Raw genomic sequence first — 57671 nt, 5'->3', positions numbered from 1 at the left:
GTTTTGCTCTTGCTGCAGATCGGCCAATATTTTTTTTGTGGATCATGCGGCAAAAAAAATGGTATCGTAATTAAGTTTGGCTAATAAATCATTTGACACAAATCGATCCCAAGGAGACCCCAAATGTCTGTAGAAAATGTTTTAAAAATGATCAAGGACAACGACGTGAAATTCGTCGATTTCCGTTTTTGTGATACCCGAGGCAAGGAACAGCATGTCACATTCCCTGCACATACGATCAGCGAGGACACCTTTGAAGACGGCAATATGTTCGACGGGTCTTCAATCGCCGGCTGGAAACACATCAACGAATCGGACATGATTCTGATGCCGGATCCCTCAACCGCAGTGATGGATCCTTTCTATGACGACGCGACGCTGATTCTACGCTGCGACATTATCGAACCCAGAAACATGCAGGGTTATGAGCGCGATCCGCGTTCGATCGCAAAACGCGCGGAGGCCTATCTGCAATCGACCGGTATCGCCGATACCGCATTATTCGGACCGGAAAATGAATTTTTCATTTTCGACGATGTGCGCTGGGGCGCGGACATGAGCGGCTCTTTCTTCAAGATCGATTCCGAAGAAGCAGGCTGGAACTCCGAAAAAGTCTATCCCGACGGCAACATCGGCCACCGTCCGGGCGTGAAAGGCGGCTACTTCCCGGTTCCACCGGTCGACTCTCTGCAAGACATGCGTTCCGCAATGTGTCAAGTGCTGGGTGAAATGGGTCAGGTAACCGAAGTGCATCACCACGAAGTCGCGACCGCGGGTCAATGCGAAATCGGCGTCCGTTTCAACACGTTGGTTAAAAAAGCCGATGAAGTCTTGGCACTGAAATATGTGATTTCGAATATCGCGCACGCCTACGGAAAAACCGCGACTTTCATGCCGAAACCGATGGTCGGCGACAACGGCAGCGGCATGCACGTGCATCAGTCGCTCTCCAAAGGTGGCGCGAACCTGTTTACCGGCGACCAGTACGGCGGCCTGTCCGAACTGGCGTTGTATTACATCGGCGGCATCATCAAGCACGCCAGAGCCCTGAACGCATTCACCAACGCCTCGACCAACAGTTACAAGCGTCTGGTTCCAGGCTTTGAAGCTCCAGTCATGCTGGCGTATTCCGCCCGCAACCGTTCCGCGTCGATCCGTATTCCTTTCGTGAACAATCCGAAAGGCCGCCGTATCGAAGTGCGCTTCCCGGATTCGACCGCGAACCCTTACCTGGCATTCTCCGCGATGCTAATGGCGGGTCTCGACGGCATCCAAAACAAAATCCATCCAGGCGATGCGATGGATAAGGACCTGTACGATTTGCCGGCCGAAGAAGCGAAAAACATCCCGCAAGTCTGCCATGCATTCGACCAAGCCCTGGAAGCACTCGATAAGGACCGTGAGTTCCTGACCCAAGGCGGCGTGTTCACCGATGACGTGATAGACGGCTATATTGACCTGAAAATGGCCGAAGTGACCCGTCTGCGCATGAGCACCCACCCGGTCGAATACGACATGTACTATAGCTTGTAAATCCTGCCGACATAGCTTCGTAGGTTGATATACAAAACGCCCCATAATGGGGCGTTTTTTTTAGCTACGCCCTATAATAATCTCTCTAACGAAATAAACGCCGCACAAATCCTTTTTTTTGCACTTTTATATATTGGCCTATAAATTGCTCGTTAGAAATAAACAGAATATAAGTTAGATTAGAAAGGCACACTCGTTATGCATAAAAGGATACTGGACCACCTGAACTCCGCGATTTTATTATTCGACCAGGACTTGAACCTGGCTTACATCAACACATCGGGAGAAGTGTTGCTGGCCGACAGCGCCAATCAACTACTCGGCCATAACGCGCAAGAGTTATTCAAGATCTCCGACCCGGCTCTGCTCGCCAATTTGAAACTGTCGCTAACGATGTCCGAGCCGCTGCTCGATCGGGCGCTGACATTGAACCGGATCGGCCAGACCGTAACGATCACTTTTAGTGCAACACCGATCTTTACCGACGACGGACGGGCTGAAATCCTGGTCGAGCTCTTGCCGGTGGACAATCATCTCAGAATCTCCAAGGAAGAACAGTTGTTATCGCAACAAAACACCGCCAAACTCCTGGTCAGGGGTCTCGCACATGAAATCAAAAATCCGCTGGGCGGCCTTCGTGGCGCAGCGCAGCTATTGGATTTGGAGTTGATCGATCCCGATCTCAAGGAATATACCGGTATCATCATTGCCGAATCCGACCGGCTGCAAGGATTAATGGACAAGATGCTCGGCCCTAACAAACTGCCGAACAAAAAGATGTTGAACATCCATGAGGTGCTGGAGCGCGTCAGACAACTGGTCGAAGCCGAAGCGAGCGGCAACCTATTGATCCTTTGCGACTACGATCCTAGCATCCCCGACCTGAAGGCTGACAAAGACCAGTTGATTCAGGCCGTGCTAAACATCGTCCGCAACGCGGTCCAGGCCGTCGACGGTTCCGGCGTGATCAGGGTCAAAACCCGCATCAAGCGCAATGTCACGATCGGGCGCAAATGCCATAAACTGTCGGTTAAGATCGACATTTCCGACAACGGTCCCGGCATCGACGCCGAAATGATGAACCAGATTTTTTATCCGATGATCACCGGCCGCCCCGAAGGCACCGGCCTTGGATTGTCGATCGCTCATTCGCTGATCAACCAGCACGGCGGCCTGATCGAATGCGAAAGCGAGCCTGGCAATACCACCTTTTCCATCTTGTTACCGATAGAGTCCGGCAATGACTAAACCTGAAACTGTCTGGATCATAGACGACGACAAATCGATCCGCTGGGTTGTCGAAAAAGCGCTGCAAAAAGCCAACATGCAAACGATGTCCTTTGCGAACGCCAAGGAACTCTTGCTTGCGCTGCAACACGACAAACCCGACGCGCTGCTGACCGACATCCGCATGCCCGGCATGGACGGCTTCGAACTCCTCGACCGCATCCAAAAAAATTATCCGGGCCTGCCGGTAATCATCATGACCGCGCATTCGGATCTCGAAAGCGCGGTATCGGCTTTCCACGGCGGCGCCTTCGAATATCTGCCCAAACCGTTCGACATCAACGAAGTCGTCGAACTGGCCCACCGCGCCTGCACGCACAGCCGGCAGCAACAGGAAAACCAGAAAGAAGCCACCGCGCTCGAATCGGCGCCCGAAATCATCGGCGCCGCCCCCGCGATGCAGGAAGTGTTCCGCGCGATCGGCCGCCTGGCACGCTCTAACATCACCGTGCTGATCAACGGCGAATCGGGTACCGGTAAGGAACTGGTCGCGAAAGCCTTGCACAAACACAGCCCTCGCGCGAAAAACCCGTTCATCGCATTGAACATGGCCGCAATCCCGAAAGACCTGATGGAATCGGAACTGTTCGGCCATGAAAAAGGCGCCTTTACCGGAGCTCAAGCCCGTCGGGCCGGACGTTTTGAGCAGGCCAACGGCGGCACGCTGTTTCTCGACGAAATCGGTGACATGCCGGCGGATTTGCAAACCCGGCTGCTCCGCGTGCTTGCCGACGGCGAGTTTTACCCGGTCGGCGCGCATCTTTCGGTCAAGGTCGATGTGCGCATCATTGCCGCGACACACCAAAATCTCGAAGTGCTGGTCGAACAAGGCCGCTTCCGCGAAGACCTGTTTCATCGGTTAAACGTGATTCGAATACACATTCCGCCGCTGCGCGACCGCAAGCAGGATATTCCGCTGTTGCTCAAACATTTTCTGACGCAGGCCGCACAGGAACTGAACACCGAAGTCAAAACCCTGCGCCCCGATGCGGAAAGCTATCTCAGCGGCCTGGATTGGCCCGGCAACGTCCGCCAGCTCGAAAACTGTTGCCGCTGGCTGACCGTAATGGCTTCCGGCCGCGAAATCCACCTGCACGACCTGCCGCCCGAACTGTTGAACAAACCGCTGGAACGGGAAGCGGAAAGCGGCAATTGGGAGTCGATGCTCAGAATCTGGATAGATCGCCAGTTGCTGACCAAGGAGCACGAGGTCGCCAAGCAAACGATACCGGCGGTCGAGGCGATCTTGATCAAGGCCGCGCTAAACTTCACCCACGGCAAACGGCACGAAGCGGCCATTTTGCTGGGTTACGGCAGAAATACCCTGACTCGCAAAATCAAGGAGTTGGGCATTGAGGAATAAAAAAGCCCCCTATTTGCAGGGGCTTTTTTATAACATTTACAAAATAACTCTCATTACCTAAGCCGCCCACTTCCTACCCTGGCTAGCATAGTCGAGCATCAAGTAGAACACGTTGTCGCACTTCTCCCGGAATAACACACGATCGTAGCTTTCCGGCAGATTAGTGTCCAGCACCTTCTCGACGGCAGAGCGCACCTGCTTTTGGGTCTGCGTATCCTTATACCAATCCTGTACCAGCACCTTGGGTTGCTCTTCCAACAAACGATGCAATAACGACTTTGCCGCAAGCCTGACGTTCTGCGTTTCCTCCGGCGTCATCCTGTCTTTCTTCAGCAGATCGAACAGTTCCAGTTCGTCTTCCGACAGACCCTCGCGGATGTGCCGCTCATCCTCCGCGCGCAAATCTTCGGTGAATTTCATCAGGTCTTCATAATAGTTCTCGGTGGATGAGCCGCCTGAATTGTAGGTATCGATAATCTGTTGCAAGCGTTGAGCAAAGTCGGTACGCGTCGCATTCTGTTGCAGCATCAGCTCAAGCTTGCGTTGCAGGAAAGCGCGCAGGTCCGCGATTTCAATGTTCTTGTAAGTCGCCTGCTTGAACTCTTCGCGCAGCTTATCGAAGTTGATTTTACTGAGGTCCCAGGTCTTACCCTTCTGGATGATCTGGTATTCCGCGCTGTATTGGCGCACCTTAAACGCCTCCGAGTCGTTTACTACCACACTCTCATCCAGCAATTCGGCAATCTTCAAGCTGATCTTGTCGATATCTGTCTGCTCGATAAGGCTGTCTATCACCCCACGCAAATACTGGAATGCCGCCACCTCGCGCACTCGGCTCTGTTTGCCGCGCCCCATAATCTCAGGCTTGCACGCCTCATACAGCGACGAAATGGTGTTCTCGTACACGTTGAAGCCCTTGCGCCATTCGTCGTTTGCCAGCAAGGCATTGGCAAAGATATTAAAGCGACCCAGTTTTTCGAATACATCGTCGCTGCCCAGCACCTCGCGTAGCGCAACCTCTTTCTCGTGACAAAACACCAAACCCTGCTCAATCGCGTCGTCCAGCAGCCGAAACAACTCCGCCTTTTCCTTGACTGGCGTATCAATCTCATCACCGCCTTGCGCGTAATCCTTCAGCGCCAGCTTCATGTTGCGGAACACGTTGTAGTAATCCACGATTTCGCCGTTGCGCTTTTCCACCCCGCTGATCTTCCACGACGTGACGCGGTTGGCTCGGGCGATGGTCTGCATCAGCGTATGGCCCTGCATCGGCTTGTCGAGATACAGCGTCGAAAGCGTGGGCGCGTCAAAGCCCGTCAACCACATGGCGCAGACGAACACCAGTTGCAGCGGATCGTTCTCATCCTTGAAGTTGAATTCGATGTCGTGGCCGTGCGCATCCAGCTTGTTCATACGCTCGCGGTGCGGCTTGATTCCCAGCTTTTGATCCGCAAACTTCCTCTCTTCATCCGCGTCTTCGCTGACCACCACCGCCATTTCCACCAAGCGCATGTACTCGACGGTCTGGCTCAGCCGCCTCTTCTCAATGTCGTTGGCCGACTTACTGATGCGTCCCCGTAAGTCTTTAATCTCTTCCTTCCACAACCGCTGCACCTTGTCGTACATCTTCACGGCGGTAAACTTGTCCACCGACACCACCAGTCCTTTGCCCAGATAGCCGCGCCGGGGAAAGTGATAGACGATGTCCCGCGCAATTTTCTCCAGCCGGTCGTCGCGCTTGATGACTTCGATCTCTTTGGCAAAACGCTTCTCCAGCTTGGCCTGCTGCGCCTCGTCCAGATTCTCGTCCTCCAGAATCCGGTAAAACTCCTCGCTCAAGCCCTCGTTCTGGTTCAGCACCTCCGGCACGCGCTTCTCGTAAAACAGCGGCACCGTCGCGCCGTCGTCCATCGACTGCTGGAAGTTGTATTCGGAAACATAACCGCCGAACCAGGCATTGGTCTTGCGCTCGCGCCCCAACAGCGGCGTGCCGGTGAACGCCAGATAGTTCGCATTGGGCAAGCCCTTGCGCATGTTCTCCGCCAGCGACTTGTATTGTGTGCGGTGCGCCTCGTCCACGATCACGATGATTTCCTTGCTCGGCGAAAGCTCGGGATATTCCCTGCCCTTGTCCCAGCGGAATTTCTGAATCAGCGTGAACACCACGCGCTTGTGCTGCCCGAGGAACTTGCGCATCTCCTCGCTGTTCTTCGGCTGCGCGGCTTCGGCCTCGGTGACCGTGCGGGTGTTCAGAAAGTTGCGGTAAATCTGCCCGTCCAGATCGTCGCGGTCGGTCACCACCACAAAAGTGAAATTGCCGGTCTGTTTGCGGAAGATTTTGCGCGCATAAAAAATCATCGAAAAGCTCTTGCCCGAGCCCTGCGTGTGCCAGAACACGCCCAGCTTGCCCGCCAACTCCTCGCGCCTGAGGAAGGCGTCATAAGCCCGGTTCACGCCGATGAACTGGTGGTTCTGCGCGATGATCTTCGAGCTGTCCTTGTAGTAGAGGATGAAATTCTCCACGTAGTCCAGCAGCCTCTGCCTGGGCAGCAAGCCTTCGATCACACCTTCCAGGCTGATACCCTGCTCCCGGATCGCGGCGCGGTCGATCTTCTGTTTCTCGTCATCCGCACGCAGCCAGTTGAAGAAATGCCCCCACTCCGCCGTGATGCTGCCCACTTTGGTCTCGATGGCGTTGGACAGCACGCAAAAGGCATTGGTCAGGAAAAGCTGCGGAATTTCCGCCTTGTAAGTCGTCAGGTTGTCGTCGTAAGCGTTGCGTAGTTTTATATTGGAATTTTTCAGCTCGATAAACACCAGCGGAATGCCGTTGACGTAGAGCAACACATCCGGGCGGCGAAAGCCCCGTTCGCCCTTGATCCAGAGCTGGGTAACGGCCAGATAGCGGTTATTTTTCGGTTCGTTGAAATCCAGCAGCCACATATGTTCCTGCTGCCGCGCGCCCTGGGCGTCGTCGAATTGCACCGGGATGCCGTCCCGTAGCAGGCCATAGATTTCCCGGTTTGCGGCGATCAGCGTCATCGCCTGCCGCCGGTCGAGCAACTTTTCCAGCGCGCTCTCGATGGCCGCTTCCGGGATGGCCGGATTCAGGCGAATCGCGGCTTCCCGCACCCGCTCCGCCAGAATCACATCGCGCTTGTTGGCGCGGCCCGAGCCGTCATTCAAATCTTCCGCCTTTTCCGTCAAGCAGTCGAGCACGTCGAAACCGTGCAGATGCTGGAGCTTCTGCACCAGCGCCTGTTCGATCTGATCTTCGGAAATGAAATTAGGCATAGCCACCCCGCAAGCTTTGTGCTAAATTCAGCCCAGTCTGACCAGAATTATTAACGGAGGCAATCATGCACAGCGAATGGCAACTACAAGAAGCAAAGGGCAACTTCAGCCAGCTCATCAAGCGGGCGGCGAGCGGCGAAGCCCAAACGGTTACAGTGCATGGCAAGCCAACAGCGGTAGTCGTTTCGGCAGAAGAGTATGCCCGGCTCACCCGCCACCGGACCAAGCTCTCCAGCGCGCTGCTGCGCCCCGACCTCGCAGCCGAAGACCTGGACATTTCCCGCAGTCGCGACACCGGGCGCGACATCGAGCTATGAGCTGGCTGCTCGATACCTGCGTAATTTCCGAATACGCCAAGAAAGCCCCAGCGGCTGAAGTGATCTCCTGGCTCGACGAACAGGACGAAGCCAGCCTGTTCATCAGCGTCATCACCCTGGGCGAGCTTGAAAAAGGCATTCTCAAGCTGCGCAAAGCCGATCCGCACCGCAGCCAGAAACTCACTGCCTGGCTGGGCACGGTGGAACAGCGCTTCGCCGGACGCATCCTGCCGCTCGATGCCGCAGCGCTTCACGTCTGGGCGCAAATCGCAGCCGGCGCGGAATTGGCCGGGCAACCCATGCCGGTGATGGACGGCTTGCTGATGGCCACCGCCCAATGCCACGGCCTCACCGTGGTCACCCGCAACGTGCAGGATTTCGCGCTGTATCCGCAAATCTTTAATCCTTGGGCGCTGTAAGTCTGCCTTACGCTCCTTCCCAAGCTCCAAGTAACTCGTCATACCCGCCGGGAAGCGGGTATCCAGTGCCATGGATGGCAAGCTGTATACGTCCATGTATCCTGGATCCCGGCAATCCCTGCCGGGATGACGGTGTCTCGCAAACATTTGTGTATAACGATGAGAGCTGGAGCTTGGGAAACAGGATGTAGGCCGGAATAAGACCATCCAAGCGCGTAGCGCGAGGTGGCGTTTCCGGCGAATTTGGGGATGTCTGCCGGAAACGCCAGTTCTCGCTACCGCTCGAACCGGCTTATTCCGGCCTACTTCTATTTTGTTAGCACTCATGGGTTGATTCTTTCATGCCGGGCGGAAACTGGATGTCGAGGTTTTCGACTGAGAGTTTGCCGGAGATGAGGCGAGGAAGTAATAGATCACGAGTCGCGATTAGCTTGGTATTCTGTCGCTGATACATCTCAATAGCTTTGAAGATTGGGGACTCAAGCTCATCGAATTTTTCTACTAACTTTTCGGGTGGAGTAAGAATTTCAATCTTTTTGAAAGTACCTTTCGTCAATTCGGCAAACGTTGCACCGCCAGACAGCAGTTCAAAATACGGCTTCGCCAGCTTTATCCAGTGATACAGATACGACAAAGGATACTGTGCATTCGGAACACAAGTAATGAACCCTTGGTTCGTGCATGCGGGTGCTAGATTGATTCCAACCGCACCGATGGTGGCTCGACTCGTTAGCATCACCGAATACGCCGGAAACATCTTGGCTGAACTGTTATTGAAACCTTCCTCGGTGCATTGCCCACCAGACCGTTCCAGAAAAATGCCATTCGCGCCTGTAATGTCTGAAGGTGTAAACCAATTCACGTCCCCGCCATCCCAATAACGGCTAACTTCCTTTGTCGGGGTGCCGCCGCCAGTAAAATCAAATGCTTTCTCCAATCTCACCAATTTCCAGCCATCCGGCACACCTTTGATGACCTTCACCTTATCATGACCGGGGAAGCGCAGGCGAACGAACCATTCGCGGTAGATTTCCTCGGCCATTTTTTCCAGCAGCGCGATGCGTCGCTGGTTGTTTTCGATACATTCATCGTAGGCAGAAAGGGTGGCCGCTATTTTTTTCTGCGTAGGCAAAAGCGGAACATCCAAAACCGTCTGCTTCTTGAAGGACGTGTATTGAAACCTAGATACGCCAGTGTGCTGGATATTAAAGACCGCCATATATCCAGCTGTATAGAGTGCTTGCAGGAGATAGTAGATAAACTCAGGGTTGTACTGCTTACGATCCAAACGCAGATGACGACAGAAACTTGCGCAGAGAATGGGGTGCTCCTGATGAAGTTGAAAGAACCCCGTCCTCAACAGAGCACTACGGCCAGTCGACTGTTTTGCTGTCCCTCCAGCCATCTCAAACAAAATGTCGCCACTCTCAAGTTTTTTCCTCGTTACCAAATGATCTGGTATCCAACGGAGAGGTAACTCGATATTCGAATCATTCATGTTCGCGAAATCAGTACCTCGTATAACTTCACACAGTTGATGACCAAATGCCTCCTGCCCTTGGCCCCACTCACCATCGCGGCTTTCAGCCAGCAAGTCAGAAAAGGAAACTTGATTCCAATCGTTCATGCTTCACCCGCAAGCCTAAACATGTTTTGAGCAATCGTGGACTCCAAGCTGTGCGCTACATCATTCAACTTAGTCAAATCGTCATTTAGAGCCAGTAGATCGTCGACGAACTCCTCTTCTGTCTTGCCGTCCTCTTCGATCAACACACCGACGTAACGCCCCGGATTCAGCGAATAGTCCTGCTCTTGCACATCCGCAGGGCTGGCGAGTTTGCACAAGCCAGTGACATCTTCATATTCCGCCTTGGGGAAACGTTCCTGTAACCAATGGATGTGCTGGTAGAAAATTTCTGCGTTCTTCACTTCCTTGTGCAATTCCTCCAACGCAGTTTTCAGTGCCTTGGTCTTGCGGTCGGTCGTGCCGCGTTTACCTTCGGCCAGCGCTTGTTCAGCCGCTTGTTTTTCATGCTGGCGCACGACCTTGTCCAAATGCTTCAAACCTTCATGCAACGCGGCAAAGAAAGGATCGAACGCCTCGCGCAATTGCTGCTGCGCCTTATTCTTCTTGTCCACCGCCGTTTCATCCGCGTGTTTTTCCTGATATTGCGTGTAGCGGGTTTTTAGTTTGGTTAACCCCGCCCATTGCTGCACCAGTTCGCTCACGGCCTGTTTGCCGTCTGCGTCGTCCAACACTTCGAGCAGCTGCGCGGAGACGGGTTCGACGTTGGTTTTGTTCTCGACCAGGCGCTGCATGCCTGCCGCGAAGTAGCGGTCTATGAGCTGGACGAATTTCTCGCGCCGCCCCTTGTGCAACTGGCTGATGATGGCAATGTTCCGGATATGTTCTTCGCTGAATTCGCGGTGGGCGCGGTCTATCTGGGTGAAGATATTGCGCGCGTCGATGAACAGGATTTTGTCGTCGGTCTTGGCCTTGTCGAAGAACCACAGCGTGGCCGGCAACGTGACGGTGTAGAACATGTTCGAAGGCAGCGTCAGCATGGCGTAGATCAGGTTCTGTTCGATCAACGTCTGGCGGATGTCGGCCTCGGAGTGGCGCGCGTCGGATGCGGAATTCGCCATGACCAGCGCGGCGCGGCCTTGCGCTTTGAGCGAAGTGGCGAACAGGTTGATCCACAGGTAGTTGCCGTTGGGCACGGTTTCCTTGCCTTCGTCGGCTTTCTTCACTTTCGACTTATTGCGCGGGATGCCGTAGGTGTTGAAGCGCTTGTCTTTCTCCACACTGGACAGGCTTACGTCGTCCACATTGAACGGGGGATTGGCGAGCACGTAATCGAACGCGCCGAAACTCTGGTAAGGGTCTTCGTAGTAGGTGTTGGCCTGCTTGATTTCGCCGCGCAGGCCGTTGACCGCGAGGTTCATCTTGGCGAGGTTGACGGTATCGCGCGTTTTTTCCTGGCCGCAGACATACACGCCGCTTTCCGAACCTTTCAGCTCTTTGCGGTGTTCCGCGATGAACTGGGCGGACTGCACAAACATGCCGCCGGAGCCGCAAGCGGGATCGAAGACTTTGCCGCCGTGCGGTTCGATGATCTCGACCATCAGGCGCACCACGGAACGCGGCGTGAAAAACTCGCCGCCTTTCTGGCCTTCGCTACGCGCGAATTCGGACAGGAAGTATTCGTAAATCTGCCCGAACAAATCGCCGGTGGCATCGGCGGGTATGTCGGCGAAGGTGCGCAGCAGCGCTTGCGGCAGGGTCTTGTCGGTGCGGGTCAACGCGGCATATTCGTCCTTGGGCAGCACGCCTTCGAGTTCGGGCTTGTATTCCTCGATGAGCTTCATCGCATTCTTGAGCGCCTTGGCGATGTCTTTTTCTTCCGGGAGGTTCAGCAGGTAGTCGTAGCGCGCGTGGTCGGGGAGATAGAAGCCGCATTTTTCGATGGCGATTTCCGAAACCGCTTTTTCGCGGCGGGAGCCTTTAAGTTCCTGGTATTCGGCGATAATTTCCGCCTCTTGACGGCGATAGTTATTGTCGGCAAACTTGAGAAAGATCAGCCCCAGCACCGGGGTCGAGTATTCGCTGGCTTTGAGGTCGGAGTTCGCGCGCAGCTTGTCCGCCGCGCTCCATAAATCGGCTTCAAGCTTTTTGAGTTGGTCTTTGTTCATGAATTCCGTATCTTTTATTTGTCCGGATCGAGCGATAAAACTGCTGTTGAATTATTTCAATAATCGATGCTTCATATAAAATAAGGGAAGACTCCCTTTTCCCTTATTTATCTATAGCATTAGTCCAGGTATCCTCTAAAACGGAATATCGTCGTCAAAATCGTCGTAATTAGATGGAGACGGAGATGGCGGCATCGAGCCCGAAGACGTCGGTGCATCCGATCTTGCTGCCGGAGCCGACGGCCGGCTCGAAGGCGCATAACCCGATTGCGGTTGATCGCCGCCAAAGCTGGCGGTGCCGCCGCTGCGGCTGTCTAACATATGCATTTCTTCGGCGACGATTTCGGTCGTATACCGATCTTGCCCATCCTGACCTTGCCATTTTTGGGTGCGGATGCGTCCTTCTATATAGCACTGGCTGCCTTTTTTCAGGTATTCGCCGGCAATTTCAGCCAGACGGCTAAAAAACACCACGCGGTGCCATTCGGTCTCCTCTTTGCGCTCATTCGTCTGTTTATCCCTCCATCTTCTGCTGGTGGCCAAGCGAATCGTCGTGACCTGGCCGCCGCTCGGCAGGAAGCGAACTTCCGGGTCGACGCCCAGTCTGCCGATTAAAATAACTTTATTAAGCATCTTTTACTCCCAATGAATTTTCTCAATATGCAGGATCACTGCACTGAGGTAGCGCGAATTTTGATAAAATAGCAGTATATCAAATCGCGGGCGCTTGCCCCACTCATCATTACCCCACTCTTTTATCTTTGCCATAAGATGCCTGATAGCCTTACCTTTCCGCGCGACTACGCGCATGATTCATTAAAAGTTCCGCCCAGTTCGATCCAGGCCGAGCAATCGGTGCTGGGCGGGCTGATGCTGGACAATCAAACCTGGGACTCGGTCGCGGACAAAGTGTCGTCCGACGATTTTTACCGCAAGGATCATCGGCTGATTTTCAGAACGATCGAGAATCTGGCCGAAAAGCAGATTCCTTTCGATGTGGTCACCATTTCCGAAGCCCTGGACACGATCGGCGAACTCGACAATGCCGGCGGCCTGGCTTATTTGGGCATGCTCGCGAAGGACACGCCGAGCGCCGCGAATATCGTAAGTTATGCGAATATCGTGCGCGACCGCTCGATCTTGCGCCAGCTGATCCATGTCGGCACCGACATTTCCGATTCCTGCTTCAATACCGAAGGCCGCGACACCTCCGAACTGCTCGAAAACGCCGAGCGTGAAGTGTTCAAGATCGCCGAAAACCGGCAAAAAGGACAAAGCGGCTTCCAGCCGATCAAATCGCTGCTTTCGCGCGCGGTCGACCGGATCGAGGTGATGTTTGCCCAGGAAGGCTCGATCACCGGCGCGAGCACCGGCTTTACCGAACTCGACCGCCTGACCTCCGGCCTGCAACCGGCCGATTTGATCATCGTCGCGGGAAGGCCTTCGATGGGAAAAACCACGATCGCGATGAACATGGCCGAAAATGTCGCGATCAAGAGCCGCCAGCCGGTCGCGGTGTTCAGTATGGAAATGCCGGGCGATGCGCTGGCGATGCGGATGATGTCGTCATTGGGACGCATCGATCAGCATAAGGTGCGGACCGGTAAACTCGAAGACGACGACTGGCCGCGGCTAACTTCGGCGATGAGTTTGCTGGCCGAAACCAAGCTGTTCATCGATGACACCCCCGCGTTGACGCCGACCGAAGTGCGTTCAAGGGCGCGGCGACTGATGCGCGAGCACGGCCAACTGGGACTGATCGTGCTCGACTACCTGCAATTGATGCAGTCGCCGAGCAGCGGTGACAACCGGGTGCAGCAAATCTCGGATATTTCGCGCGGTCTGAAGGCGCTCGCAAAGGAACTGAATGTGCCGGTGATTGCGTTGTCGCAGTTGAACCGAAACCTCGAACAGCGGCCGAACAAACGCCCGCAAATGTCGGATCTGCGCGAATCTGGCGCGATCGAACAGGACGCCGACTTGATCCTGTTCGTTTACCGCGACGAAGTCTATAACGAAGACAGCCCGGACAAAGGCATCGCCGAATTGATCATCGGCAAACAGCGTAACGGTCCTTTGGGTACCGTGCGCCTGACCTTCCTCGGCCAATTTACCCGTTTTGAGAATTACGCAGGGACTCAGTATGACCAGGATTATTATGAATAGCGCGCCTCCCCGCCTGATGACTCTTCCGGCATGGAGAACTGATCGATGAACCCCGCCGCCTATGCCGTTCTGAATACCGAGGCAGTAAAACATAACATGTCCATCGTCAGGCGCCACGCGCCTGACGCGAAAATCATGGCGGTGATCAAGGCCAACGGCTATGGTCACGGCTTGCTGCGTATCGCCGCAGCGTTGACCGGCGTCGATGCGTTCGCGGTCGCCCGTGCCGATGAAGGCATCAGATTGCGTAAAGCCGGCTTCGCCCAACCGATCACGGTGCTGGAAGGCTTTAGGAACAGCGAAGAACTCGATGCGTTTTTGCAGCAGGGCCTCGATACCGTCGTGCACTCGTTTCAGCAACTCGAAATTCTCGAAACTCGTCCGGAATCGGCAAAACTCGGCGCCTGGCTCAAGATCGACACCGGCATGAACCGGCTCGGCTTTCGTCCCGCCGATGCCGCCGGCGCCTGTCAACGCCTGCGGCAATGCCGAATCATTGCAGGCCCGATCCGCTTCATGACGCATCTGGCCAATGCGGACGACAAGAACGATGGCAAGACCGTGCAGCAGATCGCCTTGTTCAACGACACGCTCGCAGGCCACGCCGGCGAACGCAGCATCGCAAACTCGGCCGGAGTGCTTGCCTGGCAAGAAGCCTTGTCCGACTGGGTGCGGCCCGGCGTGATGATCTACGGCATCTCGCCATTTCCGGAACTGACCGGCAAGGAGCTCGGCTTGCACCCTGTCATGGGCCTTTACTCGCAGCTGATCGCGGTCAAGCCGGTATACAAGGGTGAAACGGTCGGTTACAGCGGCACCTGGCGCTGCGCCGAATCGACGCTGCTCGGCGTGATCGCGATCGGTTACGGCGATGGTTATCCGCGCTATGCGAGAGCCGGCACGCCGGTGCTGGTGAACGGCCGCCGCGTGCCGCTGATCGGCCGTGTGTCGATGGACATGATCACAGTCGACTTGGCTTCGGAACCGGGCGCAAAACCCGGCGATCCGGTCACCTTATGGAACGACGATCTGCCGGTCGAGGAAATCGCGCAATGCGCGGACACGATACCTTATACGCTGGTATGCGGAATCACCCAACGGGTACAAATCATCGAACGAGAAAACTGATGTCCCATTCAACACGGCACCCCGAATTCCCTTTAAGCGAAGAGCTGATTTATTTTAACCACGCCGCGGTCGGGCCATGGCCTGACAGAACGCGCCGAGCGGTGGTCGAATTTGCCGAGCAAAACTGCCGTTTCGGCGCGGCGTTTTATCCCGACTGGCTCAAAAAGGAATCGCTGCTGCGCGAACAGTTGCAAGCGTTAATCAATGCGCCGAGTTCCACCGACATCGCGCTGGTCAAAAATACCTCGGAAGCGCTTTCATTCGTCGCCTATGGCCTGGACTGGCAATCCGGCGACAATATTGTGACCAGCGACGAGGAATTTCCGTCGAACCGGCTGCCCTGGGAGTCTCTCGCCGCCAAGGGCGTCGAACTGCGCCAAGCCGGCCTGTATTCTGCCGAGTCGCCGGAAGATGCCTTGTTTGCCCTGGTCGACCGAAACACACGTCTGTTGACGGTCAGCTCGGTCCAGTTCGCGACCGGCCTCAGGCTCGATGTCGAAAAAATCGGTGCATTCTGCAAGCAGCGCGACATCCTGTTCTGCATCGATGCGATTCAAAGTATCGGCGCAGTACGTTTCGACGTCCAGGCCTGCCAGGCCGATTTTGTGATGGCCGACGGCCATAAATGGCTATTCGGACCGGAAGGCCTCGGCGTATTCTATACGACGCCGGAAGCCCGGAACAGGCTCAAGCTGACGCAGTTCGGCTGGCACATGATGAAGGATACGCACAACTACGAGAACCATCCCTGGGAAATGCATCCGACCGCCCGCCGCTTCGAATGCGGCAGCCCGAACATGCTCGGCATTCAGGGGCTATCGGCCAGCGTGTCTCTGCTGCTCGAAACCGGCATGGAAACAATCGAATCCTTGTTGAGCGAAAGAGTGGATTATCTCCGGGAGCGCATCGAACGGCATGCCGAACTGGAACTGCTTTCCCCTACCCCATCGGCGCTGAAGTCCGGCATCGTAGTGTTCAAACATAACACGGTTCCAAACCAAGTGCTTTATCCGTATCTGATGCAACACAAGGTGATCTGCGCGTTGCGCGGCGCCGGCATCCGTTTTTCGCCGCATTTTTATAACGGCCTGGAGCAAATCGACCAGGCGCTCGCGATTATCGACCGCTATCCGGATTGAGCCGCTTTACCACCCGTTCCGCGCCCAGCCAGCCATTTGGATGATATTTTTCAACAACTAACTTATCGCGTTATCCACTGATGTTTAGAAGAGCGCGCTTCAGCATTGCTGCTGCGCAATGCCCAGGCTCCATCGGATAAACTCCCTTCCGCCTCGCAATAACGATAATGCAATAACAATTTTTTTGTATAATCGCCAACTTTACCGGCAATCTTCTTGCAATGCGGACTTCCTTCAAAACCATCGGCATCATCGGCAAACCCAGCGACCCCAGCATTGCCGAGACCTTGTCGCTGATTTACGATTATTTGCGCCAGGCAGGTTATCGCGTGATCATTGCCTCGGACAGCGCCGAATGCCTCCGCGATAAAAAAGCCGTCTCGGTCGAGACGGATATGCTTGGCCAGCATTGCGACCTGGTCATTGCGGTCGGCGGCGACGGCACCTTCCTGGCCGCCGCGCGCGCTATCGTCAATTACGGTATTCCGCTGATCGGCGTGAATCTCGGCCGGGTGGGTTTTCTGGTCGATATTTCGCCGGACGAATTGCCGGGCCGTCTCGAAGCGACCCTGCAAGGCCATTACAAAGAGGAAGAACGCTATTTCCTGCGCGCGAAGATCATCCGCGACGGCCGGGTCATCCACGAAGAGATCGCGTTGAACGAAGTCGCGGTGCACCGCTGGATCACGCCGAGCATGATCGAAATAGTGACCCAAATCGACGGCGTGTTCCTGAACTCGCAGCGCTCTGACGGTCTGATCGTTTCGACCCCGACCGGCTCGACCGCTTACGCCCTGTCCGCGGGCGGGCCGATTTTGTCGCCGTCGTTAAATGCGTTGGTGCTGGTGCCGCTGAATCCGCACACGATGTCGAACCGGCCCATCGTGATCGAAGGCGGCGCCGAAATCGAACTGAGCTTCTGCCAGACCAAACAGATACAGGCCCTGGTCACCTGCGATCATTTGCAAATTCCCGACGTGCTGATCAGCGATAGGATTCTGATCAAAAAAGATCCGAAACCGATTAAAATTCTGCACCCGGAAGATCATGATTTTTTCCAGGTCCTCCGCAAAAAACTGAACTGGAGCAACGGATGAGAACATCATGCTGTTGAATTTGACCATTATCGATCTGGCCGTCGTCAAAACGCTCGATCTCGAGCTCGAAAAAGGCATGTCGGTGTTGACCGGCGAGACCGGGGCCGGTAAGTCGATCCTGTTGACCGCGCTCGGACTCGCGCTCGGCGACCGCGCCGATTCCGGCTACGTGCGCCCGGATGCGAAACGCGCCGAGATCAACCTTGAATTCGATCTCGCCGATGCGCCTCTCGCGCGCGGCTGGCTGGCCGAGAATGACCTCGATGACGGTGAGCATTGCCTGATCCGCCGTGTCGTGAATGAAGACGGCCGTTCGAAGGCTTATATCAATAATCGCCCGGTCACCCTGCAATCGCTTCAGGAACTCAGCGAGAAACTGGTCGAAATTCACGGTCAGCACGCGCATCTGACGCTGCTCGGCGCGGATGAACAACGCCGTCTGCTCGATGCATTCGCGAAGAACCAGCCTCTGCTCGACAAGCTGAATGCCTGCTACCGCCAATGGCATCAGGCGCACCGGGAGCTGGCCGCGCTGAAAAAAGCCAGCCTCGATCATAGCGAGCGCGAGGAATTGCTGCGCTATCAACTGGACGAATTGACTCAGCTCGATCTGGCGCATTTCGATTATCAAGCCTTGTCCGACGAACACAGCAAGCTGGCCAATCTCGGCCAGATTCTGAGCGCCGGCCAGCGGCAAATCGATGTGCTGTATGAAAACGACCAGGTGTCGGTGATCCGGATGCTCGGCCACTGCGTGAACGAACTGAACCATCTGGCCCGCTTCGCGCCGGAACTTAACAACGTATGCTCGTTGCTATCGGAAGCGCAGATTCAGATCGAGGAAGCCTCATTGGAACTGCGCCGTTTCCTCGAATCACAGGAAGCCGATCCGAAACGGCTGGAAGACCTCGACAACCAGATCGGTGTGATCCAGAGCCTGAGCCGAAAACATCATGTCGCGCCCGAAGATTTGCCGGAACTGGCGCGAAAACTCGCGCACGAACTCGACAATTTGACGCACAGCGAAGAGCGAATCGGCGCGCTCGAAGCGGACGTTGCGAAAACTCTCGATCAATACCGGCAACTGGCCGCCGAATTGACCGCACAGCGCCAACAGGCCGCCGCCCGGCTTGGCCAGCAGATTTCGGCGATGATCAAGGAACTCGGCATGCCACAAGGCGAATTCCGGGTCGAACTGAGCGAACTGGACGGCAACGAACCGAAAACCAACGGCCTAGACAAGATCGAGTTTCTGGTCAGCGCAAATCCCGGCATGCCGCCGAAGCCGCTGGCGAAGGTCGCTTCCGGCGGCGAGCTCGCGCGGATCAGCCTTGCGATCCAGGTCACCACGTCGAGTGACAAGACGACGCCGACGATGATCTTCGATGAGGTCGATTCCGGCATCGGCGGCGGCATTGCCGAAATCGTCGGCCAGAAGCTCAGAAGCCTGAGCCAAAACCGCCAGGTCATGTGCGTGACGCATCTGCCGCAAGTCGCCGCGCAGGCGCATCATCATCTGTTCGTCGAGAAAAACCAAGAGACCGACATCACCTCGTCGAGTGTGCGCGTGCTAGACCACGAGGAGCGCGTGTTCGAAGTCGGCCGCATGCTCGGCGGCGTCAACCTAACCGAAAACACTCTGGCGCACGCCAGGGAAATGCTAACCTTAGGAAACACACATCCATGATCCGATTTCCAGCCGAATGGGAACCCCAATCCGCCGTCTTGATCGCCTGGCCGCACGAAACCGGCGACTTCATCCATCTCGACGAAGTCGAGACCTCCTATCGTTTTATCGCCGAAACGATCAGCCGCTATGAACGTCTGTTCATCGTCTGCCGCGACGAAGCGCACGAAAGCAGCATACGCGGCCTGATCGACCACAGTCGCAATATCGTTTTCATCCATGCGAAGGTCAACGATATCTGGGTCCGCGATACGGTGTTTCTGACCGTCGAGGAAGACGGCTTGCCCGTGCTGCTGAACCTGCGTTTCAACGGCTGGGGCGGAAAATACGCGTATGAGCACGACAATGCGCTGAATCAGAACCTGCTGGCCGCCGCCTTGTTCCATGGGGCGAAAACCCGCGACGTCGATTTCATCCTCGAAGGCGGCAGCGTCGAAAGCGATGGTAAAGACACGATCATGACGACTCGTCAATGCCTGTTGAACCCGAACCGGAACAAAGGCCTGACGAAACATGAGATCGAACGCCAGCTTGGCCTGAGCTTCGGCGCCACCCGCGTATTCTGGATCGATCAGCCGAATCTGCCCGGCGACGATACCGACGCGCATATCGACACGCTGGCGCGCTTCTGCAACGTCCATACCATCGCCTATACCGCCACGAACGATGAAAGCAATCCGTTGCACGACAGCCTGAAGAACATGGAGAACCAGCTTCAGGCGTTGCGGACACGCTCGAACAAACCCTACCACCTGGTGCCGTTGCCGCTGCCGCAAGCGATCTTCGACGAGGAAGGGCGCCAGTTGCCTGCTAACTATTCGAACTTCCTGATCATCAATCAGGCGGTGATGGTGCCGGTCTATGACGACCCGATGGATACCGTGGCGCTGGAAAGACTGGCCGGCTGTTTTCCCGAGCACAAGATCATCCCGACCCCGTGCCGCCCTCTGGTGCATCAGTACGGCAGTCTGCATTGCATGACGATGCAGTTTCCGGCCGGTGTATTTAACTAAGCATTGACCCTTCAATACCGATAGGGCGGCACACAACAAATCGGTTTGCCGCTCTATCTTTTTGCAAGAGTATCATGAAATTGCTGGCCTCTACCCTGATCCTGATCGCTTTCCTCGGATTTCTGGCTTACACCAATCCGAAAATGGACAGCTACGACCGCTTCATCAATCAACGCATTCTAGAAAAAACCCAGAAAGCCAAAGATCCGCTCCAAGGCATGATCGGCTCTGTACTGGGCGGATTTGCGTCCAGGCTGATGGTCCAGCAAACGGAGAGGAAGGATTATATTATTTTCAGCACCTACGATACGCCGATCGGCAATCAACATATCCGTGCGATCGGCATTCTGAATCATTTTTACCTGACCGAAGATCAAGTTTTCGAAAATCAAGTATCCCAGTCGCCTTAAAATGAACCAACTGCTGCCGCGCTAAGTCATAAAACGGTGGTTAATATGAAGTTGAGTTTTCTCGTTGGTAAACCTCATTTGAGCGGTTTGCGAAAGCAAAAAGTTTCCATCTTAAGAAGGGGGCCATGAATAAACATTTGCAATTGGTCAGAGAATTCCGGGAAAAACTTGATTATCCGGCAGCAAGCGGTCATGTCTCCGACATGCATATCGTCCTGCGGCAGGCATGGCTGATGGACGCTGGCAAGCAGGCTCTCCTGGCGATCAAACAGGGAGACATGGCCAAGATTCTGACGCGGCTGACCGCGTTGGTTTATCTTGCCTTGAACGCAATCGCGGAGCAAGGCTGCGAGTCCGAGGTGGACAAGCAGCCGGTATTCTGGCGGCATGACGGCACGGTGTTGTCTTTAATGCGGCTGATTAGCGAACGAATCAATGCCTGCTCGTCAGGACGCTGCAAAGATTATTCGGAGCTTTATTGCGTCACTGCGCAAATAACCAGCAGTTTTTTGAATGCGGATTTTGACAAGGCATTCAGCGCATTTCATCAACACCAACTGGAAACGGGAACGGCTTACGGGCTGGAAGTCGAAAATCAGGGCGAAGTTGACTGGAGAAAGCTGCCTGATTTAAGCGATTGTCTTTACGAATGACGTTCTTGATTCTACTTTGTTAGTACGATAGTCATCGTTAATCATGTTGAAATTTGAGAGCTGCCCCCGCCAACCCCGGCAATAGAAAAGCACGTGCCTACCTGGACGATAAAAAAGGACCAGGATATCGCCATCCCAGGCACAAAACTATCCATGGCCAATCTTTTGTCTCCACGCTGCGATTTTGATTTTTTTCAATGTTTCTTCAGAGTTGAAATCGTAGAAGAGTAAGTTCTGCATGGGCACGAAGCGCGTATGCTCACACAGTTATACATTTTTAGGCCATCTATTACGATAGCATATTGTGCCATTGTTCAAAGCCAACAGTCGTTGCAATAGGGTTTACGCCAACCGCACTTAATCAACCCCTCTTTATCGTGTTGGCGAAACAGCCCATCCCATGGGCCTCATTCAAACTCAAGCCCCGCTTTTTTCCAGGCCTTGGCGCCACCTTCCAGATTAATCAAGTTACGGTAGCCCAACTCATAAAGAGACTTTGCCGCCGCATTGCCCATTGGTCCGCCTTCGCAATAGAGATAAATCGCCGTATTTTTATCCTTGGGCAGTTTGTCCCGGTATTTCGCGACTTCGTTGTAAGGGATAAACAGATCGGTGCCCTTGATATGGCGCTGCTGGGGCGTGTGCACGTCAACCAGGAATATATCCTCATTTTGCATGATTCGGCTTAATTCGGTCGCGGTGATCATTTTCAAATAGTCCGGCTTTTGAAACATGCAGCCGGTAACGAATATCATCAATGCGATAACGGCAGAGGATTTTTTCATTGCTTTTGTTTTGAAGTACATAAGATCAATTAGCCCATTGATAAAAAGAGTACCCGGAGGGCGGACACGGCGCCTAGCCATGCACCGGCAATGCCATATTCTACCGAAATTCACTTGCAGCCTGGATGGGCAATCAGCAGTTCGATAGATATTGGCATGTGCGTTTCGACATAATACCGCAAATCAAATCGGCTGCCTTGATTATTCGGGCAGTTACCGCCCTTTATTTAGCCTCCTAAAAGTGGTCCACTAATCAACCCCCGGCTTAGGCCGGGGTTGATTTACTAACTGAAAGTCCGGATACGCGTCGGCTAAACTACGCGTCTTAATCGGGTTCCATCTTTTTATCCGCCTCATAATCTCGCTTGGCACCAAATTCGGCGGCGCACTCACCAAAATATGCACTTGGTCTTTGTTCTCCACGCCTCGGATAATCCGAATATCAAAGGCTGCGCACGCTTGACGAACGATCTCTCACGCGTTCCGCAACCTCGCCCTTCAGAACCTGATAGCGATATTTTGTAACCCAGACAAAGTGATATTCAATTTGGAAAACCGTATGGCTCCCGTATCTATAATCCATCGCATACCTCCATGTGCTCTATTTTCGCAGCTAAAGCTCACCGGCTAAAGCCGGTGGTTTAAAGGCAAGGGATGTGCTTTTATCAAATTGTTTCGAATAGCTTTGTTGACAACAAACGGCCGTGCTGCTAACTTGATCCGTTGGCACTCGCGCCGACAGAGTGCTAAAAAACGATTTCTGTTAGAGGTTAGTGTGACTCATCCGCATCCATTAAATGAACGCTCGTTGCAATTATTGAAGACGTTGATCGAACGTTATATCAGTGACGGGCAACCGGTCGGGTCGCGCGCGTTGTCGAAAGACTCCGATTTAAAATTGAGCCCCGCCACGATTCGCAACGTAATGTCCGATCTTGAGGACTTGGGGTTGATTCATTCACCGCATACGTCTGCGGGCAGAGTGCCCACAGTCAGCGGCTACCGGTTGTTTGTCGATAGTCTATTGACCGTCAAGCCGCTCGAACTTCGCGAGATGAGCCGGCTGCAGGAAAGCTTGTCTGCGATCGACAATCAGAGCAAGGCGCTCGGCGTGGCTTCGCGCTTGCTTTCCGAGTTGACCCAGATGGCAGGCGTCGTGACCTTGCCAAAGCGCGAATTGTTGTGTCTGCGCCATGTCGAGTTTTTGCCGTTATCGCATTCGCGCGTACTGGTCATCTTCGTGACCAATGAGCAAGAAGTACATAACAAGATCATTCATACCTCGCGCTTGTTCAGCCCTGCCGAATTGCAACAGGCGGCTAATTATCTGAATTCGATCTATTCGGGGCGCAGCCTGGCGGCGGTGCGCGACGCGGTGCTGCAAGAGTTGCAGGATGACCGCGAAGAAATGAATCAATTGATGCTCGATGCGATCAAGATGGCGCAGTTGGCATTCGAGCCTGACGATAACAAGGAAGATTTCGTACTGAGCGGCGAAACCAATCTGATGGGTTTTTCCGAATTGTCCGACCGCGATCGGCTCCGTACCCTGTTTGAAGCGTTTAGCCAGAAACAGAGCGTGATCCATCTGCTCGATCAATGCATGAAGGCCGACGGCGTGCAGATTTTTATCGGCGAGGAGTCCGGCTATCAGGCGTTCGATCATTGCAGCCTGGTCACCTCGTCCTATTCGGTCAGCGACGAAGTGGTCGGCGTGCTTGGCGTGATCGGCCCGACGCGGATGGCTTATGAAAAAATCATTCCGTATGTCGATGTGACCGCAAAATTATTGAGTGCCGCCTTGAATCCGAAATCCGCATCCCCATCATAACGTTCAGACGATTTTGGGCGCGCTCTCATGCGCATGACTAACTTTTTGCAGGAAAATTTTGAATGAGCAACGATCAGGAAAACACCAAAGCCCAGGTAAACGCCGAAATTCAGGCACCCGTTGAACCGGTACAAGAAACCGAAGCGCCGGCAACCGAATTGGCTGAACAGGAACCGACAGTAGAAGAATTGCAGGCCAAACTGGCCGAGGCCGAACAGAAAGCGCAGGAAAACTGGGACAAGGCGGTCAGAACGGTCGCCGAAATGGATAATCTGCGTAAAAGAACGCAGCGGGATCTCGAAAGCGCGCACAAATTTGCGCTGGAGAACTTCGCGAAAGCCTTGTTGCCGGTGCTGGATAGCCTCGTTCTCGGCCTTCAGGCCGCGACCGGAGACAGCCCGGAAGTACAAAAATTCCGCGAAGGCAGCGAACTGACCTTGAAGCAATTCGAAGCGGCATTCGACAAATTCCACATCGAAGCGATCGACCCGCTCGGCCAGCCTTTCAACGCCGAACAGCATCAGGCGATGATGGTGCAGGAAATCGAAGGCGCCGCGCCGAATTCGGTCGTCAATGTCTTCCAAAAAGGCTATAGCTTGAACGGACGCCTGCTGCGGCCGGCAATGGTGGTGGTCGCGAAAGCGCCGCAAAAACCGGAAACAATGCCCCCGATTATCGACGAACAGGCTTGAACTCGCACAAACAGCCCCCATATACAAAAACAAATTCAACCCTAATAAACAAATTCAAGTCTGGAGCATTCAATGGCTAAAATTATCGGCATAGATTTAGGCACGACCAACTCTTGCGTCGCGGTCCTCGAAAACGGCGTCGCGAAAGTGATAGAAAACAGCGAAGGCGCGCGCACCACGCCGTCGATCATCGCTTTCACCAGTGACGACGAAGTACTGGTCGGCCAATCGGCCAAACGGCAAGCGGTCACCAATCCGAAGAACACCCTGTTCGCGATCAAACGTCTGATCGGACGCCGCTTCAAGGACGATGTCGTACAAAAAGACATCAAGATGGTGCCGTATAAGATCGCCGAAGCCGAAAACGGCGACGCCTGGGTCGAAGTGCACGGCAAGAAAATGGCGGCGCCGGAAATCTCCGCCCGCGTGTTGATGAAGCTGAAAAAAGACGCCGAAGCCTATTTGGGCGAAGAAGTCAAAGAAGCGGTGATCACCGTGCCGGCATATTTCAACGACTCACAACGTCAGGCGACCAAGGACGCCGGCCGTATCGCGGGCCTCGAAGTCAAGCGGATCATCAACGAGCCGACCGCATCGGCGCTGGCTTTCGGCATGGACAAGCCGAAAGGCGACACCAAGATCGCGGTCTATGACCTCGGCGGCGGTACCTTCGATATCTCGATCATCGAAATCGCCGAAATCGAAGGCGAGCACCAGTTCGAAGTGTTGTCGACCAACGGCGACACCTTCCTCGGCGGTGAAGACTTCGACGCGCGCATCATCGAATATCTGGCGTCCGAATTCAAGAAAGAAAGCGGCGTCGATGTGCACAATGATCCGCTAGCGCTGCAACGTCTGAAAGAAGCGGCCGAAAAAGCCAAGATCGAGCTGTCTTCAGCCCAGCAAACCGACGTGAACCTGCCGTACATTACGGCCGATGCGAGCGGTCCGAAACACTTGAACGTGAAACTGACCCGCGCGAAACTGGAGTCTCTGGTCGAGGAATTGATCAATCGTACCAAAGGCCCTTGCGAAGTCGCGCTGAAAGACGCCGGTTTGAAAGCCTCCGAAATCAATGATGTAATCCTGGTTGGCGGCCAAACCCGGATGCCGAAAGTTCAGGACATGGTCAAATCCATTTTCGGTAAGGAACCGCGCAAGGACGTGAACCCTGACGAAGCGGTGGCCTTGGGGGCAGCGATCCAGGCTGGCGTACTCGGCGGCGAAGTCAAGGACGTGCTATTGCTCGACGTGATTCCTTTGTCTCTGGGTATCGAAACCTTGGGCGGGGTAATGACTAAGCTGATCGAGAAAAACACCACGATTCCGACCAATGCGTCGCAGGTGTTCTCGACCGCCGACGACAATCAAACCGCGGTGACCGTGCATGTCTTGCAGGGCGAGCGGGAAGTGGCGTCCGCGAACAAATCGCTGGGCCGTTTCGACCTGAGCGATATTCCTCCAGCGCCGCGCGGTATTCCGCAAATCGAAGTGTCTTTCGACATCGATGCGAACGGTATCTTGAACGTGTCGGCAAAAGACAAAGCAACCGGCAAGAAGCAATCGATCGTGATCAAGGCTTCCAGCGGTCTGTCAGACACCGAAGTCGACCGCATGATCAAGGACGCCGAGGCGCATGCCGAGGAAGACCGCAAACTGACCGAACTGGTCAGCGCGCGCAACCATGCGGACGGTCTGATCCATGCAACCGAGAAATCGATCAAGGAACTGGGCGACCAGGTCGGCAGCGACGAAAAAGCCGCGATTGAAAAGGCGATCGAAGAACTGAAACAGGCTTGCAAAGGCGACAGCAAGTCCGAGATCGAAAGCAAAACGAATCATCTGACCGAACTGTCGGGCAAGATGGCGGAGCGCGTCTATGCGCAAAAATCGGCATCCGAAGGCGGCGAGCATGCGGGCGGGCATTCCGCTTCGGGTCATTCCGATGACGGCGTGGTCGATGCGGAGTTTGAAGAAGTCAAGGACGACAAGAAAGGCTAAAGCTTTGTAGGGTGGGCAATGCTTTTCTGCCCACCGATTTCATCTGCAAACGGTGGGCAAACGACGACTGCATGGGCGCAGGAGGTAGAGCAATGCAGGAGCAATTGCCGACGACTGCATGGACGCAGGAGATAGAGCAATGCAGGAATAATTGCCGATAACTGTTTACCCACCCTACATTTTACTTGCAGGAACAGGCATTTGCCTGCTCCTGCAATTTTGTTTAAAGCCACTCAATAACAACACATGGCAAAAGAAGATTATTACAAGCTTCTCGGTGTGGATAAAAACGCCAGCGATGAAGAAATCAAAAAAAGTTATCGCAAGATGGCGATGAAGTTTCATCCTGACCGTAACAAGGATAATCCCGAGCAGGCGGAAGCCAAATTCAAGCAGATCAAGGAAGCGTACGAAGTCTTGTCCGATGCGAAAAAACGCGCCGCTTATGATCAGTTCGGTCATGCCGGCGTCGATTCATCAATGGGCGGCGGCCGTTACGGCGGCTTCGGCGCTGACAGTTTCAGCGACGTCTTCGGCGACATGTTCGGCGATATTTTCGGCGGCGGCCGCCAGCGCGGCGGCGCGCAGCGCGGTTCCGACCTGCGCTACAATCTGGAGCTGACGCTCGAAGAGGCGGTGGCTGGCACCGAAGCGAAGATTCGAGTACAGGTATTGACGACCTGCGGCGAATGTTCCGGCAGCGGCGCGAAGAAAGGCACCTCGCCGGTGATCTGTTCGACCTGTCACGGTCACGGCCAGGTCCGAATGCAACAAGGCTTCTTTGCGGTGCAGCAAACCTGCCCAACCTGCCGCGGCACCGGCAAGCAAATCAAGGACCCGTGCGGCAAATGTTACGGACAAGGCCGCGTTCAGGATACCAAAACGTTGTCTGCCAAGATTCCGGCCGGCGTTGATACCGGCGACCGTATTCGTCTCTCGGGCGAAGGCGAAGCCGGCGAGTTGGGTGGACCGCCGGGCGATCTGTATGTGCAGATTCAAGTCAAGGATCATCCGATCTTTACGCGTGACGGAGCCAATTTGTATTGCGAAGTGCCGATCAGCTTCCCCACTGCCTGCATCGGCGGCGATCTGGAGGTGCCGACCCTGGACGGTAAGGTCAGTCTGAAAATCCCACCAGAAACTCAAACCGGAAAATTGTTCCGTTTGCGCGGCAAGGGCGTGAAACCGGTTCGCGGCGGCCCTGTCGGCGATTTATTGTGCCGGGTGCAGGTTGAAACGCCGGTGCACCTGACCAAGGAACAAAAAGATTTGATCGCGCAACTGAATGAATCGCTGATGGGCGGCGGCAAGCATCACAGTCCGCAGGAGCATTCGTTCATCGACGGCGTGAAAAGTTTTTTCGATAAATTGACAGGATGAGCACAATGCTTCGAATTGCAGTAGCGGGCGTCTCCGGCCGCATGGGTTCTTGTTTGGTCAGGGCGGCCGATGCGGCGGCCCATGCGGAGTTTACCGCCGCGGTGTCGCGCATCGGCAGTCTTGCGGTTGGCAAGGATGCGGGCGAATTGGCCGGGATGGGGCCTATCGGCGTGCATGTGGTCGACGATCTGTCAGCGGTGCTCGATCATTTTGATTTGCTGATCGATTTTACCCGTCCCGAGACCTCGATGACGCTGATAGAACAATGCCGTGCTGCCGGTAAAAAGGTCGTGATTGGCACGACCGGCTACACGCCGGAACAAAAACGGACAATCGAGCAAGCCGCCCGGAATATCGCGATCGTATTGTCGCCGAATATGAGCGTCGGCGTGAACCTGTCGTTGAAACTGCTCGAAATGACCGCCAGGGTGATGGGCGACGGCTGCGACATCGAAATCATCGAAGCACATCATCGCCACAAGGTCGATGCGCCGTCCGGCACGGCGCTCAGAATGGGCGAAGTGATCGCTGCGACGCTGGACCGCGACCTGAAAGACTGCGCGATCTACGGCCGCGAAGGCCACACCGGCGCGCGCGACCGCAAAACGATCGGTTTTTCGACGATTCGCGCGGGCGACATCGTCGGCGATCATACCGTGATGTTTGCGGACGATGGCGAACGCGTCGAAATCACGCACAAGGCGACCAGCCGGATGACCTTTGCGAACGGCGCGGTGCGCGCGGCATTATGGCTGAAGGACAAACCGAGCGGCCTATATGACATGCAGGACGTCTTGGGCTTGAAAGCGCTCGGCTGAAGCCGGAGCCGTCTTCCTCGTACGGACGACTGGGAACGCCGAGCCCCGGCTCGGCGTTCCCGGGCTACAGCATTCCGGCCGTGATAATGAAATCCTCGACGTCCTTCAATCCTTCGCTTTTTTTCAGATTGGTAAACACGAAGGGCCGTTCGCCACGCATTTTCTTCGCGTCGAGATCCATCACCTCCAGTGACGCGCCGACATGGGGCGCCAGGTCGGTTTTGTTGATCACCAGCAAGTCCGAGCGGGTGATGCCGGGACCGCCCTTGCGCGGGATTTTGTCGCCGGCTGACACGTCGATCACGTAAATCGTCAGATTCCGTCGTTTTGAAGTAAAACCAACCCGCAAATGATGGGGTGAAATAAAAGCCTCCGCATCATTTAATAAATCCGATCGTTATCACCTTCGTCCTTCCTTCACGTGAAGAGGGAAGGAAAAACGGCTTCCTACCTTACAAAAACCCTACTGTCGTAAATCCTTGACCACACGCACGACTTCGTGGTCACCGGGAATTTCTTCGATGCTAAAGCCGAGCTTAGTGACAAATGACAGCATCGGCTTGTTCACGGTCAACACTTCGCCTTCGATAAATGCAATGCCTTTGAACTTCGCTGTGCGCATCAAGGTTTTCATCAGACGAGTGCCGATGCCCTTACACTGGCAGTCATCGGACACAACCAAGGCAAATTCGACCGAACGGCCGTCCGGGTTCATGATGTAGCGGCCGACGCCGTATTCCTTCGGCGGGATTTCTTGCTCGGAGACCGCGATAAACGACATTTCGCGGTCATAATCGATCTGTGTGAAACGCACGATCATTTCCGGCGTCAGTTCCTGCAGCGCCTGCATGAAACGAAAATATTTGCTGCGTTCGGAGAGGCGGTGCACGAAATCTTTTTCCAGATCGCCATCTTCCGGACGAATCGGTCGAATCGTAATGTTGATGCCGTTTGCCAGTTGATAATGCTCGGTCAATTCATGCGGATAAGGATGAATCGCCATGTGTGCGTACGGCATCAGTTCGTGCGATAGCTGCGTCTTGATCCTGGCGTCGACCGCCATCACGCCGTTTTCGTCGACAATCAACGGATTTATGTCGAGTTCGAGGATTTCCGGCAGTTCGCTGACCATCACCGAAACATTCAGCAAGACGTCAATCAGGGCTTTGCTATGGGCCGGAGGCAATTGCCGAAATGCGGCCAGATATTTCGCGGCCTTCGTTTTCGCAATGATTTGACCGGCCATATAGGCATTCAACGGCGGCAGCGCGACCGACCTATCCTGTAAAATTTCGACCAGGGTGCCGCCAAGACCAAAGCTGATCGCCGGACCAAACACAGGATCACGAATCACGCCGATCATCAACTCGCGCCCGCTCTGCGACCCGACCATCGGTTCGATCGTCATCACGATTTGGCTGACTTCCGGATGCGTCTGTCGAATCGCCGCTTCCATTTCGGCAAAAATACGTGACACTTCGTGCACACTGCGAATGTTCAGCCTGACGCCGCCGATGTCGGTTTTGTGGCTGAACTCGGCCATGTTCACCTTCAATACCACAGGGAAGCCCATCGACTCGGCCACGATCATCGCGTCCTTCGCATCCGTAACCTTGATCGTTTGCGTGACCGGGATGTGAAACGCGGCCAGAATAGATTTCGATTCCTGCGTGGTCAGCACCTGCCGTCCTTCGGACAAAATGCGCTCGATAATCAGCCGCGCGCCGTCCACATCCGGAGCGCGCAGTTCTTCGGTAATGGAAGGTATCTGTTTGAGCAAAATCTGATTGTCGTGATATTTCGCGAGAAACGAAAAGGCATCGACCGCGACTTCGGGCGTGTCGAAATGCGCGACCCGGCTGTTTTCAAACAGCGCCCGGCCCTCCTTGACCTTGGCGCCGCCGGTCCAGGAGGCGAGCACCAGCTTGCTGCAGGTTTCGGCCGCCTCGATCACGCAATGCGCGATTTGCGTCGGATGAGTCATCGCTTGCGGCGTCAGTATCACCAGCACGCCATCGACATTCGGATCGTGCAAACAGGCTTCGAGCGCTTTCTGATAGCGCTCGGCGGTCGCATCGCCGAGAATGTCGATCGGATTGCCGTGCGACCAGTGCGCCGGCAATACCTGGTTCAAGGCATCGATGCTTTGCTGACTGAGTTCGGCCATTTTTACGCCGACATCTCCGGCACGGTCGGTGCTCATGACGCCAGGCCCGCCGGCATTGGTGATGATCGCCAACCGCGCCTGCTTGACCAGATAATTGTTAACCAGGATGCGCGCGGCCGAGAACAGTTCCGCGATACTGTAAACCCTGACCACGCCAGCCCGCTCGATCGCCGCATCGAACACATCGTCGCCGCCGACCAGCGCGCCGGTATGCGACATCGCGGCCTTGCAACCCGCCTCATGGCGGCCGGATTTGATCAGAATCACCGGCTTCAGCCGTGCCGCGACTTTGAGTCCGCTCAAAAATCGGCGCGCATCCCTGACACCTTCGACATACATCAAGATACCGGTCGTTTTGCTATCCAACGCCAGATAATCCAGCACTTCGCCGAAATCGATGTCGGCCGCGCCGCCCATCGACACGACCGTCGAAAAGCCGATGTCGTTGGCTTGCGCCCAATCCAGAATCGCGGTGCAGACCGCCCCCGATTGCGACAGCAGCGCCAGATTGCCGTCCTTGACCGGGCCATCGCCGAAGGTCGCATTCAGATGGACGCTCGGGCGGATTACCCCAAGGCAATTCGGGCCGATGATGCGAATGCCGTAGCGATGTGCAATATCCAGAATCTCATCCTGCAGGCGTTTTCCTTCCGCGCCCAGCTCGCCGAAGCCGGCGCTGATGATGATCACACAATTGATGCCTTTGTCTCCGCATTGCCGCATGATGTCGGGTACGGTAGCTGCTGGTGTCGCGATCACGACCAGATCGAGTTCTTCAGGAATCGAATTAATGTCGCGGTAAACTTTGCAACCGAGTAAAGTTTCGTGTTTCAGATTGACGGGATAAATGCCGCCTTTGAACCCGGCTTCCTGCATATTCAGCAATAGCCGGTGTCCTACACTGTCAGGGCGTTCCGATGCGCCGACGATGGCGATTGATCGGGGTGAGAAAAAACGGCTGAGATAATGAGGGCCCATAATGCTCCGGCGGTGAATAATCCTGTAGTCGGAAAAATTTTAGCATTTTGACTAACTCGACAGGTTAAATTTTGCCGACAACAACATAGCAGGACAGTAGAGCCGCCAAAGGCAATTCCGGCACTTCTTGCCGCAATCAAAAGAACTTACAAATTCTATAGCCGCTTGCAAGCGCGATGAGAAACGCCATCTGTTGATTTTCCGATCAAAATGAATGCATTGTAATGCATTAACCGCTCAATCGTTCCCTTTTAAACGCTATACTGAGTTAAAATGCACCCGTCAAAGTTAATAAGCGCTAACAAATAAATTTATGTTTCAAAACAAATTCATGTTGAATTCGGTATTACTCGGCAATCTGGTCATTGGCTGCTTGCTGAGCGGCTGCGCATCGGAACCGGCCCAACCCAAGGATGAGTGGGAAGGCTGGAACCGAAGCGTTCATGGTTTTAACGACGGCCTGGATAAGGCGGTGATCAAACCGGTTGCAAAGGGTTATCAAAAATATGTGCCGGAACCGGTCAATCAAGGCGTCAGCAATTTTTTCGGCAACATCACCGATATCGGCGTCACGGTCAACGATTTGTTGCAGCTCAAAATGCTGCAAGGCGGCATGGACCTGGGCCGTTTTCTGATCAATACGACCGCGGGCGTCGGCGGATTATTCGACATCGCGTCCAAGCTGGATCTGCCCAAGCATAACGAAGACTTCGGCCAGACACTCGGTTTTTGGGGAGTACCTTCCGGAAATTATCTGGTATTGCCGCTGTTGGGCCCGAGTTCGCCGCGCGATGCGGTCGGCCTGCTCGGCGATGCGCTGCTGAATCCGCTCACCTATATTTCCTTTGGCGGCAGCACCGCGGTCGGTGCGGCGGTTACCGGAGCGAAAGCGATTGAGGTTACAGACACGCGCGCCGATTTGCTGAGTTCCGAAAAAATTGTTGATGAAGCGTCGGTCGACCGTTACGACTTCATCAAAAATGCTTACCAGCAAAACCGCGAATATCTGGTTTATGACGGCAATCCGCCGGAGCAGGAAGACAACGAGTTCGATATAGACGACCTTACGGGAAATACGCCGAATAAAGAGCATTCGGCCAACGTCCCGCAATCGTCAACGAGCGCCGAATTGCCGCCGGTCACGCAGGGAGCCAAAGATTTGGGGCATCTGAACGATAATTCGGGCCCCGCACCGGTCGTGAACCGTTCGCGGCGAATGCTGCAACTGACGGCACCGGAATAAGAAGGTTCCGCACCATGAGCAAACCGTCCTACCCCGAAAACTGGAACGACATCGATACTGGACTCTATTACCGGTCGGTCAAGATTTTCAATCAAGTACGTAAATTGCTCAGCGTAAAAATGAAGATGCACGCCGATGAACAGGTCGAAAAAGGCGACATTTTCCTGTTCAATCATTTTTCGCGCTTCGAAACCTTCATTCCGCAATTTTTGATCTTCGAACAGTCCGGGGCTTATTGCTGCGCGATCGCCTCCGGCGAATTTTTCAAGGAAGACACGGTGTTGGCCCGCTATCTGGGCAATGTCGGCGTGTTTCCGCACAACCATCCGCGTTTGTTTCAATTGTTGGCCGCGCAGATTCTGCGCGGCCGCAAGGTGATCATCTTTCCGGAAGGCGGCATGGTCAAGGACCACCGCGTGATGGACGTGAAGGGCCATTACAGCGTGTATTCCAGAATCACCGGGGAACGCCGCAAACACCATACCGGTGCCGCGGTGTTGGCGCAGGGCCTCGAAATTTTCAAGGATATGGTCCGCACCGCCTACCAAAACAAGAATCATGCGCAGTTGGTGCGCTGGAAGGAACAACTCGACCTCGACAGCCTCGATCAACTGTTGACCTCCGCGCTCAAGCCGACCCTGATCGTTCCATCCAATATCACCTTTTATCCGATTCGTTCATCCGAAAACCTGTTATTGACCAGCGTCGAATTGTTTTCGAATGGCCTGTCGATGCGCCAAACCGAGGAACTCCTGGTCGAGGGCAATATCATCTTTCGCAATACCGACATGGATATTCGAATGGGCGAACCGGTCAATCCGCTCACAACCTGGAACTGGCGCACACGCGCGCTGCAAAAAAAAGTCGCCGCCGAACTGACTTCACTCGACGATATTTTTGCAATGCCGATGGCGCCGAAAAACTGGAAACATAAGCTGCTCGGCGCGTATTTGAAAAACAGCGCGAACGAGACGCGCAATCAATACATGGAAGAGATTTACGCGAATGTGACGATCAATCTGAGCCATCTTGCCTCGACGCTGATCATGCATTGCATCGAAAGCGGCATTACCTCGCTTGAACGCCAACGCTTTTACACCGCGCTCTATATCGGCGTCAAAAAACTGCAAAAAAACGCATCGATCCATCTGCATCGGAGCCTGTTGAATCCTAATGATTACAACAATCTGAATCTCGGCACGAATAACCGTTTCGAACATTTCATCGAGATCGCCAAAGCCTCCGAACTGATCAAGGAAGATCGCGATAATTACCGCTTTTTACCGAAACTGCTCATAGAACATGATTTCGATCTGATCCGGCTCGAAAATCTGATTGCGGTTTACAACAACGAAGCCGAGCCGATCACCGCGGTCAGCAAGACGATGATTAACGCACTGAAAGCATGCGACAGGCTCGATCCGGAAGAACTCGCCGCCTGGCAATTTGAAGATGAACAGATGGATCTGAAATGGGAACTGCACACCTACACCAAACCGGTTTACGAAGACATCAACGACCACGAAACCGCCTCCGAAGACCCGTCGCCGTTTTTTCTGCAACCGGTCGAAGAAAACGGCATCGGCGTATTACTGATTCACGGTCTGCTCGCCAGCCCCGCGGAAATGAAAGGCTATGGCGATCACTTGGCCCATCTGGGTTACACCGTGATGGGCGTCCGGCTGAAAGGCCACGGCTCGTCGCCTTATGCATTGCGCGATCAAAGCTGGCAAGACTGGTACGCGTCGGTCAGGCAAGGCTTTGAAATCCTGAAGGCACATTGCCGGCAAATCGTCGTGACCGGATTTTCGACCGGCGGCGCGTTGGCACTGAAACTCGCCGCCGAAAATCATCCGGAAATCCTCGGCGTCAGCGCCGCTGCGGTGCCGCTGAAATTTATCAATACCTCCTTCATGCTAGTGCCGCTGCTGCACGGCACGAACCGGTTCGTGGACTGGGTTTCATCCTATGAAGGGGTCAAGCCGTTCATCGAAAATATTTCCGAGCATCCGCGCGTCAATTACCGGCATGTACCGGTCAGAGGCTTGTTCGAACTGCGGCTGTTGATACAGCAGATGGACGAGTTCCTACCCAAAATCAGACTCCCGGTACTATTGATGCAGGGCGATCGGGACCCGGTCGTTTCGGTCAAAAGCGCCCCGGAGTTGATGAATAAACTGAAAACTCCGGATAAACAATTGAAGATATTGAAGTCCGACCGCCACGGCGTGATCATGGAAAACATCGATGGCGCCTGGCATCATAACGATGAATTCATCAGCCGTTGTGTGCATGAAACAAACGCCAGAGAAATCAGTCGAATTGCGGGAAAGGGATAATTGGACAGCAACACGCGATACTTTATTATAGAAAACGCCTGCGGAATACGAATAGGGAATCCGGTGGATAGTAAGCGCATGGCACATATCACCCCATTCCATGCCCTACCCTTTTTTGCCCGCCGTGCCTGTTGTCGTCCGGCCACAAGGCAACCTCATGAATGAAACAGGAGTCAGATTTATGAAAAACGTGGTTATCTCCGGCTACTGCCGATCGCCGTTTACCCCTGCAAACAAGGGCTTTCTGAATAAAGTCAGGCCTGACGACCTTGCCGCCCAGGTCATCAAGGGTTTGATCGACAAAACCGGCGTCGATCCCCACGACATTGAGGATCTGATCCTGGGTTGCGCATTTCCCGAAGGCGAACAGGGCATGAATGTCGCCCGCCTGATCGGACAGATTGCCGGACTACCGGTCACCGTGGCCGGCACAACGGTCAATCGTTTCTGCGGTTCGTCGATGCAGGCGATCCATATCGCCGCCGGCGCGATTCAATTGAATGCCGGAGAGGTTTTCATCTGCGCCGGGGTCGAATCGATGACGCGGATTCCGATGGGCGGTTTCAACTATATGCCGAATCCGGTTTTGTACCAAAATTATCCGGAGGCTTATATCAGCATGGGCGATACCGCCGAAAACCTAGCCAGGCAATATCATCTTTCGCGCGAAGAACAGGAAGCCTTCGCGCTCTTGAGCCAGCAAAAAGCTTATAACGCGCAACTGCAAAATCATTTTGCCGAAGAGATCATCCCGATTTCGACACCACTGGGCCTTATCGACCAGGACGGCTGCCTGCGCCCCGATTCGAATGCCGCCTCATTAGCGCAATTGGCGCCGGCATTTCAGGCCGACGGCACCGTCACCGCGGGCACCTCATCACCGTTGACCGACGGCGCGGCGGCGGTACTGGTTTGCAGCGAAGAGTATGCCGATGCGCACAAACTGCCAAAACTCGCGCGGATTAAATCGATTGCGGTGTCGGGCTGCGCGCCAGAAATCATGGGCATCGGCCCGGTTTCCGCCACGCATAAAGCGTTAACGCGGGCGGGGCTCGATCTCGACGACATCGACATCGTCGAACTGAACGAAGCCTTTGCCGCGCAAGCGCTCGCGGTTTTGAAAGCGATGCCGATACCGATCCACAAGCTTAATCTCGACGGCGGCGCGATCGCCTTGGGCCATCCGCTCGGCGCGACCGGCGCCCGGATCACCGGCAAGGCGGCCAGTTTGCTGCTGCGCGAGGGCAAACGCTATACACTCGCGACCCAATGCATCGGCGGCGGCCAAGGCATTGCGACGATACTGGAGGCGATCGGATGAACATACAACATGTCGCCGTGATCGGCGCTGGCGTCATGGGCGCCAGCATTGCCGCCCATATCGCGAATGCCGGCTGCAAGGTCATACTGCTCGACATCGTGCCGGAAAATGCCGCGGACCGCTCGACGATCGCGAAAACCGCGATCGAAAAACTGCTGAAAGCCGATCCCGCGCCGTTCATGCACAAGGATAACGCGCGCCTGATCACGCCGGGCAACATCGAGGACGATCTGCCGAAACTTGCCGAAGTCGATTGGGTGATCGAGGCGGTGATCGAGCATCCGGGTATCAAAAAATCGCTGTATCAAAAACTCGATTCGGTTTGCCGAAACGACTGCATTATCTCCTCGAATACCTCCACACTGCCCTTGCGCCAGCTGGTGAAGGACCTGCCTGAAAGCTTCCGTCACCGTTTTCTGATCAGCCATTTTTTCAATCCGCCGCGCTACATGCGCCTTTTGGAACTGGTATCAAGCCCCGATACACGACCCGATTTGCTCGAAGCAGTCAGCCGCTTCGCCGATCGGAATCTCGGCAAAAACTGCGTCGTCTGCCATGACACCCCCGGCTTCATCGGCAACCGGATCGGCATTTACTGGACACTCTGCGGCCTGCACGAAGCGATCAATTTAGGCCTGACCGTCGAACAAGCCGACGCGGCGGTCTCGACGCCTTTCGGGATTCCGAAAACCGGCATCTTCGGCCTGCTCGATCTGGTCGGCCTCGACCTCATTCCGCACATTCTGACCAGCATGGCCCAGGCGCTGCCGCCCGGCGATGCCTTTCATCGGCTCGGCGCGCTGCCTGAAGTCGTGCAAAAAATGATCGCAGACGGTTATACAGGCCGCAAGGGCAAAGGCGGCTTTTATCGCCTGAATAAACAGGGCGGCGGCAAGATCAAGGAGTCGATCGATCTCGGCACAGGGAACTATGCGCCTTCCATAAAGCCCGACATGGGCGCGCTGCTGGAAGCGCAAAAATCCGGCTTCCAGGCTCTGTTATCCGATTCCGATCCGGCCGCCGTCTTCGCCTGGCGAGTCATGTCGAAAACGCTCGCTTATGCGGCCCGCCTCGCGCCCGACATCAGCGACGATCTCACCGCGATCGACGCGGCGATGCGCGACGGTTATAACTGGAAGTTCGGCCCTTTCGAATTGCTCGACCGGATCGGCGTCGCTTGGTTTGTCGAAAAACTTGAGGCCGAAAAGCTGCCCCTGCCGCCGCTGTTGACCAGCAAACAGCCGCTCTACATCGTCGAAACCGGCAAACTGCATTTTACCGGTTTTGACGGCATCTATCGTCCGGTTACGCGAGCCGCCGGCGTCGAATTGTTGTCCGACGTCAAACTGCGCGGCGCGCCGGTTTTGCAAAACCGTTCGTCCAGCCTCTGGGACGCGGGCGACGGCGTGGCCTGCCTCGAATTCCACAGCAAGATGAACACGCTCGACATGGAGATCATGGAACTGATCCGGCACAGCGTCGACAAGGTGCAAAGCGAATTCAAGGCGCTGGTGATACACAACGAAGGCGAAAATTTCTCGGCCGGCGCGAATCTAGGTCTCCTGATGCACGCGATCGATCACAGCGACTGGGCCGGCGTTGCCCAGTTGATCACTACCGGCCAGCAAACCTATCAGACCTTGAAGTACGCGCCGTTTCCGGTCGTCGCCGCACCGAGCGGCCTGGCGCTCGGCGGCGGCTGCGAAATCCTCCTGCACTGCGACGCGATTCAAGCTCATGCGGAGCTTTACATGGGGCTCGTCGAAGTCGGCGTCGGTCTGATTCCGGGCTGGGGCGGCTGCAAGGAATATCTGCGTCGCTGGCTGGCGTTGCCGAAAAGGCCGGGCGGTCCGATTCCGCCTATCGTCAAGGCTTTCCAGACCATCAGCCTGGCGACCGTATCGAAATCGGCGGTCGAAGCGAAGGAATTACTCTTTCTGGGCAAGAACGACGGCATCACGATGAACAAACTGCGCCTGTTGGCCGATGCGAAAGCAAAGGCGCTGACATTGGCCGAAAACTATGCCGCGCCGCAGCCGTCCGTGTTTCCGCTGCCCGGTAAAACTGCAAGGGTGATGCTGAACATGGGCGTCAAAGCCTACCATGTTCTTGGCAAGGCCACCGATTACGACCTCGAAGTGCTCGGCCAACTGGCTAGAGTGCTGAGCGGCGGCGACAGCGATATTACCCAGCCGTTGAGCGAAGAGGCCGTCCTGGCGCTCGAATGCGAAGCCTTCGTCGAACTGGTCAAAAATCCGGGTACGCTGGCAAGGCTCGACCACATGCTGAAAACAGGAAAACCGCTCAGGAATTGACATTCACGAGCGTCTCTAGGCGCGCCAGGAGAATCAGCGCTCCCATAACAACAGGAGAAACAACATGCTCTGGTTTATCGCATTAATCCTCATCGTTTTGGCGGCTTGCTATCGCCGAGTGTCATTGCTGATCACTACCGCAATTATCGGCATCTGGCTCGCCGCTTATATACTTACCCAGGGCCTAACCCCTTTCAGTCAGGGGTTATGGGCGGCATTCCTGCTGATCTTCATGCTGCTGAACATCAATGGCTTGCGCCTGAAACTGATCAGCCGGCCGCTGTTCAAACTGATGAAGGCAGCGCTGCCGCCGATGTCCCAGACCGAACGCGAAGCGCTCGAAGCCGGCACGGTCTGGTGGGATGCGGAACTGTTCTCCGGCAAACCCAACTGGAAAGTGCTACAGGATCTGCCGGCCGCCAAACTGTCCGCCGAGGAACAGGCCTTCATCGACGGCCCGGTCGAAACCTTGTGCTCGATGCTGAACGACTGGGACATTACCCGCAACCGGATGGATTTGCCTGCCGAGGTCTGGGACTATATCAAACAGCAAAAATTTTGCGGCATGATCATCCCCAAGCAATACGGCGGCCTCGAATTTTCCGAAACGGCGCATTCGGAAGTCGTGATGAAAATATCCAGCCGCAGTTCGACCGCTGCGGTGACCGTGATGGTGCCGAATTCGTTGGGACCGGCCAAACTGCTGCTCGCCTACGGCACCGAGGCACAAAAAAATCATTATCTGCCGCGCCTTGCTCGCGGTGAAGAAATTCCGGCTTTCGCATTGACCGGCCCGCACGCGGGCAGCGATGCGGGTGCAATGCCCGATAACGGCGTAGTCTGCTACGGCGACTTCAAAGGCAAGAAGACGCTCGGCATCCGTTTGAACTGGGAAAAGCGCTATATCACGCTCGGTCCTGTCGCGACCGTTCTCGGTCTGGCCTTCAAACTTTACGATCCCGACCATCTGCTCGGCGATAAGGACGCTATCGGCATCACCGTCGCCTTGATTCCGACTAAGACCCCCGGCATATCGATCGGCCGTCGGCATTTCCCGCTGGATTCGGCGTTCCAGAATGGCCCTAATTGGGGTAAGGATGTATTTATCCCTATGGACTGGCTCATCGGCGGCGTCGATCAGGTCGGCAATGGCTGGAAAATGCTGATGCAATGCCTCGCGACCGGCCGCGCCATTTCGCTGCCCGCGCTCAGCGTTGGCGGCGCCAAATTCACCTGCCGCAATACGGGTGCCTATGCGCGCATCCGCAAGCAATTCAACGTGCCGATTAGCGAGTTCGAAGGCATCGAGGAACCGCTCGCGCACATGGCCGGCCAGACCTATCTGATGGATGCCGCGCGCAAGGTCACCTGCGCGGCGCTCGATCAGGGCGAAAAGCCGTCGGTAATCTCGGCGATCCTGAAATACGAACTGACCGAACGGATGCGTAAAATCATCAATGACGGCATGGACATTCAGGGCGGCTCGGGCATCTGCATGGGGCCGCGCAATTATCTCGGGCGGCTGTATCAGGTGATACCGGTCAGCATCACGGTCGAGGGTGCCAATATCCTGACCCGCACGATGATGATCTTCGGCCAGGGAGCGATCCGCTGCCATCCCTACATTCAAAAGGAAATGGCGGCATTGAACCAGACCGATGCCGGACAGGCAATCAGGCAATTCGATCAGGTTCTGTTTGAACATATCGGTTTTTTCATGCGTAACTATGCCGCCAGTTACTGGATGAGACTGACCAATGCCCGGTTCATCGACGTTCCCGGCGACGAGAATACCCGCTCTTATTACCGCCAGATTGCGCGGCTCAGCGCCGGCTTTGCCGTGCTCGCCGATTTCGCGCTGCTGACGTTGGGCGGCGCACTGAAACGCAAGGAAAGAATCTCCGGCCATTTTGCCGATGTCCTGAGCAATTTATATCTATGTTCGTGCGTGCTCAAGCATTTCGAAAATCAGGGTAGCCGGCCGGAAGAATTGCCGTTGTTGCATTGGGCCTGCCAGCAAACCCTGTACCAGGCACAGCAATCCTTGCTGGCGATCCTCAGGAAACTGCCGATGCCGCAGGTCGTTTGGTTCGTGCGCGCGCTCTTCTCGATACTGCCGATGCGGCCGATAACGGCGGTATTGACTGCGATCGTCTTTCCGCTCGGCAAACCCTGCAATCCTCCCGACGACAGGCTGGTTCACGAAACCGCATCTCTGCTACTGACCGAAAATCCGGTTCGCGACCGTCTGACACAGGGCATCTATATCAACACTAAACCAGCCGACGCTACCGGTAGGGTCGAGGTCGCCTTCAAAACCGTGCTGGCGGCCGCTCCAGTTGAAGCCAAAATCTGCCAGGCGCAAAAGCAAAAAAAACTGGCTAAAGGCGATCCGTCGAACACGGTAAATGAAGCCCTAGCAAAAGGCGTGATTACGCAACAGGAAGCCGATTTGATCGATGAAGCCAACCACGCCCGGCTTGCGGCGATTACGGTCGACGATTTCAGCCCGGAAGAATTGACCTGGTCAGGGCAAGGCGACTAATCCCCCTCTCCTGCTGGAGAGGACTGGGGGGAGAGAATAAAATCAACTGTTTGTTCCCTTCATCCCGGCCTTCTCCCTCTGGAGAAGGCCGCGTGTAAATGCCGAAGGGCAAGGAGACAAGAGTTACAATCTTAACTTACGGGATTATGGTAAGGCGAAGGTATTGTTATGCGTTTCCAAACGAAAACTCAGCGCCGCATGCCGCGAACATTGCTCTTGATGCCGCGGATCATGTTGGCCATATTACCGCCGGCTTTCAGTTTCTTCATCATTTTTTCCATCATCATGAACTGCTTCAGCATCCGGTTCACCGCATTTAAATCCTGACCGCAGCCGTCAGCGATCCGTTTTTTGCGGTTGCCTTTGATTAAATCGGGGAAGCGGCGTTCTTGCGGCGTCATCGAATTGATCACCGCGATTTGGCGGGCCAATTCCTTGTCGTTGACTTTCTCTCTCAGGTCCTTCGGCACGCTATTCATCCCAGGCAATTTGTCGAGCATTGTGCCGACGCCGCCCATGTTTTGCATTTCAACCAACTGCTCGCGGAAGTCTTCCAAGTCGAAACCTTTGCCTTTCTGAATCTTGCGGACCAGCTTTTGCGCTTTTTCCTTATCGACCTTCTGTTCGATCTCCTCGATCAGGCTGAGCATGTCGCCCATGCCGAGAATACGCGAAGCCACACGGTCCGGATGGAAAGGTTCGAGCGCGTCGGCTTTTTCGCCGACCCCGATGAATTTGATCGGCTTGCCGGTGATATGACGGATCGACAAGGCCGCACCGCCCCGTGCGTCGCCGTCAGCCTTGGTCAGGATCACGCCGGTCAATGGCAAAGCGTCGTTGAACGCTTTCGCGGTCACCGCGGCGTCCTGACCGGTCATGCTGTCGACCACGAATAAGGTTTCGATCGGCTTGACCGCGGCGTGCAGTTCCTTGATCTCGCTCATCATTTCGTCATCGATATGCAGGCGGCCCGCGGTATCGATAATCAATACGTCCAAAAATTTACGCTTCGCGGCGTCGATGGCGGCATGCGCAATATCGACCGGCTTTTGGCTGGAATCGCTCGGAAAAAATGTCAGATTCAAATCGCTCGCGAGCGTTTCCAATTGTTTGATCGCCGCCGGACGATAGACGTCGGCGCTGACCACACCGACCTTTTTCTTTTGGTTTTCCTTCAGCCAGCGGCCCAGCTTTGCGACCGTGGTGGTTTTACCGGCGCCCTGTAAACCCGCCATCAGCACGATCGCAGGCGGCGTGGTGCGCAGATTCAGCGCCTCGTTGCGCTCGCCCATTACCTTGACCAGCTCGGACTGCACCAGCTTGACCATCGACTGACCCGGCGTCAGACTGCTTTGCACGGCCTTTCCCAAAGCGCCGTCTTTGACGCGATCGATGAATGCAGTCACCACAGGCAAGGCGACATCGGCTTCAAGCAAGGCCATGCGCACTTCGCGCAGGGTTTCCTTGATGTTGTCCTCGGTCAGGCGCCCCTGGCCTTTCAGTTTTTTGAGGGTATCACTTAATCGATCGGTTAAATTATCAAACATGGCGTAAACTTACTGGTGACAAGGAAAACTAGACCCTGCGCAATTGCGCTAGGATCAGGACACATTAACAAGCTATACTACCATACCTTGAGCGGTCCTGTAATCTTGCCGTTTTTCCCGGAGACAGAGGCAGGCGCCACCGATTTTGAAAACCGCATAATCGATCCGAATCAAGCCCATTTTCGACCACGAAATTGTTTAATGTCCACTATCCAGCTTGCTCTCCTATCCATTGGCGCTTATGTCTGCAATGCCCTGTTGATTGCGCGGCACTTCCACAAGCACCGGAGTGAAAAGGCGCCGCTGTCGCCCGCCTGGATCGCGGTCACCGCACATTTCGCGTATATCGCGGTCAATTTCAATAAATACCAGGGTTTTAGCTTCAGCTTTTTTAGCACCGCATCGTTGGTGTCGATGATTGTCGCCCTGCTGCTGTTGATTGCGACGCTGAACAAGCCGGTCGAAAAAATCGGCGTGATACTGTTTCCGATCACCGCCGCGATGCTCGGACTGGACTTGAGCTTTTCGGAAAAACCGCATCCTTTGCAGATTCACAACTGGCAGATGAGCACGCACGTTCTGACCTCGATCATCGCGTTCAGCCTGCTGAACATCGCCGCGTTGCAGGCGATTTTACTGGCGATACAGGACCAGCAATTGCGCAGCCATCCGCCGAAACGCTATATTCAGTCGCTGCCGCCTCTGCAGACGATGGAATCGCTACTGTTTCAGATGCTCAGCGCCGGACTGTTTTTTTTGACGATCTCGCTGATCAGCGGCTTCATTTTTGTCGAAGATTTGTTCGCCCAGCACCTGGTTCACAAAACCGTCCTGTCGATTTTAGCCTGGATCAATTTTTCCGGCCTGATCCTCGGCCGTATCCGCTATGGTTGGCGCGGTAGAACCGCGATCAAATTGACGCTGTGCGGTTTTCTCTCGCTGCTGCTCGCCTATTTCGGCAGCAAGCTGGTTTTGGAACTGATTTTGCACCGCTAATGCCGCGCCCTTTTTTGCAAAAGAATACGATGGGATCTTGCCAGGAAGCGTCCGCTTCGCCCTGTATCAGAATTTGCTGCCTTGATCGGAACGACATCTGTTTAGGCTGCTTTCGCACGCTCGACGAAATTACCGGCTGGACGAAAAAAGACCTAGCCGCACGCACGGCTATTCTGATCCAAACAGAAAAGCGGCGCCTGCAATACAAGACCGATCAATGATTTCCTTGCCACTCCCCAATACCCAGGAAGCGAAACCATGAAACAATTACATCGCAAAGATTTATTCGGCTGGTCGCTCTTCAATGAAGAGCGAAATCTGGATTTTCACAGTGTATTGTGGGTTCGTCCCGAAGGCAATGTGCTGATCGATCCGCTGCCCTTATCGGCTCACGATCGCAGGCACTTGCAGGCTTTGGGTGGCGCGAAGCTCATCGTAATCACCAATTTCGACCACATCCGCGCCAGTTGGCTGATTGCCCGGGAGAACGGCGCCAAACTGTACGGACCGGCCGGGGACAGGGATCTGATTTCCTTTCCTTGCGACGTTTGGCTCGAAGGCAATGAGGACATCGTACCCGGATTGACCGTCTTCCGCATGACAGGCTCGAAAACTCCCGGCGAATTGGCGCTGCTGCTCGAAAACGATACATTGATCACCGGCGACCTGATTCGCAGCCATGTTGGCGGCGAATTGTGCCTGCTGCCCGATGCCAAATTGCAGGACAAAAGACAGGCCATTGCCTCGGTCAAACGGCTCGCCGCGCTGCCCGGCATCAAAACCGTATTGCCCGGAGACGGTTGGCCGCTGTTCAATAACGGCGGCGTTGCGCTGCAGCGTTTGGCCGCAGCGCTCGATGGTTGATCGCCATCTTAAATTCTATAATTTGAGACATAAACCTATAGAGTCCCGGCGATTTTTATTCTATAGTTTATAAATGAAAAAAATCATTTTTCGGATTAAAATCGTCACTAAAACAGAGGCAATATCACAATGAACATTATTAACTTACGCAAACACGTACGACGTTCCTCTGATACCTGTCTTAACGCCGACCGCCGGGGCTCGCCCAATCAAAACAGCGCAGCCGAATTACAGGAAAAAATGCAAGGGCGCGAATCAGCGTTTTCCAAACTCAACCGCCGCAAAGCGGAAAGGCGTCAGGAAGATCGCCGAAGACCGGTGTCCGATACGCAACAAGGCGATCAAATCCTGCCGCCCGGAACCCGATATGCGCGTTTCAAGCTGACTCGTGGCGAGAGGAACCTGATTCAGGATATGTTCTTGAGCGATCTGGAAAACGAATAATCTGTTTTTATATCCCCTGACAAAAAAGGGGCTTTTGCCGCGACCAATCACAGCGAAGCCCCCCCCTTTTTTTCCGACAAGTCTATTCCGCACAGTAAACGTCGGGACTACTCCGGCTCCTGACAATTAGGGCTCCCCGCCTTCTTGCAAAGCTGATACCTCAATTGCTGGGCCCAATACACATAAGCCTGCTCGACATCATCCCAGTTATTGAACGATCCAGCCAAGGTTTTGCCGCCTGCCCGGCAGTCGGCGGACGCCATTAGCAATTCACCGGTCGTCGAATCGGTCACTTTTCTTTCGATACTGGCCTTGCCGACAAACGATTCGGTGCCGAAAACCAAGTGCTTCAGCAACGATGACGCGCGCGCCGAAGGATAAAGGGTCGTAAACTGATCCAATAACAACGTCGAAGTTTCCGCGTCGGTAATCGCCAGCTGCACGCGCAAAGTATCCGGACCCGGCTTATTGACCAGTTTGAAATCCTTTTTCAGCGCATCGCGCACACGGTATTCGAACAATTCCTTCAGACGGCTGCCTTCAATCTGCGGCCTGTCGTTTAGATCGGAATCCTTGGTCTTTCTGATCAAGACCGGGTCGACGATGATTTTCTTGTAATGCGACCAATCCGCACCCTCTTTCCAGTAGCTCAGCAGCGCATCATCCTCCTGATCTTCCTTCAGGACAGAGTAATCGTTCAGAAAATCGCTGGTCTCGACATAGCGGGCCTGGTAGGTCCTGGCGCAACCGGCCGCCGACAAAAACAAGAGGATCGTAACAATGCGCGGAAAAATAGCCATGGCATCCACTTTAAACCTGTTAAAAACAAACAACACGGTTTAAAGTGTAATGCAATTTGCTGGTTTGGCTATGTCGGCTCGATGAAGAAAGCAAACGGCGGCGCGAAAAAAACCCAAGACCTACAGGCCGAGCCGGCGAGAGGTCTTGATCGCTGCTTGAGAAACTCGAGGAAAGAGCGGCGGCTAATAGCCGCCGAAGCCGTTACCCAGATATGAGCCGGCCGCGGCTCCAATACCGGTCGCCAACGGGTCGCCCGCACCGAATTGATAGCCCAACACGCTGCCGATCACGCCGCCCGCCAAACCATTCGTGGATGGCCGGCCGCCGGAATAATAATGGACCGGGGGTGGCGGCGCCTGATAAACCACTGGCGGAGGAGGTGCCTGATAAACAACTGCTGGCGGAGGCGCCTGATAAATAACCGCCGGCGGTGGCGCATAATAGCTCACGACAGGCGCCGGGTAATAATCATAATGATCATGATGATGGTGCCCCCAACCATGACCATGACCATGCCCCCAACCGTCGGCCAAGGCAACTTCCGGCAGCATTATCGAGCAAACCATCAAGGAAATGAATAACAATGATTTTTTCATAAAAATCGCTCTCTATGATGTTGATTAAACGTTAAAAATAACAACCCAACTTTTTTTGTTAGCGACATTATGCACGTTTAAAATGAATACCGCCTTAATGAAAGAGGTCATTTGATCGGAAATACGGTAAATGAAAAATCGCCGCCTCCAGCCCGGGGGCTTCACGGGTTCGCGGCATAACCGCCGAGAACCCGACGTAAATCGCGGCTATCTGCCGATTTCGTTGCCGATCAAGGAACCGGCCGCCGCGCCTACCCCGGCCGCGAGCGGGTTGCCATTGCCGACCTGATAACCCAGCGCACCGCCTACCACACTACCCGCCAATCCCGATGTTGAACGGCGATCCGGGGCTGGCGCATGAGGATAATATGGCTGCGGAGCCGGAGCCGAATAGTAGCGGGCTGGCCCGGGAGGCGGCGCTGGCACATAGTAATGTACCACCTCGTCTCTGTCCCCATGTTTGAATTTGTGATGTCCGTTCCCTCTGCCATGACCGCCGGATGCGTCCGCCGCCCCCGCATAACACAGAGCTGCCGCCATAACTTGTAATGAAATCAATAATTTTTTCATAGCCCTATAGGATAGTGAGTTAAGAGATGATTAGCTGTTATAAAGTGTAAAGCGATTTTTCTGATCATTATAAACTCCTTGAACTGAACGGAGACTTAACAGACCGTATTACCTGAGTCCCCCAATCGTACCCTGAGATGACGCGGGGTACATTGATCGGACTCCCAATTTCAGGATTATTTACCCGTAAATTTTTCACTACAACGCTTATAATAGCAGCCCTCTTCTACACCAAATATGAGCGAATCGATAAATGGAAAATTTCATTCCGGGACAACGCTGGATCAGCAATACCGAATCGGAATTGGGGCTCGGGCTGATTCTCGAAGCCACCTACAATCGGGTAACCGTGCTGTTTCTGGCGACCGGTGAAAAAAGAATTTATGCGCGCGACAACTCGCCGCTGACACGCGTCAAATTTTCAGTCGGCGACACGATCGAAGCGATCGACGGCGCCAAGATCACCGTTCATAAGCTGAGCGAAAACAATGGGCTGATCACTTACATCGGCAAGAATAAGACCGGCAAGGAAAGTCGCCTGGAGGAAATGGAACTGAACCACCATATTCAGTTCAACAAACCCCAGGACCGCTTGTTCACCGGCCAGTTCGATCCCGCGTCCTGGTTTTCGCTGCGCTACGAGACTTGGCGGCGGCTGCGCGAGCACCATCAATCTCCGGTCAAAGGACTGATGGGGGGCCGTACCAGCCTGATCGCGCATCAAATCTATATCGCGCACGAATGCGCCAATCGGCTCGCACCCAGGATTATGCTCGCAGACGAAGTCGGCCTCGGCAAAACGATCGAAGCCGGGATGATCCTGCACCACAGGCTGATCAACGGACTGTCCAACCGCATCCTGATCATCGTACCCGAGACGCTGCTGCATCAGTGGCTAGTCGAAATGCTGCGCCGATTCAATCTGCGTTTCAGCATCATCGACGAGGAACGCTGCCGCGATGCCAATCTGGAAAACGAACTCGCCGAAGATGAAAAAGACGAAGAGCCCGTCGAAAACGAAGACGTCTTCGTGAACGAACAACTGGTGCTATGCAGCCAGTCATTCTTCAGCCGCTACCCGAACCGGCAACGGCAGGCGCTGGAAGCCGGCTGGGATATGGTGATCGTTGACGAAGCGCACCATCTGGAATGGAGCGAAACCGATCCGAGCCCCGAATATGTGTTTATCGAACAACTTGGCCTGCAAACGCCAAGCCTGATTTTATTGACCGCAACGCCCGAGCAATTGGGCAAGCTGAGCCATTTCGCCCGCCTTCGCCTCTTGGATCCCGACCGTTTCTACAGCTACAGCCGTTTTCTGGAAGACGAAAGACTTTTCGAGCCGGTCGCAAACGCCGCACAAGCACTGCTGGCTGAGCAGATGCTTGATGACAAAGCTGCCGCCGCGTTGCGGGCGCTGGTCAAGGACGATAATGTCGAGGGCCTGTTGAAAAACCTGAGCAACACGGAAAAATCCGCGCACGCCCGCGCGCAATTGATCAACGTGCTGCTCGACCATCACGGCACCGGGCGCATTTTGTTCCGCAACTCCCGGCACACGGTACGGGGTTTTCCCGACCGCGAACGCTACGGCTATGTCCTGGAAGGCCGGGAAAACCGCGAAGACCTCGACCAGGACCCGCGCTTTGCCTGGCTGGTCGACATGCTCAAAAAGTTCGCCGGCGACAAGGCCTTGCTGATCTGCAAGGAAGCACAAACCGCGATCGATCTGGAGCAAACGCTCAGAAACCGGACCGGCATCGCCGCGGCGGTCTTCCACGAAGGTATGACGATCATCGAACGCGACCGGGCGGCCGCCTATTTCGCGGATCAGGAAAGCTCGGCGCGCCTGTTGATCTGCTCCGAAATCGGCAGCGAAGGCCGCAATTTCCAGTTCGTGCATCAATTGATCCTCTGGGACCTGCCCGCCAACCCGGATTTGCTGCAGCAACGGATCGGCCGTCTCGACCGGATCGGCCAGAAACACATCATCCGCATTCATGTGCCGTATTTGCGCGGCAGCGAACAGGAACTGCTGTTCCGCTGGTATGACGAGGGCCTGAACGTATTTAGGCACAACAACTCGGCTGCGCAACACGTCGCCGATGAACTCACGGATGAATTAAACGCATTATTGACCGCACGGGATTTCGCGACGCTCGACACCTTCATCGCCAAAACCCGGGAGCGGAGCGCCGCGATAGAGATCGAACTGCACCAGGGCCGCGACCAACTGCTCGAATTGAACTCCTGCCGCAAGGAAGTCGCCGATCAATACATTGGCGCATTGCAGCAGTACGAACGGCAAAGCCATCTGTGGCAATACATGGAAGACGTGTTCGAATGCTACGGGGTCGATACCGAATATCATTCGCCTGATTGCTTCATCATCAAGCCGAGCGACCATTTACGCATCTCGCATTTCCCGAATTTGACCGAAGACGGCATGACGATCACGATCAACCGCTCGATTGCGCTTGCCCGGGAGGATTTCCAATTTTTGACGATGGAACATCCGATGGCGCTGGGCGCGATGGATCTGGTGATATCGAGCGAGACCGGCAATGCCTCGATCAACGTATCCAAACACCCGAGCCTGAAGACTGGGCAATTCCTGCTCGAATGCCTGTTCGTGGTCGAATGCAGCGCGCCGCCCGAGTTGCAGATCGGTCGCTTTCTGCCGCCTACGCCGGTCCGCGTGCTGATCGATCAAAACAAACAGGACCTGACCGATACGGTTGACCATGACGATTTGATCGATGCCGGCGTCACCTTCGACAAGAGCAAAATCGTCGCGTTTATCAACAACCAACGCAATCACCTGAATCAAATGCTGGCGGTCGCCGAACAACGGGCTAAAACCGACATGCAAGCTCTAATACAGGATGCGACCCGCGCGATGCTCGAATCGCTAGCCGAGGAAATCAAACGCATGATGCGCCTACAAAAAGTCAATCCGTCGATCAAGCCCGAAGAAATCGAACACCTGAAAGAAATGACCATGTTGGCGCATGACAATATCGAATCGGCCGAATTGAAGCTGGATGCGGTGCGGTTTATCATCACCCATTAGAAGTTCTTGCCTGGACGGGATATTTATCCCGTCCGCAACTTTTCGGGCGGCCCTGTAGACCAATATTTACGGAATACCGCCAACCTTTCGATACGGGTTGTATAACCCGTAACGCCTAGTGCCACAATCAACCCTCCCCTACCTCATGATCAACATCGGTAAAATCAATCAACTCAAAGTCGTCAAACAGCAAGGCCCGAATATCTATCTTGGCCTTCCCGGATCGCCGATGGTGCTGCTGACAGACAAAAAACCGACAAAAACCTATCAGATGGGCGACAGCGTGACCGCCTTCGTCTATATCGATGGCGAAGGCCATCTCGCTGCGACCTTGCAAACGCCTCTGGCCGAAGTCGGCGACATCGCCTGGTTGAAAGTCGCCGCGGTCAATTATTACGGAGCTTTTCTGGACTGGGGCGTACCGAAAGATTTATTGGTTCCGTTCAACGAACAAACCTGCGAAATGAAGCCTGGCCGGTCTTATCTGGTCAAGCTCTTCACCGACTCCAAGGACCGCATCGTCGCCACGACCAAGATCGAACGTTTTCTGTCCGACGAAGGGCCCGACTTCAAAACCGGCCAGCAAGTCAGCCTGCTGATCGCGGATCATACCGAAATGGGCGCCAAAGCCATCGTCGATAACACTCACTGGGGCATGCTGTATCAAAACGAAATCTTCCGCCCGCTCCGCAAAGGCCAGAAAATGACCGGCTATATCAAAAAGGTCCGCGATGATCACAAGCTCGATCTGACGCTGCATGAACCCGGTTACGGCAAAATCGAACCTTTGGCCGACCAGATTCTGGCGGAACTCGACAAAAACAATGGCGTTCTCACGCTCGGCGACAAAAGCCCTCCAGAAGCGGTTTACGCGACTTTCGGCGTCAGCAAAAAAGCCTTCAAACAGGCGATCGGCGCGCTTTATAAAAAACAGTTGATCGTGATCGAAGATGATTCGATCCGGCTGATTTAGCCACCATAGCGGCAAGGTGTCCAATGTAACGTAAGTGTGTTAGGCTGAACAGGTTTCGATCGAACGCTTATCCCAAGCAGGAGCGATGCCTTGACGATCACCGACATCGATACAACCGTTGCTGAATCCTTGCCCAGAAGGACAATGATACTGTATGGATTGCCGCATCTGACCGACGCGGTGATGACCCTGCCAATGGCGCTATTCATTCCGGCTTTTTACGCCGGCGAAATGGGTTTGCCCTTGGCCGGCGTCGGCGCGATGATCTCCATCTCGCGCATCTTCGATGTGCTGATCGACCCTGTGATCGGAACCCTTAGCGACCGCTGGCACAGCCGCTGGGGACGGCGCAAACCCTGGCTGGTCGTGGGCACACCGATCATCATGCTGGCAACCTGGATGCTATTCGTTCCGCCAGCGGACGTTTCGCTGCTCTATCTGATGATCTGGGCCAGCCTGTTGTCGATCGGGTATTCGCTCTTCGATCTGCCTTACAAAGCATGGGGTGCCGAACTGTCGACCGACTACCGGGAGCGCTCGCGCATCGCGGCTTGGCGCGAAGGCTTCGGCGCCGCCGGCCAATTTCTGTTTCTCGCCGTGCTGATCGTGATGGGCATTGCCGGGCATAAAGGCGGCAGCAACGAAATGCGCGCAATCGCACTGATGGTGATCGTCTCGCTGCCACCTCTGGTCGCAATCACGCTCTGGCGGGTGCCGGAACGGCTGCCCGAAAGATTGACCGGGGAGGTACTGATCGGCTGGTCCGCCATGATCTCGCTGTTCAAAAACCGGGCTTTCCTTCGAACCGTGCTTGCGATCATCCTGTTCGGCGCCGGCCTGATGATCCAGGCCACCCTTCATAAACTGGTTTTGACGCATGTGATCGGCCGGCCCGAACTGTTCGCGCCGCTGATTCTCGGCGAAACGGTCGCCTCGCTGGCCGCTATGCCGCTATGGTTAAAACTTTCCGACCGCATCGGTAAACACCGGGCGGTGACGCTCGCCGCGCTCTGGGTCGGCGTCTGGAGCCTGCCCTTTCCCTGGGTCGGCGCCGGCGACATCGAACTCTACAGCATCTTGATCGCACTGCGCGGCAGCAGTTTCGCGGCGATATTTTTCCTCTCCAATTCAATCGCCGCCGACGTGATCGACCAGGACACGCTGGACACCGGCAAGCAGCGCACCGGCTTGTTTTTCGCGCTCTGGGGCATGGCGATCAAACTGGCCGTGGCGCTCGGCGTACTCATCGGCACAGGCTTTCCGGCGTTGTTCGGTTTCGTGCCGACGACCGCAAGCCATACGCCATCGTCGATTTCGGCGCTGATGCATATCTACGGGTGGCTACCCGGACTAATCATGCTGCTGGCCTTCCCTTTGCTCTGGAACTTCCCTATCGACGAAGCCTATCACCAGCTATTACGCGGCCGGATCGAGGCAAGGCGGAGTCCTTGAATGCCCCCCTCAATGATGAAACAGGAACTGCAGTTTTGAAAATCGCATTGATCACCGACGCCTGGCATCCGCAAATCAACGGCGTCGTCACGACCCTGACGCAGACCATGGAGGTTCTGCATAAGCTTGGCCACACGGTCGAACTGTGCGCCCCGGACCGTTTCTATACCTGGTCCTGCCCCGGCTACCCGGCGGTCGGACTGGCCTTTTTGTGCGGCCCGCGCCTGCGCCCTACCCTGCAAGCCTTCAAACCGGATGCGATACATCTGGCTTCGGAAGGCTGTGTCGGTTTTGCCGCGCGGCGCTACTGTCACGAACGGAGCTACCACTATACGACCTCCTTTCACACCCGCTTTCCGGAATATTTCAAGATGCGAATAGGCCTGCCGATGTGGATCAGCTACGGCTACATGCGCTGGTTTCACAGCGAAAGTGCGCGCGTGATGGTGACCACCGAATCGATGCAGAAGGAATTGTCTAAGAAGGGTTTTGACAGGATGGTGATCTGGTCGCGGGGCGTCGATACCGATTTATATCGGCCGCGCGACAAACATTTCCTTCCCGGCGAGCGCCCGATCTTCGCCTATGTCGGCCGCGTGGTGATCGAAAAGAATGTCGAGGATTTTTTGAAACTGAATCTGCCCGGCACTAAATATGTTGTCGGCGACGGCCCAATTCGCGCGGAACTGGAACAGAGATATCCCGACGCGCGCTTCGTCGGTTTTCAAACCGGCGAGGCGCTCGCCCAATACATGGCCGCTGCGGACGTGATGGTGTTTCCGAGCCATACCGATACGTTCGGCCTGGTGATACTGGAAGCGTTGGCCTCCGGCGTGCCGGTTGCGGCATTTCCCGCGCCCGGCCCGATCGACATCATCGGCAAAGCGCCGGTCGGCGTACTCGGAACCGATCTGCAACAAGCCGCTCTGGAAGCACTAAAGTTGACCCCTACCGATTGCCGCCGTCATGCGCTGAATTATTCCTGGGAGCACAGCGCCCGCCAGTTCGTCAGCCATTTGACACCGATGGTCCGCAGCAACGGCGAAACACATTTTTCATCCTGACAGATGTAGTCTCGATGCAACGTAGCGGAATCGAGGAATTCGAAGCCGTCATCTCCTCGATTCCATTGTATTTCATCGAGGCTACAAACTACCGGGCCGAATGAATCACAACTCCCGCGTCGCGCTGAACTTGATATCCGGCCAGCGCTCCTCTGTCAGTTGCAAATTTACCCGGCTGGTCGCCAGATAAACCAAAAACCCGCCGCCGTCCTCGGCGAGATTATCGAATACCTTCCTCTTGAACTCTTCCAGCTTGGCCGGCTTGTCCGACGACACCCAGCGCACGGTCGACACATTCACCGCATCGTAGACGCATTCGACATTGTATTCATTTTTCAGCCGGTGCGCGGTCACATCGAACTGCAACACACCGACCGCGCCCAGGATCAGATCGTTGTTCTTCAACGGCCGGAACAACTGCGTCGCGCCTTCCTCGGTCAATTGCACCAGGCCCTTCTGCAAGGCCTTGGCTCTTAAAGGGTCCTTCAACACCACCCGGCGGAACAATTCCGGCGCGAAATAAGGGATGCCGCCGAATTTGAGCGTTTCGCCCTGCGTGAACGTATCGCCGACCTGAATCGTGCCGTGGTTGTGCAGACCGATGATGTCGCCCGGATAGGCTTCCTCGACCGCCTTGCGGGTATCGGCCTGAAACGTGATCGCGTTGGCGACCTGAATGGCCTTGCCGATCCGCACATGATGGATCTTCATGCCCTTGTCGAACTTGCCCGAACAGATCCGCATGAAGGCGACCCGGTCCCGATGCGCGGGGTCCATGTTCGCCTGAATCTTGAACACGAAGCCGGTGAATTTTTCCTCTTCCGGATGCACGGTGCGCTGCTCGGCCGCGCGCGGCAACGGCGACGGCGCGAATTCGGCGAACGCGTCGAGCAATTCGAGAATCCCGAAATTGTTGATCGCGGAACCGAAAAACACCGGCGTCTGCGCGCCGGCCAGATACGACTCCAGGCTGAACTCGTGGCTCGCGCCCTTGACCAGATCAATCTCGATGCGCAGTTCCTCGGCCTGATCGCCCAGCAACTCGTCCAGCTTCGGGCTATCCAGCCCCTTGATGACTTCGGCCTCGGCGATCCGGCCGCCGTGCTGCGGGCTGAACAGATGAATCTCATCCTTATAAAGGTGATAAACGCCCTTGAAACGCTTGCCCATGCCGATCGGCCAGGTCATCGGCGCGCATTGAATCTTCAACACATGTTCGACCTCGTCCAACAGTTCGATCGGCTCACGGCCTTCCCGGTCCAGCTTGTTGATGAAGGTCAGAATAGGCGTCGTGCGCAGGCGGCAGACTTCCATCAGGTTGATCGTCCGCTCCTCGACGCCCTTCGCCGAGTCTATTACCATCAGCGCCGAATCGACCGCGGTCAAGGTGCGGTAAGTATCTTCGGAAAAGTCCTCGTGGCCCGGCGTATCGAGCAGGTTGATGATCGCATTCTTGTGCTCGAACTGCATCACCGAGGTCGTGACCGAAATCCCCCGCTCCTTCTCCATCTCCATCCAGTCGGACGTCGCATGCCGCGCGGCCTTCCGTCCCTTCACCGATCCCGCCAGCTGAATCGCGCCGCCGAACAAGAGCAGCTTTTCGGTGATCGTGGTCTTACCGGCGTCAGGATGCGAAATGATCGCAAAGGTGCGGCGGCGTTTAAGTTCTGAAAGGACTTCGGACATGCTCAATGAGTGACTGCAAAACCGCGTATTATAAAGCATTTTTATCAGAACCGCATGAGATGAAAAGTATCGGGAATATCAGAGACGCCGCACAAAACACAATCACTGCATGATGTGCTACAATTTTTATTCGCGTGACACACCCTTAATCACTATGCGATACCTGAATATCAGAGAAATGCGCAGCCTCCTCGGCAAGCTCGACGAACTTGTCGAAGAACAACAGGAACTCATTATCACGCGCAACAAAAAAGAAATTGCCAGAGTCCTGCCTGTTCAGATCAAGAAAAAACGCCCCACGCATGCCCAACTGCGGCAGTTGACTCGACACAGCGAATTATCATCCGCCGAGTTGATTCGCCAGGACCGCGATGAGCGATAACAGCGCGGTTTATCTCGATACCAGCGCGCTGGCCAAGTGGTATCTGGCCGAATCCAATTCGGAGGAAGTCAGTGCTTATATCGTCGGACTGGACGTCGCCGTCGTCAGCACCCTCACCAAAACCGAAATGCGTTGTTTATTGGCCAGGCGTAAACGCATGCACGGATTCGATGCGAATATCGAAGCTCAAATCTATGCCACGTTTCTGGACGATATTTCCCAAGGACATTTGTTGCCCCTGAAAGTCGAAGACAAGCATCAGGAAAGCGCGGCCAATCTGTTAACGATGCTGCCGGATCATGCCTTGCGCACATTGGACGCGCTGCATCTGGCCATTGCCCAGCATCATGGAATTGAACGCATCGCCACCGCCGATGGTTTGTTTGCGAAAGCGGCCGAAGCATTGGGATTGTCTGTGGATTATTTTGGTTGATGTTCGGTGCAGTTCATATTTGAGCTTGTAGTAACTGAAAATAAGGGAGTATAAAATGCCCGTAATTTCCTACTTTTTTGGTATTTATGTCCGCATGTACCATGACGATCATAACCCACCACACTTTCATATCGAATATCAGGGACACGAAGCGTTAATGGCGATTGAAGACGGGGAGATTTTGGCAGGCGAGCTACCTAGTAAAGCGATTAAGCTGGTGCGGGAATGGGCAAAAGAGCATCAGCAAGAATTATTGATCAACTGGCAATATGCCATCGAACTGAAACCGCTACAGCGTATAGCAGGAGCCGACAATGATTAAAATCATTAGAGCGAAACACATCGATCAAAAGATTTTGCGTGTGTATTTTTCCGATAACTCATGGGGAGATTACGACCTACAGCCCTTGATTGATCGGCAAACCGAATTGGTGCTTCCCTTAAACGACGACGCGTATTTTCAACAATTTTTTTTGGAATTAGGCGCATTATGCTGGCCAAACGGTTTGGAACTAAGCCCCGGCGGCATTCATAGAAATCTGGAAGAGCGACAACAATTGCATTACGAGACGAAAGTAGCATAATTGGAGGGATCACACGCTTTTTCGATCTTGGTGGATTGCTAAAGCGAATCCACCTGAGGGTATGCCCTTATACACAAGTCCGTCATTCCGGCATGGATTGCCGGAATCCAGGCTACAAGGACGTATTGAGCTTACCATCCATGTCCCTGGGTACCTGCTTCCTGGAGGGTATGACGACATTTGTGTATAACGATATGACCTTAGGGGTGTGTTTATAGAAAAATATTTGATTAATGAAATTATCCTTTTTGTGGTGGAATACCAGTTTATCACCTGCTGGCAAAGATAGATCGACAGAAGAACAAAAAAACTATGCTCGTTCTATGATTGATCTTTTTACTCAAGAGATTGGAGTAGATTTGATAGCCTTAGGAGAAGTTAAGGACGATGACATTTTAGACATTAGAAAAAAATGCAATGTAAGCAAATATGAAATCTATGATGGATATAGAGCAGCGGGAAAGTCTAATTTTGATAAGTGTCTCGCAGAAAGTTGATTGGCGTTAAACTAAAAGCTTTTTAGAACCAGCAGGAAACAGAGTTGGCAAGGGTTGCCCGATTAGAACTATCAGAAAACGATGACGCATGTTTG

At 54.7% G+C, this 57671-nt stretch carries 47 protein-coding genes and 2 pseudogenes; 36 read left to right on the top strand and 13 right to left on the bottom strand.

Translation table 11 applies throughout. The features are described 5' to 3' along the window. The first annotated feature begins 123 nt into the window (after window positions 1-123). The 3 genes from glnA to ntrC all read left to right on the top strand — a co-directional run bounded on the left by glnA (window position 124) and on the right by ntrC (window position 4183). Window positions 124-1533 (top strand): glutamate--ammonia ligase, encoded by a 1410-nt coding sequence (gene glnA, locus U2W12_RS17290; RefSeq protein ID WP_326501940.1) that lies wholly within the window; start codon window positions 124-126, stop codon window positions 1531-1533. Between the two features lie 198 nt (window positions 1534-1731). Next, complete coding sequence (gene glnL, locus U2W12_RS17285) at window positions 1732-2781, top strand: nitrogen regulation protein NR(II) (RefSeq protein WP_326501939.1); 1050 nt, start codon at window positions 1732-1734, stop codon at window positions 2779-2781. Continuing rightward, window positions 2774-4183, top strand: a complete 1410-nt coding sequence (ntrC, locus tag U2W12_RS17280; RefSeq protein ID WP_326501938.1) for a nitrogen regulation protein NR(I) — start codon at window positions 2774-2776, stop codon at window positions 4181-4183. Before glnL ends, ntrC begins: the two co-directional genes overlap by 8 nt. A 57-nt stretch (window positions 4184-4240) precedes the next feature. Here the strand turns inward: ntrC and U2W12_RS17275 are convergent, their stop codons facing one another. Continuing rightward, window positions 4241-7477: a type I restriction endonuclease subunit R gene (locus tag U2W12_RS17275; RefSeq protein WP_326501937.1), complete on the bottom strand. Its 3237-nt coding sequence runs from the start codon at window positions 7475-7477 to the stop codon at window positions 4241-4243. Window positions 7478-7542: 65 nt separating this feature from the next. Here U2W12_RS17275 and U2W12_RS17270 point away from each other — a divergent pair, with 65 nt between their 5' ends. Both U2W12_RS17270 and U2W12_RS17265 read left to right on the top strand, forming a co-directional pair. Further along, window positions 7543-7794 carry a type II toxin-antitoxin system Phd/YefM family antitoxin gene (locus U2W12_RS17270; protein WP_326501936.1) on the top strand — a complete coding sequence of 84 codons (252 nt, stop codon included), beginning with the start codon at window positions 7543-7545 and terminating at the stop codon, window positions 7792-7794. Next, window positions 7791-8213 carry a type II toxin-antitoxin system VapC family toxin gene (locus U2W12_RS17265; protein WP_326501935.1) on the top strand — a complete coding sequence of 141 codons (423 nt, stop codon included), beginning with the start codon at window positions 7791-7793 and terminating at the stop codon, window positions 8211-8213. The genes U2W12_RS17270 and U2W12_RS17265 overlap by 4 nt, the downstream gene beginning before the upstream one ends. 316 nt (window positions 8214-8529) lie before the next feature. Here the strand turns inward: U2W12_RS17265 and U2W12_RS17260 are convergent, their stop codons facing one another. From U2W12_RS17260 to ssb, 3 genes are all read right to left on the bottom strand, one after another. Continuing rightward, a complete protein-coding gene (locus U2W12_RS17260) occupies window positions 8530-9840 on the bottom strand; it encodes a restriction endonuclease subunit S (protein ID WP_326501934.1) in 1311 nt (436 codons plus the stop codon). After that, a complete protein-coding gene (locus tag U2W12_RS17255) occupies window positions 9837-11906 on the bottom strand; it encodes a class I SAM-dependent DNA methyltransferase (protein ID WP_326501933.1) in 2070 nt (689 codons plus the stop codon). The genes U2W12_RS17260 and U2W12_RS17255 overlap by 4 nt, the downstream gene beginning before the upstream one ends. A 135-nt stretch (window positions 11907-12041) precedes the next feature. Next, window positions 12042-12539 carry a single-stranded DNA-binding protein gene (ssb, locus tag U2W12_RS17250; RefSeq protein WP_326501932.1) on the bottom strand — a complete coding sequence of 166 codons (498 nt, stop codon included), beginning with the start codon at window positions 12537-12539 and terminating at the stop codon, window positions 12042-12044. Window positions 12540-12677: 138 nt separating this feature from the next. Here ssb and dnaB point away from each other — a divergent pair, with 138 nt between their 5' ends. From dnaB to U2W12_RS17210, 8 genes are all read left to right on the top strand, one after another. Then, window positions 12678-14072: a replicative DNA helicase gene (gene dnaB, locus U2W12_RS17245; protein ID WP_326501931.1), complete on the top strand. Its 1395-nt coding sequence runs from the start codon at window positions 12678-12680 to the stop codon at window positions 14070-14072. A 45-nt stretch (window positions 14073-14117) separates the two neighbouring features. After that, window positions 14118-15200, top strand: a complete 1083-nt coding sequence (alr, locus tag U2W12_RS17240) for an alanine racemase (RefSeq protein ID WP_326501930.1) — start codon at window positions 14118-14120, stop codon at window positions 15198-15200. After that, entirely contained in the window at window positions 15200-16339 is a 1140-nt protein-coding gene (locus U2W12_RS17235) for an aminotransferase class V-fold PLP-dependent enzyme (protein WP_326501929.1), read from the top strand. The genes alr and U2W12_RS17235 overlap by 1 nt, the downstream gene beginning before the upstream one ends. A 221-nt stretch (window positions 16340-16560) precedes the next feature. Then, the gene (locus U2W12_RS17230; RefSeq protein ID WP_326501928.1) at window positions 16561-17436 is read left to right on the top strand and encodes an NAD(+) kinase; all 876 of its coding nucleotides are present in this window, start codon (window positions 16561-16563) and stop codon (window positions 17434-17436) included. A gap of 7 nt (window positions 17437-17443) precedes the next feature. After that, window positions 17444-19123, top strand: a complete 1680-nt coding sequence (gene recN / locus U2W12_RS17225) for a DNA repair protein RecN (protein ID WP_326501927.1) — start codon at window positions 17444-17446, stop codon at window positions 19121-19123. After that, the gene (locus U2W12_RS17220) at window positions 19120-20136 is read left to right on the top strand and encodes an agmatine deiminase family protein (RefSeq protein WP_326501926.1); all 1017 of its coding nucleotides are present in this window, start codon (window positions 19120-19122) and stop codon (window positions 20134-20136) included. The genes recN and U2W12_RS17220 overlap by 4 nt, the downstream gene beginning before the upstream one ends. 74 nt (window positions 20137-20210) lie before the next feature. After that, window positions 20211-20546, top strand: coding sequence for a DUF4359 domain-containing protein (locus tag U2W12_RS17215; RefSeq protein ID WP_326501925.1), 336 nt, complete (start codon window positions 20211-20213; stop codon window positions 20544-20546). Window positions 20547-20671: 125 nt separating this feature from the next. Continuing rightward, a complete protein-coding gene (locus tag U2W12_RS17210; RefSeq protein ID WP_326501924.1) occupies window positions 20672-21199 on the top strand; it encodes a nucleoside triphosphate pyrophosphohydrolase family protein in 528 nt (175 codons plus the stop codon). Between the two features lie 407 nt (window positions 21200-21606). Here the strand turns inward: U2W12_RS17210 and U2W12_RS17205 are convergent, their stop codons facing one another. After that, window positions 21607-21984: a rhodanese-like domain-containing protein gene (locus U2W12_RS17205; RefSeq protein ID WP_326501923.1), complete on the bottom strand. Its 378-nt coding sequence runs from the start codon at window positions 21982-21984 to the stop codon at window positions 21607-21609. Window positions 21985-22326: 342 nt separating this feature from the next. Next, a pseudogene (tnpA, locus tag U2W12_RS17200) lies at window positions 22327-22567 on the bottom strand (IS200/IS605 family transposase); the annotation flags it as partial. A gap of 192 nt (window positions 22568-22759) precedes the next feature. Here tnpA and hrcA point away from each other — a divergent pair. From hrcA to dapB, 5 genes are all read left to right on the top strand, one after another. Then, window positions 22760-23815 carry a heat-inducible transcriptional repressor HrcA gene (gene hrcA / locus U2W12_RS17195; protein WP_326501922.1) on the top strand — a complete coding sequence of 352 codons (1056 nt, stop codon included), beginning with the start codon at window positions 22760-22762 and terminating at the stop codon, window positions 23813-23815. Between the two features lie 62 nt (window positions 23816-23877). Then, window positions 23878-24507, top strand: coding sequence for a nucleotide exchange factor GrpE (gene grpE, locus U2W12_RS17190; RefSeq protein WP_326501921.1), 630 nt, complete (start codon window positions 23878-23880; stop codon window positions 24505-24507). 60 nt (window positions 24508-24567) lie between these two features. Beyond that, window positions 24568-26508 carry a molecular chaperone DnaK gene (gene dnaK / locus U2W12_RS17185; RefSeq protein ID WP_326502051.1) on the top strand — a complete coding sequence of 647 codons (1941 nt, stop codon included), beginning with the start codon at window positions 24568-24570 and terminating at the stop codon, window positions 26506-26508. Between the two features lie 246 nt (window positions 26509-26754). Next, on the top strand, window positions 26755-27888 hold the full coding sequence (gene dnaJ / locus U2W12_RS17180) for a molecular chaperone DnaJ (protein WP_326501920.1): 1134 nt from the start codon (window positions 26755-26757) through the stop codon (window positions 27886-27888). Beyond that, on the top strand, window positions 27885-28706 hold the full coding sequence (gene dapB / locus U2W12_RS17175) for a 4-hydroxy-tetrahydrodipicolinate reductase (protein WP_348529892.1): 822 nt from the start codon (window positions 27885-27887) through the stop codon (window positions 28704-28706). The genes dnaJ and dapB overlap by 4 nt, the downstream gene beginning before the upstream one ends. Window positions 28707-28770: 64 nt before the next feature. On the opposite strand, the pseudogene U2W12_RS17170 reads toward dapB, so the two are convergent. Together U2W12_RS17170 and U2W12_RS17165 are read right to left on the bottom strand one after the other, a co-directional pair. Then, window positions 28771-29025, bottom strand: a pseudogene (locus U2W12_RS17170) (GTP-binding protein); the annotation flags it as partial. A 144-nt stretch (window positions 29026-29169) separates the two neighbouring features. Then, window positions 29170-31851 (bottom strand): bifunctional acetate--CoA ligase family protein/GNAT family N-acetyltransferase, encoded by a 2682-nt coding sequence (locus U2W12_RS17165; RefSeq protein ID WP_326501917.1) that lies wholly within the window; start codon window positions 31849-31851, stop codon window positions 29170-29172. Between the two features lie 313 nt (window positions 31852-32164). On the opposite strand from U2W12_RS17165, the gene U2W12_RS17160 reads away from it, so the two are divergent. The 5 genes from U2W12_RS17160 (at window position 32165) to U2W12_RS17140 (ending at window position 41614) form a co-directional block, all read left to right on the top strand. Beyond that, window positions 32165-33094, top strand: a complete 930-nt coding sequence (locus U2W12_RS17160; protein ID WP_326501916.1) for a VacJ family lipoprotein — start codon at window positions 32165-32167, stop codon at window positions 33092-33094. 14 nt (window positions 33095-33108) lie between these two features. Beyond that, complete coding sequence (locus tag U2W12_RS17155) at window positions 33109-35433, top strand: alpha/beta fold hydrolase (RefSeq protein WP_326501915.1); 2325 nt, start codon at window positions 33109-33111, stop codon at window positions 35431-35433. 181 nt (window positions 35434-35614) lie between these two features. Continuing rightward, window positions 35615-36754, top strand: a complete 1140-nt coding sequence (locus tag U2W12_RS17150; protein ID WP_326501914.1) for a thiolase family protein — start codon at window positions 35615-35617, stop codon at window positions 36752-36754. Beyond that, window positions 36751-39069: a 3-hydroxyacyl-CoA dehydrogenase NAD-binding domain-containing protein gene (locus U2W12_RS17145; RefSeq protein ID WP_326501913.1), complete on the top strand. Its 2319-nt coding sequence runs from the start codon at window positions 36751-36753 to the stop codon at window positions 39067-39069. Before U2W12_RS17150 ends, U2W12_RS17145 begins: the two co-directional genes overlap by 4 nt. 64 nt (window positions 39070-39133) lie before the next feature. Further along, complete coding sequence (locus tag U2W12_RS17140) at window positions 39134-41614, top strand: acyl-CoA dehydrogenase (RefSeq protein WP_326501912.1); 2481 nt, start codon at window positions 39134-39136, stop codon at window positions 41612-41614. Window positions 41615-41802: 188 nt separating this feature from the next. On the opposite strand, the gene ffh is transcribed toward U2W12_RS17140, so the two are convergent. Continuing rightward, entirely contained in the window at window positions 41803-43161 is a 1359-nt protein-coding gene (ffh, locus tag U2W12_RS17135; protein WP_326501911.1) for a signal recognition particle protein, read from the bottom strand. Between the two features lie 201 nt (window positions 43162-43362). Between ffh and ccsA the strand changes: the two genes are divergently transcribed. The 4 genes from ccsA (at window position 43363) to U2W12_RS17115 (ending at window position 45465) form a co-directional block, all read left to right on the top strand. Continuing rightward, window positions 43363-44157 carry a cytochrome c biogenesis protein CcsA gene (ccsA, locus tag U2W12_RS17130; RefSeq protein WP_326501910.1) on the top strand — a complete coding sequence of 265 codons (795 nt, stop codon included), beginning with the start codon at window positions 43363-43365 and terminating at the stop codon, window positions 44155-44157. Further along, window positions 44157-44378, top strand: coding sequence for a DUF1289 domain-containing protein (locus tag U2W12_RS17125; RefSeq protein WP_326501909.1), 222 nt, complete (start codon window positions 44157-44159; stop codon window positions 44376-44378). The genes ccsA and U2W12_RS17125 overlap by 1 nt, the downstream gene beginning before the upstream one ends. Before the next feature lie 37 nt (window positions 44379-44415). Then, window positions 44416-45021 carry an MBL fold metallo-hydrolase gene (locus U2W12_RS17120; protein WP_326501908.1) on the top strand — a complete coding sequence of 202 codons (606 nt, stop codon included), beginning with the start codon at window positions 44416-44418 and terminating at the stop codon, window positions 45019-45021. Window positions 45022-45150: 129 nt separating this feature from the next. Then, the gene (locus U2W12_RS17115) at window positions 45151-45465 is read left to right on the top strand and encodes a hypothetical protein (RefSeq protein WP_326501907.1); all 315 of its coding nucleotides are present in this window, start codon (window positions 45151-45153) and stop codon (window positions 45463-45465) included. Window positions 45466-45572: 107 nt separating this feature from the next. On the opposite strand, the gene U2W12_RS17110 is transcribed toward U2W12_RS17115, so the two are convergent. The 3 genes from U2W12_RS17110 to U2W12_RS17100 all read right to left on the bottom strand — a co-directional run bounded on the left by U2W12_RS17110 (window position 45573) and on the right by U2W12_RS17100 (window position 47432). Further along, window positions 45573-46265: a DUF3313 domain-containing protein gene (locus U2W12_RS17110; RefSeq protein ID WP_326501906.1), complete on the bottom strand. Its 693-nt coding sequence runs from the start codon at window positions 46263-46265 to the stop codon at window positions 45573-45575. A 183-nt stretch (window positions 46266-46448) separates the two neighbouring features. After that, window positions 46449-46862 carry a hypothetical protein gene (locus tag U2W12_RS17105; RefSeq protein ID WP_326501905.1) on the bottom strand — a complete coding sequence of 138 codons (414 nt, stop codon included), beginning with the start codon at window positions 46860-46862 and terminating at the stop codon, window positions 46449-46451. 207 nt (window positions 46863-47069) lie between these two features. Then, window positions 47070-47432 carry a glycine zipper 2TM domain-containing protein gene (locus U2W12_RS17100; protein ID WP_326501904.1) on the bottom strand — a complete coding sequence of 121 codons (363 nt, stop codon included), beginning with the start codon at window positions 47430-47432 and terminating at the stop codon, window positions 47070-47072. A 253-nt stretch (window positions 47433-47685) separates the two neighbouring features. Here U2W12_RS17100 and rapA point away from each other — a divergent pair, with 253 nt between their 5' ends. The 4 genes from rapA (at window position 47686) to U2W12_RS17080 (ending at window position 53994) form a co-directional block, all read left to right on the top strand. Next, window positions 47686-50505: an RNA polymerase-associated protein RapA gene (gene rapA / locus U2W12_RS17095; RefSeq protein WP_326501903.1), complete on the top strand. Its 2820-nt coding sequence runs from the start codon at window positions 47686-47688 to the stop codon at window positions 50503-50505. Between the two features lie 145 nt (window positions 50506-50650). Beyond that, window positions 50651-51478, top strand: a complete 828-nt coding sequence (locus U2W12_RS17090) for a S1-like domain-containing RNA-binding protein (protein WP_326501902.1) — start codon at window positions 50651-50653, stop codon at window positions 51476-51478. Between the two features lie 90 nt (window positions 51479-51568). Beyond that, a complete protein-coding gene (locus U2W12_RS17085; protein WP_326501901.1) occupies window positions 51569-52930 on the top strand; it encodes an MFS transporter in 1362 nt (453 codons plus the stop codon). A 35-nt stretch (window positions 52931-52965) separates the two neighbouring features. Next, the gene (locus tag U2W12_RS17080; protein ID WP_326501900.1) at window positions 52966-53994 is read left to right on the top strand and encodes a glycosyltransferase family 1 protein; all 1029 of its coding nucleotides are present in this window, start codon (window positions 52966-52968) and stop codon (window positions 53992-53994) included. A gap of 105 nt (window positions 53995-54099) precedes the next feature. Here the strand turns inward: U2W12_RS17080 and U2W12_RS17075 are convergent, their stop codons facing one another. Further along, window positions 54100-55680, bottom strand: coding sequence for a peptide chain release factor 3 (locus tag U2W12_RS17075; protein WP_326501899.1), 1581 nt, complete (start codon window positions 55678-55680; stop codon window positions 54100-54102). Between the two features lie 154 nt (window positions 55681-55834). Here U2W12_RS17075 and U2W12_RS17070 point away from each other — a divergent pair, with 154 nt between their 5' ends. From U2W12_RS17070 to U2W12_RS17050, 5 genes are all read left to right on the top strand, one after another. Continuing rightward, the gene (locus U2W12_RS17070; protein WP_326501898.1) at window positions 55835-56062 is read left to right on the top strand and encodes a prevent-host-death protein; all 228 of its coding nucleotides are present in this window, start codon (window positions 55835-55837) and stop codon (window positions 56060-56062) included. Beyond that, window positions 56052-56495, top strand: a complete 444-nt coding sequence (locus U2W12_RS17065) for a type II toxin-antitoxin system VapC family toxin (protein WP_326501897.1) — start codon at window positions 56052-56054, stop codon at window positions 56493-56495. Before U2W12_RS17070 ends, U2W12_RS17065 begins: the two co-directional genes overlap by 11 nt. Before the next feature lie 55 nt (window positions 56496-56550). Further along, the gene (locus U2W12_RS17060) at window positions 56551-56817 is read left to right on the top strand and encodes a DUF4160 domain-containing protein (RefSeq protein ID WP_326501896.1); all 267 of its coding nucleotides are present in this window, start codon (window positions 56551-56553) and stop codon (window positions 56815-56817) included. Further along, window positions 56810-57079 (top strand): DUF2442 domain-containing protein, encoded by a 270-nt coding sequence (locus U2W12_RS17055; protein ID WP_326501895.1) that lies wholly within the window; start codon window positions 56810-56812, stop codon window positions 57077-57079. The genes U2W12_RS17060 and U2W12_RS17055 overlap by 8 nt, the downstream gene beginning before the upstream one ends. Before the next feature lie 233 nt (window positions 57080-57312). Continuing rightward, window positions 57313-57576: a hypothetical protein gene (locus U2W12_RS17050; RefSeq protein ID WP_326501894.1), complete on the top strand. Its 264-nt coding sequence runs from the start codon at window positions 57313-57315 to the stop codon at window positions 57574-57576. Window positions 57577-57671 lie beyond the last annotated feature (95 nt).

Origin of the sequence: Methylomicrobium sp. Wu6 (genome assembly GCF_035916875.1) — a bacterium.
In the GTDB taxonomy this organism is placed as follows: Bacteria; Pseudomonadota; Gammaproteobacteria; order Methylococcales; family Methylomonadaceae; genus Methylomicrobium.
Note: the sequence above shows the minus strand (reverse complement) of the source record. Positions and strands in the feature narration are given on the sequence as shown.

What these genes read in the sequence shown, in the direction of transcription:
- U2W12_RS17145 (WP_326501913.1), top strand. Translation starts at nt 36,751, where the DNA reads ATGAACATACAACATGTCGCCGTGATCGGCGCTGGCGTCATGGGCGCC.
- U2W12_RS17070 (WP_326501898.1), top strand. Translation starts at nt 55,835, where the DNA reads ATGCGATACCTGAATATCAGAGAAATGCGCAGCCTCCTCGGCAAGCTC.
- U2W12_RS17125 (WP_326501909.1), top strand. Translation starts at nt 44,157, where the DNA reads ATGCCGCGCCCTTTTTTGCAAAAGAATACGATGGGATCTTGCCAGGAA.
- U2W12_RS17150 (WP_326501914.1), top strand. Translation starts at nt 35,615, where the DNA reads ATGAAAAACGTGGTTATCTCCGGCTACTGCCGATCGCCGTTTACCCCT.
- U2W12_RS17205 (WP_326501923.1), bottom strand. Translation starts at nt 21,984, where the DNA reads ATGAAAAAATCCTCTGCCGTTATCGCATTGATGATATTCGTTACCGGC.
- U2W12_RS17215 (WP_326501925.1), top strand. Translation starts at nt 20,211, where the DNA reads ATGAAATTGCTGGCCTCTACCCTGATCCTGATCGCTTTCCTCGGATTT.
- U2W12_RS17055 (WP_326501895.1), top strand. Translation starts at nt 56,810, where the DNA reads ATGATTAAAATCATTAGAGCGAAACACATCGATCAAAAGATTTTGCGT.
- glnL (WP_326501939.1), top strand. Translation starts at nt 1,732, where the DNA reads ATGCATAAAAGGATACTGGACCACCTGAACTCCGCGATTTTATTATTC.
- U2W12_RS17105 (WP_326501905.1), bottom strand. Translation starts at nt 46,862, where the DNA reads ATGAAAAAATCATTGTTATTCATTTCCTTGATGGTTTGCTCGATAATG.
- ccsA (WP_326501910.1), top strand. Translation starts at nt 43,363, where the DNA reads ATGTCCACTATCCAGCTTGCTCTCCTATCCATTGGCGCTTATGTCTGC.
- U2W12_RS17060 (WP_326501896.1), top strand. Translation starts at nt 56,551, where the DNA reads ATGCCCGTAATTTCCTACTTTTTTGGTATTTATGTCCGCATGTACCAT.
- dnaB (WP_326501931.1), top strand. Translation starts at nt 12,678, where the DNA reads ATGCCTGATAGCCTTACCTTTCCGCGCGACTACGCGCATGATTCATTA.
- dapB (WP_348529892.1), top strand. Translation starts at nt 27,885, where the DNA reads ATGAGCACAATGCTTCGAATTGCAGTAGCGGGCGTCTCCGGCCGCATG.
- U2W12_RS17255 (WP_326501933.1), bottom strand. Translation starts at nt 11,906, where the DNA reads ATGAACAAAGACCAACTCAAAAAGCTTGAAGCCGATTTATGGAGCGCG.
- U2W12_RS17065 (WP_326501897.1), top strand. Translation starts at nt 56,052, where the DNA reads ATGAGCGATAACAGCGCGGTTTATCTCGATACCAGCGCGCTGGCCAAG.
- U2W12_RS17270 (WP_326501936.1), top strand. Translation starts at nt 7,543, where the DNA reads ATGCACAGCGAATGGCAACTACAAGAAGCAAAGGGCAACTTCAGCCAG.
- ntrC (WP_326501938.1), top strand. Translation starts at nt 2,774, where the DNA reads ATGACTAAACCTGAAACTGTCTGGATCATAGACGACGACAAATCGATC.
- U2W12_RS17260 (WP_326501934.1), bottom strand. Translation starts at nt 9,840, where the DNA reads ATGAACGATTGGAATCAAGTTTCCTTTTCTGACTTGCTGGCTGAAAGC.
- ssb (WP_326501932.1), bottom strand. Translation starts at nt 12,539, where the DNA reads ATGCTTAATAAAGTTATTTTAATCGGCAGACTGGGCGTCGACCCGGAA.
- U2W12_RS17265 (WP_326501935.1), top strand. Translation starts at nt 7,791, where the DNA reads ATGAGCTGGCTGCTCGATACCTGCGTAATTTCCGAATACGCCAAGAAA.
- rapA (WP_326501903.1), top strand. Translation starts at nt 47,686, where the DNA reads ATGGAAAATTTCATTCCGGGACAACGCTGGATCAGCAATACCGAATCG.
- U2W12_RS17050 (WP_326501894.1), top strand. Translation starts at nt 57,313, where the DNA reads ATGAAATTATCCTTTTTGTGGTGGAATACCAGTTTATCACCTGCTGGC.
- dnaJ (WP_326501920.1), top strand. Translation starts at nt 26,755, where the DNA reads ATGGCAAAAGAAGATTATTACAAGCTTCTCGGTGTGGATAAAAACGCC.
- U2W12_RS17110 (WP_326501906.1), bottom strand. Translation starts at nt 46,265, where the DNA reads ATGGCTATTTTTCCGCGCATTGTTACGATCCTCTTGTTTTTGTCGGCG.
- glnA (WP_326501940.1), top strand. Translation starts at nt 124, where the DNA reads ATGTCTGTAGAAAATGTTTTAAAAATGATCAAGGACAACGACGTGAAA.
- U2W12_RS17210 (WP_326501924.1), top strand. Translation starts at nt 20,672, where the DNA reads ATGAATAAACATTTGCAATTGGTCAGAGAATTCCGGGAAAAACTTGAT.
- U2W12_RS17165 (WP_326501917.1), bottom strand. Translation starts at nt 31,851, where the DNA reads ATGGGCCCTCATTATCTCAGCCGTTTTTTCTCACCCCGATCAATCGCC.
- U2W12_RS17115 (WP_326501907.1), top strand. Translation starts at nt 45,151, where the DNA reads ATGAACATTATTAACTTACGCAAACACGTACGACGTTCCTCTGATACC.
- U2W12_RS17235 (WP_326501929.1), top strand. Translation starts at nt 15,200, where the DNA reads ATGTCCCATTCAACACGGCACCCCGAATTCCCTTTAAGCGAAGAGCTG.
- alr (WP_326501930.1), top strand. Translation starts at nt 14,118, where the DNA reads ATGAACCCCGCCGCCTATGCCGTTCTGAATACCGAGGCAGTAAAACAT.
- U2W12_RS17155 (WP_326501915.1), top strand. Translation starts at nt 33,109, where the DNA reads ATGAGCAAACCGTCCTACCCCGAAAACTGGAACGACATCGATACTGGA.
- U2W12_RS17230 (WP_326501928.1), top strand. Translation starts at nt 16,561, where the DNA reads ATGCGGACTTCCTTCAAAACCATCGGCATCATCGGCAAACCCAGCGAC.
- U2W12_RS17075 (WP_326501899.1), bottom strand. Translation starts at nt 55,680, where the DNA reads ATGTCCGAAGTCCTTTCAGAACTTAAACGCCGCCGCACCTTTGCGATC.
- U2W12_RS17090 (WP_326501902.1), top strand. Translation starts at nt 50,651, where the DNA reads ATGATCAACATCGGTAAAATCAATCAACTCAAAGTCGTCAAACAGCAA.
- recN (WP_326501927.1), top strand. Translation starts at nt 17,444, where the DNA reads ATGCTGTTGAATTTGACCATTATCGATCTGGCCGTCGTCAAAACGCTC.
- U2W12_RS17160 (WP_326501916.1), top strand. Translation starts at nt 32,165, where the DNA reads ATGTTTCAAAACAAATTCATGTTGAATTCGGTATTACTCGGCAATCTG.
- U2W12_RS17120 (WP_326501908.1), top strand. Translation starts at nt 44,416, where the DNA reads ATGAAACAATTACATCGCAAAGATTTATTCGGCTGGTCGCTCTTCAAT.
- U2W12_RS17220 (WP_326501926.1), top strand. Translation starts at nt 19,120, where the DNA reads ATGATCCGATTTCCAGCCGAATGGGAACCCCAATCCGCCGTCTTGATC.
- U2W12_RS17140 (WP_326501912.1), top strand. Translation starts at nt 39,134, where the DNA reads ATGCTCTGGTTTATCGCATTAATCCTCATCGTTTTGGCGGCTTGCTAT.
- U2W12_RS17100 (WP_326501904.1), bottom strand. Translation starts at nt 47,432, where the DNA reads ATGAAAAAATTATTGATTTCATTACAAGTTATGGCGGCAGCTCTGTGT.
- U2W12_RS17275 (WP_326501937.1), bottom strand. Translation starts at nt 7,477, where the DNA reads ATGCCTAATTTCATTTCCGAAGATCAGATCGAACAGGCGCTGGTGCAG.
- grpE (WP_326501921.1), top strand. Translation starts at nt 23,878, where the DNA reads ATGAGCAACGATCAGGAAAACACCAAAGCCCAGGTAAACGCCGAAATT.
- ffh (WP_326501911.1), bottom strand. Translation starts at nt 43,161, where the DNA reads ATGTTTGATAATTTAACCGATCGATTAAGTGATACCCTCAAAAAACTG.